The organism is Micromonospora echinofusca (assembly GCF_017614955.1).
Lineage (GTDB): Bacteria > Actinomycetota > Actinomycetes > Mycobacteriales > Micromonosporaceae > Micromonospora > Micromonospora echinofusca_A.
On the sequence record NZ_WVUH01000011.1, the window covers coordinates 1 to 42,640 of the forward strand.

A 42,640-nucleotide genomic window follows, 5' to 3' on the forward strand; every position below is an offset into this window, starting at 1 on the left:
GCCGTGACCGGCGTCCGACCGGTCACCGACGGGCTGGCCCGTACGCTCGCCGCCGCGCTGGCCGACCCCGCCGTCGCGGCCCGGGTCACCGCCGCCGCTGCCGCACAACCCGTCGACCTGGCCACGGTCGCCGGGAACACCCCGCTGGCCGGTCCGGTCCGCGCCGCCAACCAGCGGGTACTGGCCGCCAAGGGACTACCCGCCGACACCGGCTCCCTGCTCCGGCTCCGGCTGGCCCACCCCGACATGCGGGCGGCCCTGGCCCGGGGGGTGACCCCGCTGGTGGCGGCCACCCCCAACGACGACACCCCGACCACGGTGACCGGGTACGACCCGGCCGGCGGCACCGTGGCACTCGACCCGGCCCGGATCCCCACCCGACCGGTGCTCCTGGTCGAGGTGGACACCGCGAAGGCGCTGCCGGCCGGCCTGGCGTACCTGCGCACCGAACTGGCCCGGCGCGGCGTCGGTGACGTGGCCTCCGCCCTGGCACCGGTCACCGCCGCCGCCGGTTACTGGGCCACCAAGGTCACCGCCGTCCGGCTCAGCGACGACGAGGAACCGTGGATCAAGGGCGACGCCGAGATCTACAGCGTGGTCGCCGGCTTCGGCCTCGACGGCAAGGCCAAGGTGGACCTGGTGCAGATGCCGTACCTCAACGAGGACGGCCGGACCTACTACCCGAACCAGCTCCTCGTGCACTACTCGGCGTACAAGTACAACCTGGCCGACGTGGTGATGATGGAGGACGACGGGGACACCAACTACCAGCAGCTCGTCCAGGCCATCGCCAGCGCCCTGCTCACCATCGTCGACGGCGGCGTGTACACCCCGCTGGTCAACGCCATCCTCGCCGCCATCCCCACCTCGTGGTACACCGACGACCCGGACTACGTCGACTCCTGGTACACCCTGGCCACCTACAGCAGCGGGCGGCTCAACGGCGCCTCGGGCAACGGCTGGTTCGACGTGGTGCCGTACTTCGTCGAGGAACTCTGACCCGGCGGCGGATCGGAGGCCGGCGGTGCGGGTAGCGGTCCTGGGACCCCTGACCGTTCAGGTCGGTGGGGAACCGCTCCGCCTCGCCGGCCGCCGGCAGCAGGCCCTCGTGGCGGCCCTCGCCGTGCAACCACGTACCTGCCTGCCGGCCCGGGCGCTCACCGCCCGGGTCTGGCCGGACCGGCCGGCACCCGCCGCGACCGCCCTGCACGTGCTGGTCCACCGGGTCCGTCGGCGCCTGTCGGCGGCGGACCCGGCCGCCGGCGGGCTGCTGCGCAACGACCCGCCGGGGTACCGGCTGGACCTGCCCGACGGTGGCTGCGACCTCGACGACCTGCGGTACCACGCCCGGCAGGCGGAGACCGCCGTCGGCGCGGGCCGGCTGCCCGAGGCCGCGGACGCCGCCGCCCGGGCCCTCGCGCTGGTCCGGGGCGCGCCCTGCGCGGGGCTGTGGTCGGACGCCGACCGGTGGCCCGAACTGGTGGCGGCGGCCGAGGAGGTGCGGGCCATCCGGCGTACCGCGTTCACCGTCCGCCTCCGACTCGGCGACCACGCCGGGGTGCTCCCCGAGATCGAACCGCTGGCCCGGGCCGAACCCACCTGTGAATGGCTGCACGACCTGCTGATGCGCGCCCTCTACCTGGCCGGGCGGCAGCACGACGCGGTCGCCGTGTACACCCGGCTGCGGGCGGCGCTCGCCGGGGAACTCGGACTCGACCCCGGCCCGGGGGTACGCCGCACCTACCGGATGATCCTGGAACACGACCCGGCGCTGCTACCGGTGGCATCCCCGGCCACCCCGACGCCGGCCGCCGCCGACCGGGCGCCGGTGGTCGTGGTGGCCGAGGCGCCCCTGCGCGCCGGCATCGAGGCGCTGCGCCGGGCCGGTACCTTCGCCGTCACCCGGGGCGGCTACCGCGACGCCATCGACTGCTACCGCAGCCTGCTCGGCCTCCAGGAGGACCCGGTGGCCCGCGCGGAGACCCTGCTGCGGCTCGGTGAGGCGCGCTACCACGAGTCGGCCCGGGGGGAACCCGAACTGGCCGCCGCCGCCGCGCTGTTCCGGCAGTGCGGCGAGCCGCAGCGGGCCGCCGAGGCGCTCTCCTGGCGGGCTCGCGCCCGGTGGCTCACCCCACCCGGTGACGGCCAGCGGCTCGATTCCGAGGTACGCCAGGTCCTCGACCTGGTCGACCCGGCCCACCCCAGCGCGGCCGGCGCCGCCGCGCTGACCAACGTCTGCGGTCTGCTGGCGGTGACCGGGCGGACCGGACCCGCGGTCCGCGCCGGACGCCTCGCGGTCGACTGGGCCGACCGGCTCGACCTGCCCCTGCTCGGCCTGCGGGTCCGCAGCAACCTGGCGATCGCCGCTCTGGACGAGGGGGACCGTGGCGCCGTCGACGACCTCGCCGCGGTGCTCGACGGCTACCGGTCCCGGTCCGGTTGGGTACCACCGGCGGCCTGGGTGAACCTCGCCGACGCCGAGGACCGGGTCGGGCGGCTCGCCGCCGCGCGGCGGCACCGGGCGGCGGCGACCCGGGCCGCCGGTGCCCTCGGCGGCAGCGCCGACCTGCCCTGGCTGACCGCCGAGAGCGTGCAGGAGCGCTACCAGCAGGGCCGGTGGGACGAGGCCGAGCGGCTGGCCCGGATGTTCCTGACCGGCCCCGGACAGGAGCACCGGATGGCCGCCGAGGTGCAGCTCGTCCTCGCCCGGATCGCCCTGGCCCGCGCCGCGCCGGACACCGCCCGCCGACACGCCGACGTCGCGCTGCGCCTGGCCCGGCTCAGTGGCGCCCGCGCCGTCCTCGGTCCGGCGCTGGCCCTCCAGGTCCGGCTCGCCGTCCGGGCCGGCGGGCCGACCGCGCGGGTCAGGGCCGCCCTGGACGAGCTGCTCGACCTGGTCGAGGGCACCCTGCTGCCCGGAGCGTTCGGTGCGGACCTGCCGCTGGCGTTGACCGCGGCCGGACTGGCCCCGGCCGACCTGGCCCGGCACGCCCCGGCCGACTCGCCGTGGCTGCGCGCGGCCCGGGCCGTGCTGACCGGGCAGCCGGACCGGGCCGTGCTGATCTACCGGCGGATGGGCAGCCCCGGGGACGCCCGACAGTTGACGGCCCCCGGGGCGTCCGGGTGAGGCGCCCCAGCCACCGGTCCGGTGGGCACCGGCCCGGGTGGTCCCGGACAGCCCACGGCGGCGGTACCCGGAGTGGGGTCCGGGTACCGCCGCCGCTGTGGGTACCGCGTCGGAGCGGTGGGTCAGTTGAGTCCGGCGAAGTCGAACGGGATGGAGTTGGTCCGGGTCACGTTCTGGTAGCACGAGCCGGCCGAGTTCCACACCTGCGGGGTGTTGTAGCGCAGCATCTCGAAGTGCAGGTGGGTGCCGCCGATGCCGGGCGGCGAGACACCGCCGGTGTAGCCCATGTAGCCGATACCGTCGTTACGGGCGAAGTACTCCCCGACCCGCATCCGCGAGACGTACCCGTCGAGGTGGGCGTAGAGGCTGCTCCAGCCGTTGACGTGCGAGATGATCACGTAGTTGCCGTAGCCGCCCGGGTCCCACCCGATGTAGCTGACGGTGCCGCTGTACGCGGCCGAGACCACCGAACGGTAGTTGCCGGCGATGTCGTACCCGTCGTGGTTGTCGTACCCGGGGCAACGGTCGTCGACCTTGCTGGTGATGGTGCCGGTGGCGGGCCACTTCACCGCGCCGTACGCGGCCTGGGCCGGGGCCACCACGGTCACGGTGCCGACGCCGGCCGTGGCCAGGGCCAGGGCCGCCGTGGCGAGCAGTCGCAGGAGCGTTCGTCGCATCAGGGATGCTCCTCGTTTCGAAAGAGGTTCGGGGATTGCCGGCAGGCGCGCGTCCGCGGACAAGCCCAACGTATCGACGTGCGCTTACGTCCCGCTTACACCTGTCGACCGCCCGGGTACCGCGTGCCGGAACCGGCCCCCGACCGGTGTGCGGCGTGCGACGCTGGCCCGACGGGCCGCGCCGACGATCCGTCGGCGGACGGGGCGGTCGGGGCGGTCGGGGAACACGGGCCGCGGGAGCACCGGGAGGGCGTCGTGACGGGAGTGCCGCAGGTCGACTTCGCGCTCGACACGTACGAGTGCATCGTGCTCTACCCCGGTCCGCACGGACGGGCGCTGGAGGAGGAGACCGTGCAGCGTCTCCAGGCCGAGCACCTGCGCCACGTCTCCGCTCTCCAGCAGCGCGGCATCATCCTGGTGGCCGGCTCGGTGGACGGGCCGTCCCGCAACCCCGATCCGCCCTGCGGGTTCGGCCTGTGCCGGACCGGGTCGGTGGCCGACGTCCGGGTGATGGTCGAGGCGGACCCGGCGGTCCAGGGCGGGTTGTACCGGGTCGACGTGATGCGCTTCTACGCCCCGGCCGGTTCGTTGCGCTTCCCGCTGGCCACCGCCGGCAGTTGAGCGCCCGCTCCCGGCCGCTTTGGGGGGAGCCGGCGGTGCGGGTGGGCGTCGAGGTGACCGCGAGCGGTACGATTCCCGGCGCGCGGTCGCTGACGCCCGCCGACAACGTCCCGGTGTGGCGACGCCCGCCGGTCACGCGTGACACACGCGTCGTTGACCTACTGTTCGCAGTTCCGCAAGGGGTCGGTCGGCAGCCCGGCCCGGGGGAGAGACTAGCCTGATGGGCGTGACACGCCGCGCGAAGATTGTCTGCACTCTTGGCCCCGCCACCTCGTCACCGGAGCGGATCCGGGGGCTCGTCGAGGCCGGCATGAACGTGGCGAGGCTCAACTTCAGCCACGGCAGCCACGCCGACCACGAGCAGGTCTACCGCCTGGTCCGGGAGGCCGCCCAGGCCACCGGGCACGCGGTCGCCGTCCTCGCCGACCTCCAGGGTCCGAAGATCCGCCTCGGCCGGTTCGCCGACGGGCCGCACGACTGGCGTACCGGCGACTCGGTGGTGATCACCGGGGACGACATCCTCGGCACCAAGGAGCGGGTGTCCTGCACCTACCGCAAGCTTCCGCAGGAGGTCAAGCCGGGCGACCGGCTGCTGATCGACGACGGGCGGGTCGCCGTCGAGGTCAGCTCGGTCGACGGCAACGACATCCGGTGCCTGGTCACCGAGGGTGGCCCGGTCTCCAACAACAAGGGCGTGTCGCTGCCCAACGTCGCGGTCAGCGTCCCGGCCCTGTCGGAGAAGGACGCCGAGGACCTGCGCTTCGCCCTCGGCCTCGGGGTGGACCTGATCGCCCTCTCCTTCGTCCGTTCGGCGGAGGACATCAAGCTCGTCCAGAACATCATGAGCGAGGCCGGCGTGCACCGGCCGGTGCTGGCCAAGGTCGAGAAGCCGGAGGCGGTCGACAACCTGGAGGCCATCGTCGCCGCGTTCGACGGCGTCATGGTGGCCCGGGGCGACCTGGGCGTGGAACTCCCGCTGGACCAGGTGCCGCTGGTGCAGAAGCGGGCGGTGCAGCTCTGCCGGGAGAACGCCAAGCCGGTCATCGTGGCCACCCAGATGCTCGACTCCATGATCGAGAACTCCCGGCCCACCCGCGCCGAGGCCTCCGACGTGGCCAACGCGGTACTCGACGGCGCGGACGCGGTGATGCTCTCCGGCGAGACCAGCGTCGGCAAGTACCCGGTGCTCACGGTCAGCACCATGGCCAAGATCGTGACCACCACGGAGTCCGGCTCGATCGGGGTGCCCCGGCTCCAGCACGACCCGCGTACCCACGGTGGTGCCCTCACCTCGGCGGCCTCCTCGATCGCCCGCAACATCGGCGCGAAGGCCCTGGTCGCCTTCTCGCAGACCGGCGACACCGTCCGCCGGCTCTCCCGGCTGCACTGCGACCTGCCGCTGCTGGCCTTCACCCCGGTCCCGGAGGTGCGCGACCAGCTCGCCCTCTCCTGGGGCGTGGAGACCTTCCTGATGCCGTTCGTGCAGCACACCGACGACATGTTCCGCCAGGTCGACCAGGCCCTGCTCGGGCTGGGCCGGGCCAACCCCGGTGACTACGTGGTGATCGTCGCGGGCAGCCCGCCCGGCACGCCGGGCTCCACCAACACGCTGCGGGTGCACCAGCTCGGTTCGCTCGTGGACGCGGCGGCGGCGCGGGCACTGCGGTGACCGCGCGGGAGGTGGTCGTCGGCCAGGCCGCCGTCGACGGGCTGCTGGAGGTCCTGGACCTCGCGCAGACCGGCGACATGGCCTTCCAGGGGATGAGCCCCCAGGTCGGCTCGCAGCGGGTGTACGGCGGCCAGGTGGCCGGCCAGGCCCTGGTGGCCGCCGGCCGCACCGTCGACCCCTCCCGCACCGTGCACTCCCTGCACGGCTACTTCGTCCGCCCCGGCGACCCGGCCGAGCCGATCGAGTTCCAGGTGGAGAACGTCCGCGACGGCCGGTCGTTCTCGGTGCGCCGCTCCGTCGCCCTCCAGCACGACAAGCCGATCTTCTTCATGTCGGCCTCGTTCCAGCGGCAGGAGGAGGGGCTGGACCACCAGGCACCCGCCCCGCTGGACGTACCCGGGCCGGACGGCGTACCCACGATGAGCGAGCGGCTCGCCCGCTACCCGGAGCGGCTCGGCATCTGGGCGACCATCCCGCGCCCGATCGACGTGCGCTACGTCGGCGAGCCGGGCTGGGTACGCCCCGGTGACCGGCCCGCCGACCCGCACCAGCGGGTCTGGATGCGCATCGACGGCAAACTGCCCGACGATCCGCTGCTGCACGCCTGCGCCCTGACCTACGCCTCCGACCTGACCCTGCTCGACTCGGTGCTCTCGGTGCACGGCGAGGTCTGGGGGCCGGGCGGTCTGGTCGGGGCGAGCCTGGACCACGCGCTCTGGTTCCACCGGCCGTTCCGGGCCGACGAATGGTTCCTCTACGACTGCTGGAGCCCGTCCGCGTCCGGTGGCCGGGGCCTGGCCACCGGCCGGATGTTCACCGCCGACGGCCGGCAGATCGCCAGCGCCGTCCAGGAAGGGCTGCTGCGTCGGGTGGGCGGCTGAGCCCGGCCGCAGAGCCGCCCCCCGACGGGCCGGTCAGAAACTGCTGACCAGCTTGACGAACGCCTCGTCGATCTTCGCCGGGTCCCGGGCGTCGAACGCCTTACCGGCCGACGCCTTGGCGATCCGGTCCAGGGTCTCGAAGTCGGACTCCTCGTCGAAGGCGATACAGAAGACCTTGACCGGCCGCTCCGGGTCCAACGCGATGTCGGCGAGCAGCCGGTTCAGGTCGGTGTCCTTCGCGTACTCGTTGCGACCGTCGGTGAGGACCACGACCGCGTTGATCCGGTCCGGATCGTAGTTGTCCAGCACGTGCCGGTGCGCGGCCCGTACCGTGGCGTACAGCGCGGTGCCGCCCCCCACCCGCAGTCCGGTGAGCTTCCGGTGGAAACCGTCCTGGTCGAACGGGCCGAGCCCGATCTCCCGGCTGTACGGCGCCCTCGGCCGCTGCGGGGTCTCCGACGAGAACGACCAGAGGCCCACCCGGTCCTCGCTGTTGAGCAGCTTCACCCCGTTGGTGGCGGCGGCGTTCGCCACCTGGAACCGGGTCCGGTTCCCGATGGTGGCCTTCATCGAACCGGAGGTGTCGACGGCGAAGAGGATGTTGGCCTTCTTGCGCAGCGTCCGCCAACTGCTCAGCATCGACGCCACCACCTGCGGCTCCGGCGGGGCGAAGTAGGAGAGCGCCCCGGCGTCGCGGGACCGTACCGTGGAGATCAGGTCGGCGGAGGCGTTGCCCTCGTGGTCGCGGAACCCCTCCGCGGCGAAGCTGCGCTGCTGCGGGGCGTCCTGGAGGAAGGCGAGGAAGTCGGCGGCGGCCTCCCGCTGCTCCGGGCTGGCCGACGGGAGCACCACGTACGGGTGGTCGAGGTTGTAGGTGCCCTCCCGGGGATGGATCGCGACCAGCGGCACCTTCGGCTTGCGACCCGGGACCGGGCTGACCCTACCCTCGTTGTAGAGGTAGACCAGCTCCTCCTGCATGACGATCGCGCTCAGGTCACTGGCGGCCGTACCGCTCGCGTCGGCTTCGGCGAGATCCCGGATCAGCTCCACCGCGTCGTCGCTGTAGTGCGACACGTTCGCCTCGATCCGCCGGACGAACTGGGTCACCGCCGGCTGGGTCAGGTCCTCCACGGTCAGGTCGCTGGACCGGTCCACCGCCGCGTAGTAGATGGCCAGGGTGGCGGCCAGCCCGGAGGTCGACGTGTTGGGATTGTCCCGGCCGAAGGTGAACCGGCCCCACTCCGGACGACCGTACTCGGCCCAGCCGCTGCTGCCGGAGAGCCCGAGGATCTCGCCCCAGCCGAGCCGGCCGCGCTGCTGGACCAGCTCGGCCTTCTCCTGCGGCATGGCGATGACCAGCGGGCTGCTGGCGATCGACGGGAACTTGCCCGGGGTCTGCGGCTCACGACCCGCCTTCTCGTCGAGGATCCGGAGCTGCCCGGCCCACAACGACGAGGTCGGCAGCCACACCTGCGGGACCGGCAGCCCGGGGGCCACGCTCGACCACCCCTCCGCCAGGGCCTCCATCGCCTTGCCCGAGGTGAACCCGTGCACGCTGACCGTGGCGCACCGGTCACCGAACCGCCGGTCACTGCGGTTGTACCGTTCGGCGAGGCCGACCAGCAGGTCGTCCTTCTCGGTGGAGGAGCTCACCTCCAGCGGTACGCAGTCCGTCCGGTCCGCGCCGGGGGACGGCCGGACGACCAGGTATGCCGTGGCGATCACGGCGAGCCCGGCGAGCACGGCAACGGTGTACGGCAGCCAGGGGCGCGCCTTGGGTCGACCGGAAACCATCGGATCCTCCCAGTGGTCGGCCGGGTCAGGAGCGGCTCGTCGCCCGGCCGTCGTCTACCGTTCCATTGTGGCTGGTGTCTGCACCCGGCCCACGGTCGTCCGGACCGGTACCGTCGGTCACGATCGTGGCGACCAGCAGGCGAACACTGTAGACGATGGCGAAGGTCGCCGTGCCCACCAGCGCGGCCCGGTCGACCGCGGCCGACGCCACGTAGCCGACCGCGCCACCGACCGAGCCGAGGAAGATGGCGGCCGAGATCCCCCACGCGTCGCCGGCCTGCCGGGCCGCGCGGCGGTGCCAGGTGTCCGGCGCGGCCGACGCTGTCCCGGTACCCGCCGGGACCGGCCGGGTCGGGGTGCCCGGCCCGCCGGAGAACGCGCCGGGCCGTTCCTGCGCGACGGGTCGTTCCTGCGCGACGGGTCGTTCCTGCGCGACGGGTCGTTCGTGCGCGACGGGTCGTTCCTGCGCGACGGGTCGTTCGTGCGCGACGGGTCGTTCGTGCGCGACGGGTCGTTCGTGCGCGACGGGTCGTTCGTGCGCGACGGGTCGTTCGTGCGCGACGGGTCGTTCGTGCGCGACGGGTCGTTCGTGCGCGACGGGTCGTTCGTGCGCGACGGGTCGTTCGTGCGCGACCGGCCGTTCGTGCGCGACCGGCCGTTCCTGCGCCGGCGACGGCGTCACCATGGTGACCGCCTCCTCGGCAGCGCTGAACATGGTGCCGATCGGTGGTGACGAGGCCAGGTCGGCCCCGCTGTACCCGAGCAGCAGCATCAGCACCTCCTGGGCCCGGGGACGGTCCTCGGGGTCCTTCGTCAGGCACCGCTGCACCAGCTCCGCGAGCCCGCCGGAGAGCCCGGCCAGGTCCGGTGGCTCGTGCAGCACCCGGTTCATCACCGCCATGACCGGGCTGGTGCCGAAGGGCGGGCGCCCGGTCGCGGCGAAGGCGATCGTCGCCGCCCAGGCGAAGACGTCGGCCGGCGGGGCGATCTCCTCGCCACGGAACCGCTCCGGCGCCATGTACGGCGCCGTCCCCATGATCCGGCTGGTCTGCGTCTCGGTCGCGTCGAGCGCCCGGGCGATACCGAAATCGATCACCCGGGGCCCGTCGGCGCCGAGGATGACGTTGTCCGGTTTCAGGTCACAGTGGACCACGTCGGACAGGTGGATCGCGGCGAGTGCGGCGGCCGTGCCGACGGCCAACCGGTGCAGGGCGTTGCCGCTGATCGGGCCGGTGTCGCGGACCCGGCGCTGCAACGTCTGGCCCTCGATGTACTCGCTGACCACGTAGGGCGGCTCGGCGTCCAGGTCGGCGAAGAGGATCTGCGCCGTGCAGAACGAGGCGACCCGTCGGGCGGCGGCGATCTCCCGGACGAACTGGGCCTTCGCCTTCGGGTTGTGCCGCAGGTCCACGTTGATCATCTTGACCGCGACCCGGTTCGCCTGGTCGTCCAGACCCAGGTAGACCACGCCCTGGCCGCCGGCCCCGAGTCGCCCTACCAGCCGGTACGGACCCGCCGCCCGGGGGTCGTAACTGCCCAGCGGCACAATGTCCGGCATCGCCGCCCCATTCAGCCCGGTGAATTCCGCTCCACGACGCCCGTGCCGTGCAGCCGGTCACCGGTCGAGGACACCGGTATCGTGTCACGACTTCGTCGGCGACGGCAGCCGGCACCTGGCCGATCGGCTGAGGGGCGGCCGACCAGCCGGCTGATGAGGGCAGATACCCTTGCCGGCATGCGTCTCTCCGCCCGGGTCGACTACGCGCTGCGGGCCGCCGCCGAGCTCGCGGCGGTCGCTGATCCCGACAACCTCGGCCGGGCCCGGCCGCTCACCGCCGAGCAGATCGCCCGTGCCCAGGCGATCCCGCCGAAGTTCCTGGAGAGCATCCTGCTCCAGTTGCGGCGGGGCGGGATCGTCCATGCCCAGCGGGGACCGGAGGGTGGTTACTGGCTGGCCCGCCCGGCCGGGGAGATCTCCCTGGCCGAGGTGATCCGGGTGATCGACGGGCCGTTGGCCCACGTCCGGGGACAGCGACCGGAGGAGCTGGGGTACGCCGGCGCGGCCCAGGCCCTCCAGGAGGTGTGGATCGCCCTGCGGGCCAGTGAACGGCAGATCCTGGAACTGGTCACCGTCGCCGATGTCGCCGCCGGCCGGCTGCCCGACCAGGTGCGCGAGCTCGTCGCCGATCCCCGCGCCTGGTCCTGAGGCGTTTCTCCCCACTTCTCCCGGTCGCTCCTGCCGGTCGGCATCCCGTCACCCGGTAGGGACTTGACCGGTGGCCGGCGCGTGCCGCATTCTCGACCAAGTCGATAGGAGATGCCGAAAAGTCTGGGGGCGCTCGTGCGTAAGCTGCTGATCCTCGCCGTGGTGGGGCTCATCGCACAGCTCGTCGACGGTGCGCTCGGGATGGCGTACGGGCTGACCTCGTCGACCCTGCTGCTCCTGGTCGGGGTCGCGCCCGCTGCCGCGTCGGCCTCGGTGCACCTGGCCGAGATCGGTACCACGCTCGCCGCCGGGTTCGCCCACTGGCGCTTCGGCAACGTCGACTGGCGGGTGGTCGCCCGGATCGCCGTACCCGGCGCGGTGGGCGCCTTCGCCGGGGCAACCTTCCTCAGTTCGATCTCGACCGCCGCTGCCGCACCCTGGATGGCCGGCATCCTGTTCACCCTCGGCGCGTACCTGCTGGTCCGCTTCTCCCGCCCGTTGCGCGCCAACCGCGCCGCCGGGCCGTTGCGGGCCCGCTTCCTCTCTCCGCTCGGGCTGGTCGCCGGGTTCGTCGACGCCACCGGCGGCGGCGGGTGGGGGCCGGTCGCCACCCCGGCGCTGCTGGTGTCCGGCCGGATGGAGCCACGCAAGGTGATCGGTTCGGTGGACACCGCCGAGTTCGTCGTCGCCGGCGCGGCCAGCATCGGCTTCCTCATCGGTCTGGGCAGCGAGGGCTTCCTGCTGCCGACGGTGCTCGCCCTGCTGATCGGCGGCCTGATCGCCGCCCCGGTCGCGGCCTGGCTGGTCCGGATCGTCCCGGCCCAACTGCTCGGCGCCACCATCGGCGGGGTCATCGTGCTGACCAACTCCCGTACCCTGTTCCGCGCCGCCGAGGTGACCGGCCCGCTCAGCCTGGTCGGGTACGCGCTGCTCGCGGTCGGCTGGGTGGTCGCCCTGGTGTTCGCCGTCCGGGCGCTGCGCCGGACCCGCCGGGCCCGGGCCGTCGCCGCAGCGGCCGTCGAGGGTACCCGGACCGACGTCACCGCCGCCGGGCCGCTGGCCGCCGACGCGCCGGTCGGGGCGGCGGAGGTCCGCGCCGGTGAAGCCGACCCGGGTACGCGCACCCAAGATCAAGTTCGGGGACCGTGACCCGGCCATCGAACTCGCCATCACCGAGATCGCCGGTCACCTCACCTTCACCCCGAACACCGTCACCGCCTGGTACTGGCTGCCCGAGGTGCGCTGGGCGTTCCGCCCGGACGCGGAACGGGAGGCCCTGCTCGCCGCCATCTCCGAGCAGTACGCCGGTCTCGCCGGCTTCCGGCTGCACCTGCGCCGGACCACCCGGCCCTTCCCGGCCGACGAGTGGGCCCGCACCATCGACGCGCACACCCCGCGCCCCCTGCCTGAGGTGCCCGGTACCCCCACCTGGTCCGACCACCTGGTCGCCGCCCAACGGCACCTGCTCTCGGTGAACCACGCCGAGGGGCAGACCTACCTGGGGGTCACCTTCGCCCGGCGTTCCCTGGGCGACTCCTTCACCGAGCGGCTGCTGCGCACCTTCGGACGGGGCGTCGCCGAGGGGGAACGCCGCAAACTGGGCCGTACCGTCGAACAGTTCGACGAGGTACTCGGCGCCTTCGGCATGCGTGGTCGGCAGGTCACCCCGCAGGAGTTGGAGTGGCTGCTCTACCGGTCCGTCGCGCTCTGCATGGCGCCGCCCGGCGTCCTCTCCCCGGTCACCAACGGGCACTGGGAGCGCGGGGACCTGCTCGCCCTCACCGAGCAGGTCGAGCGGTACCGCACGCCGTACGGCTCGACGGTCAAACTGGTCAACCGGATGACCGGCGAGGAACGGCACGTCGCCGTCCTCGCGGTGGGTCGGATGGAGCCCCTGGAGATTCCCGAGCGGCACGAGCCGTGGCTGCACTTCCACGAGCGGCTGCCCTGGCCGATGGAACTCTCCACCCGGGTCGACATCCTCGGCTCCGGTGACTCCTTCCGCAACCTCGAACACCGGCTCCGGATGATCCGCTCCCAGCAGCTCGACTACGCCGAGCACGGCATCGACGCCCCACCGGAGCTGGAACGGCTGGCCAAGCGTGCCCTGGTGATCGGGGACGAGATGACCACCGGTCTGCCGGTGGACTCCGCCCGTGCCCACGGCTGGCACCGCATCGCCGTCGGCGGTCGTACCCGCGAGGAGTGCCTGGAACGGGCGCGCCGGTTGATCCAGCTCTACTCCCGGGAACTGCGGATCTCGCTCCAGCACCCGAAGAACCAGGACTGGCTGGCACGCGAGTTCATCCCCGGCGAGCCGATCGCCAACACCGGCTACATCCGCCGGATGCCGGTCAACCTGCTCGCAGCGGCGCTACCGCAGGCCGCCTCCACCGTCGGCGACCGGCGCGGCGACCTGATCGGTCGGACGGCCGGCACCTGCCGCCGGCCCGTCTTCCTCGACCTGCACTTCCCGATGGAGGTACGGGAACGCTCCGGACTCGCGGTCTTCGTGGCCGAACCGGGTGGTGGAAAGTCCACCCTGCTCGGCGCACTCGGCTACCTGGCCGCCCGGCGGGGGGTACAGGTCACCCTGCTCGACCCCTCCGGTCCACTCGCCCGGCTCTGCGCGATGCCCGAGCTGCGCCCGTACTCCCGGGTACTCAACCTGACCGGGTCGGAGCACGGCACGCTGGCGCCGTACTCGCTCATCCCGACCCCGCTACGCAGCGAGTTCCCCGTGGGGGCCGCCGGCGACCGGGAGTTCGAGATCGCCATCTCCAACGCCCGGGCCGAACGCCGGATGCTCGTGCAGGACATCTGCATGATGCTGGTGCCACCCCAGGTGGCCCGCGAGGCGTCCACCGCCACCCTGTTCCGGCACGCCGTACGCCAGGTGCCGGCCGAGGAGACCTCCACCCTCGACGACGTGGTCGCCTGCCTCAGCCAGCTCGACGACGACGCCGGCCGGGAACTGGCCAACCTGCTCCTCGACACGGCCGAGATGCCGTTGGCGCTGCTCTTCTTCGGCCGCCCGCCGGAGGGGCTGCTCGGTGCCGACGCCGCGCTCACCGTGATCACCATGGCCGGCCTCCGACTCCCCGACCTCAAAATCGAGCGGGAGTACTGGTCAGCTGAGGAGGCACTGGCCCTGCCGATGCTGCACACCGCCCACCGGCTCGCAGTCCGGCGCTGCTACGGCGGCTCGATGTCGTCCCGGAAGATGGTCGGCCTCGACGAGGCGCACTTCATGGAGGGTTGGCGCTCCGGTCGGTCGTTCCTGGTCCGACTCGCCCGGGACTCCCGGAAGTGGAACCTCGCCGCCCTGGTCGCCTCGCAGAACCCGCGCGACATCCTCGGGCTCGACGTGCAGAACCTCGTCTCCACCGTCTTCGTCGGCCGGATCGCCGAGGACGCCGAGATCGCGACCGAGGCGCTGCGACTGCTCCGTGTCCCCGTCAACGACGGGTACGAGGCCACCCTCGCCTCACTGTCGAGCGTGGACGCCTCATCCGCCTCCCGGCTGGGCTTCCGGGAGTTCGTCATGCGCGACGTCGACGGACGCGTGCAGAAGGTACGGGTCGACGTCTCGTACGTCGAAGGACTGCTCGAACACCTGGACACCACCCCCACCACGGTGGCGGCGACCGCCGCCAACCTGCCGTCCATCGTGTCGGACCTGGAGGCGTGAAAATGGCGCGGGCCGGAGCACGCATCGCCTCGTCGATCCTCGCCGTCGCCGTACTCGCGGTGATGACGATCGCTTGGCCGGTGGTCTCCCCGGCCACCGCCGCTCCACCCCCCGCCAGAGCCCTCAGCAACGTCTGCACCACGGAGGAATGGCAGGCCGACTTCCGGGCCTGCGTGGACAAGCTCCAAGATGTGAGCGAAGCAACCGTCAAATGCCGCAAGGCACCGGAGCCAAGCACACCCGACTCCGGTCTCGCCGGCTGGTTCGCTGCACGTCCCGAATCCGCCAAACTGCCTGGCCCGCAGGGTCTCTACAGCGAGTACGGATACGCCGGCTACAGCTATATCACCTACGACATCGACGAGGGCTGCGCCTCTGCCGTCCTTCACCCGGACTACCGCTTCACCACGATGGTGGCGAACGCGGAGTTCATGTTCGCCACCTCCGTCATCGGGGCGTCGAACGCGCTCCGGGAGCGGGCCTGGGACCCCGGATCGATGTGGAGTTGGGCCGATCCGCTGGTGGAACAGGCCACCAAGGCCATCTACCAGAAGGTGTTCAGCGTCTTCGGCATCATCACACTCTGTGTGGTGGGTCTCTACCTGCTCTGGCGGTCACGCCAGTCGGACATGAGCAACGCGATCACCACCGCCGGATGGGCCCTGCTGGTCATGGTGGCCGTCACGGCGCTCGCAGCCTGGCCGGTCAAGTCGGCGAACATCGCCGACAGCACCCTGGTGACCACGCTCGGCGTGGTCCACGACGCAGTCGGTCCAGCCGCCCGTGATGTGCCACCGGAAAAGTGCGCTCTCCCAAATCCTGATGCCTGCAAGGACAAGCGCCCCCCGGCTGTTCGGGCCAGTGACACGGCAGCTGAGACGATGCTCTACCGCAACTGGCTGCGGGGCATCCTCGGCTCGGCGGACAGTGAAACTGCCAAGAGGTACGGGCAGGCGCTCTACGACGCCAAGTCCCTGTCCTGGGAGGAGGCCGAAAAGCTCCGCGCCAACCCCGCCACCCGCACCGCAACGCTCGAAGCAAAGAAACAGCAGTGGGCCAAGGTCGCCGAGCAGATCAAGACCGAGGATCCGGAGGCGTACGAGTACCTCAGGGGCGTGCGCGACATGGACCGCATCGGGGCTGGTTTCATCGCGGCCCTGGCCGCAGTGCTCTTCGCGATGTTCGACCTGACCGCCTCGCTGCTGGTGCTCCTCGGTTTCCTGATCTTCCGGTGGGCGGTTGTCGCCGCGCCGGTCCTCGGCACCGTCGGTCTGATGCGTCCGGCGAGCGCCGGTCTGCGCCGTCTCGCCAACGCGGTGGTCGCAGCCATCTTCAACATCGCGATCTTCGGCACCGGCGCGGCGATCTATCTCTTCGCCGTGGACCTGGTCATGAGCACACCCACCCTGCCCGGCTGGCTCCAAGTGGTGCTGGTCTGGCTCTGCGGCGTCGTCGGCTGGTTGCTACTCCGCCCCTACCGTCGGATCACCCAGCTTGGCGGAAAGGAGAGCAGCGAGGCAGCCGGCAGTTCCTGGCATCGCCGTTTCTTCCGCGACATGCGGGCCGCCTCACGGATCGATGCCAGCGAGCCGGACCAGCTCGACACCAGGTCCGGACGACGCCGGCCAGTACAGGCGGAACAGACCAATCTACGTCCGGAGGCTCGCCTCGAAGATCCGGCACACACCGCCCCACCCCGTACCGAGGGTCCGGCGCCCCGCTCCGACGGACGTGAACGCGCTGAGGAGCAGAAGGCTCCAGGTGACCGGCCGGAGAGCCGGAACGGGCCCGGCGCAGCGCCCCGCCAGCGTCGACGGGAACCGGCTGCCTGGACCGAGCCGGACGTGCCAGAGGAGAGCCCGTCCTTCGTGATCTACCGGCCTGACTCCGCCGAACGCGCCCCGGCAAAGCCGGCTCCCCGGGTGCGATCCGAGGCGAGGTAACGATGCGGCGGGCGGTCGAATTCCTCGCGACCCGGGTCCTCCGGTCCCGGCTGGGCGTCGCCCTGGGGATAGCCATGGTGGTACTCGGCATCATCGGAGCGGCGAGGCTGTTCTCAGGGCCTGCCGATCCAGGCTCCGGACTGGGTAATCCGCCCAGTCGGCCGATCACAACGGTCGATCCGACGACCGGTGACGACGGGCTGATCGCAACCGGCCCGCCGCCCTCACCGTCCATCCGGCCGGGTGCTGCCAGCCCTGAAACGATGGCGCAGCGGTTCACCACCGCCTGGCTGGGCCGTACGGGTATGACCCCTGACCAGTGGCGTGCAGCGCTACGGCCCCTGTCAACTGCCACGCTCAACGAGGAACTGGCGGAGGCTGATCCGTCGACGGTGCCTGCGCAGCGGGCAGTGGGAGAAGCCGAGCTCGTACCCCGGACCGCGTCGTTCGTCGAGGTGACGATCCCGTTGGACAACGGGCGGCTGAGACTTGAATTGGTCGGACCGGACGGGTCCTGGTTGGTGGACGCGGTGGACTGGGAGCAGCCATGAATGATGCGAAGAACGGCGTCATCGGCCCGCGTCGCCCCATTCGGGTGGCTGCTCTGGCCACAGCCCTGACCGGCGCGCTGCTGCTGCTCTGCTGCACCGGCGGGGCGGGTGCCTTCCTGCTGACCGAACTGGGTGGCGACACCGACGATCCGGTAACGAACTCACTGGAGGGCTGCGGTCGTGGCGGCGTGATCGACGTCCGTGGAAAGATGCCGCGGATCGACGGTTACGGCGACAGCCAGATCCGGAATGCAGCGATCATCATCAAGGTGGGGGCGGACATGAAGGTGCCACCCCGTGGTTGGGTCATCGCCGTCGCCACCGCGATGCAGGAATCGAGACTGAGTAACCTCGGTCACCTCGGATCGCGCAATGATCACGATTCACTCGGCCTGTTCCAACAGCGACCGAGCCAGGGCTGGGGCACACCAGAGCAGTTGCAGGATCCCGCATATGCGGCGCGGAAGTTCTACGAGAAGCTGGTCACCGTCAAGAACTGGCAGCAGATGAGCCTGACCCGGGCCGCCCAGCGGGTACAGCGAAGCGCCTTCCCGGATGCCTACGCGAAACACGAACCGGTAGCCACGAAAATTGTCGACGCACTGGCGGACGGTGCCGCGCAGACGGTGGAGATCGGGAATCGCCGGGCCTGCCAGGCTGCGGCCCGGGGCAACATTGCGGCGTCGGGCTGGACGGCGCCGATCCCCGGGGGAGTGGGGTCGGGTTTCCGCACCGCTGAACGCCCAGCTCACAACGGCGTCGACATCGCCGCACCGAAGGGCACTCTCATCCGGGCCGCCACCACCGGCCGTGTGATCGTCTCCCGGTGCGACCCGGACAGCCGAGGTCGGGAAAGCTGCAACGTCGACGGATATCCAGGCAAGGGTGGTTGCGGTTGGTTCGTCGACATTCTCCACGCAAACGACTACATCACCCGCTACTGTCACATGATCCGTAAGCCGCAGGTGATCGTCGGGCAGAGCGTCCAGGCCGGGCAGGTCATCGGCGAGGTGGGCAGCAGTGGAAACTCCTCCGGCCCCCACCTGCACTTCGAAGTGCATGTCAGCGCGGACCGGAGCAGCCGTGGTGCGGTTGATCCGGTACCCTTCATGCGCTCCCGGGGCGCTCCGCTCAACGGAGCTCCATGACCTACCTGGCACAGGAATGACCGGACCAGTTCCCGACCCGTTCGCCGACCATCCCGACTGGGCGCCTCAGCCGCCCCGTCCGGTCGTACTGCTGCCCGCCACCGGGCAGACCGAGCTTCGGGGTCAGCGGGTGGTCGTCGGGTTGCCTGGCCTGGGGTGGCGGGCCGACCTGAGGGCGGACGACCGGGTCGTGCAGGCGAGCCGCACATTCGTTCCGGTGATCGCCGAGCACGAGTGGTACCGGGCAGAGGCCGAGCAGACCGAGGTGTTCGCACCGCTGGTCCCCGCCGATCGGGTATGGGTCGAGACTGTCGGCGAAAAGGGAGGCCCGGAACTCTCCCGTAACCTTCTTGACCGGCTCGTATCGCTGGATTCGCCAACTCACCGGCCCCCGACACCCGTCATGGATGCCGACTCCGTGACCGGCAGACGGGTGGTACACGTCGCCGACGCAGAGGAACGCCGGAACCTACGTGCGGTTACCGAAACCTACACCGGCACCGACGGTGACCTGTGCGTCCGAGTGACCAGCGAACTTGACTGGTACCGATGGGCATGGCGCGGGCAGGCCCCAACAACTCTCGAAGTCCCCGTGCACCTACTCTGGATCGAATAGAGCTAGCCAGCCGGCGAGCCTGCACAAACGCGCCAATCATCCGCCAATACAGTTTCGAAACGCCAAGGCTGACGATCAGTTTGAGATATTCCGTCCACAAGGGTGGATATTTGAAGATGCACCTTCACTTCCGCCGCCTTGCCATGCTTTAGCACCTGGAGACTTCCCCACGTCACACGGAACTGGGTTTTGAATTTTTCCTCACGCTCTTGCAGATCGTTTCGAAAATTCTGCAGATCGATCAGTCCCGTTGGCTCGGCGCAACGGAATAGCGCAGCCCTGGTGTCATTCCGATCCACAAGGTAAGCCCGGAGGAAGTTGTCCACGACCACATCGGGTGAGCTGCGGTCGGGGGCGGTGGCGCGGTCGTAGAGGACGTAACCGACTGCGGTACCACCAACGCAGAGCAACGCCAGCACACCCGCCACGACCGCGAGTACGCGTCGCACCCGCCGCGGCTTGGGCGGCGTTGGCGGTGTGACCGGGGTCGGGGCGTACTGCTCCGGCGGGGTCCGTTGCGCCGGTACGCGGGAGACCTGGGAACCGGCGGGGGGCTGCACTGATTCCACCCCCTGAGGCTATCGGTTCCGGGCGCCGTACCCAATGCCCCGAAGCTGCCGATTGGTCACCCGCAGCTCCCGTGGTCCGTTGCCGCCCTCCGACCCGTCCCGGCCACCGCTGCGCTTCCCGGAAGATGTGCCGCACCTGGGTTACCGTCTCTGCTCATAGGGGTTGCCGGCCACGAGGAAAGAGGTGGAGCGGTGGCGAGCCTGACTGCACGGACCACCCGCGCCGCCGCGCTGCACCGGCAGGCGGCCGCCACAGTGGCCGCCGCGTCGGCGGCCCTTGACGCCACCCGTCCGGTCCCGGTCGACCAGCAACGGCAGTACCAGATTGCCGAGCGCCTGCGTTCGGCTGCCGCGAGGCTCGTCCCGGGGTGGGCGGGCGTCGACCTTGGGGAGGTGGCCGGAGCACTGCCGCCGGCCGGCCCGGTCCTGCCGTCGTTCGTCCGGGTCGGGATGGCGAAGCCGCTGGATGATGCCGGCTTCCCGGCGCTCGTTCCCCTGCTCGGCACCGGTCATCTGACGGTGGACGCCGATGCCCGGGATCCCCGGGTCGCCGGGCTGCTCCGCGCGGTTCTCCTCCGGCTGATCGCCTCGGCACCCGCCGGGTCGCTCCTGGTACGGGCCGTGCAGGGTCCGGGCAGCACCGAGGTTTTCGCCCCTTTCGCCGTGCTGGCCGACGCGGGGCTGCTGCCACCACCTGCGACGGAGCATTCCGGCCTGCGGGCGGTACTGGCCGAAGCGGAGCAGTGGGTACGCCCCAACGCGGCTGGCCGTCGACCCGCGCACGACCGGGTGATGCTGCTGATGATCGCGGCGCTGCCCGAGTTGGTCGAGCCCGCCGACCTGGACAGGATCAGCGTGCTGGCCGAACAGGGGCCGGCCGCCGGTCTGCATCTCGTGGTCGCGGGCTGGCCGCCGCCACCGCTCACCCCGGAGTTGACCAGGCCTCCGTTGGCGTACGCGACACCGGTGACGATGCGTAACCCGTACGCGCTGGTCGGGGCTCCGCCCGGGACGGTGCTCGGTGCGCCGGTGCTCGACGGGGCGACGGGCGGCGGTCCGGCTGCGGGTCTGAACTGTCCGGTCTTCGTCGACGCTGATCCGGGGCCGGAACTGATCGACCGGGTGTGCCGGGAGCGTGCCGCGCAGATCGACTCGGGCCGCCAACCGCGCTTACCGGATCTGCTGCCTGCCCCGGATGCCGACCTGTGGACGGAGTCCGGGGCGGAGGGGCTCACCACGACGGTGGGGTTCGCCGCAGGCCGGGCGGTCGACCTCGGTTTCGCCGATCTGACGCCGCACTGGCTGGTCAGTGGACGGTCGGGTTCTGGTCGGTCGGCCTTCCTGACCAATGTCATTGTCGGCCTGGCCGCCCGTTACGGCCCGGATGAGCTGGCCTTCTACCTCGTCGATGCTGCTGAGGGCGAGTCGTTTGCGGAGTGCCTGCAGACCGAGCGGGACCGGGCGTGGCTACCTCAGGTACGGGCCGCCGGGCTTGAGGCCGACCGTGAGTACGTCCTCGCGGTGCTGGCCGAGTTGGGCGTCGAACTCGAACGGCGGGCCGACCTGTGTGAGCGGGCCGGGGTTGCCCGGTTGGCGGCCCTGCCGCCGGAGGACCGGCCGCCCCGGCTGGTCTGTGTGATCGAGAGCTTCCACCTGCTTCTCGCCGAGCGGGACCGGCTGGCCGTCGAGGTGACGACGCGGTTGGAGACGTTGACCCGGCGGGGAAGGCCGTACGGGATCCATCTCGTGCTGGCCGGTGACGGCACCATCGGGGAGGGGCCTACGGCCGCTGGTCAGGGGGACACCGGGACCGGGTCGGGCCAGGGCCGGCGGGATCCCCTGCTGGGTCAGTTCCCGGTCCGGGTGGCCCTGCCGGGCGGTGGCGGCGTGCTCGCCCCGGCCAACGACGCGGCGGCTGGGCTGCCCCTGGGTTCGGCCGTGGTGAACACGGCGGGTGGCCTGGGTGGTCCCCGGGGCGCGGTGCGGGGGCACGAGCGGCTGGTGCGGTTCCCGGATCCGCTGGAGGATCCGGGGCTGGTCGCCGCACTGCGGCACCGGCTCTGGTCGGCCCGCCCTGAGGGCGCTGGACCACCGACGGTCTTCGCCGGTTATGCCCGGCCGCACCTGGGGAACGATCCGGTCTACCGGGCGGCGCTCGCCGGCCGGGCCGACGGGCCGGTCGCGTTGCTGGGCCGGGCGGTCGACGTACCCCGGTCGCCGGTCGGCTTCCCCCTGGACAGTGCACCGGGCCGGCATCTGGCCGTGTTCGGTGCCACCGGGGCCGCCGCCCGGCTGCTGGCCACGGCGGTCCGGACGGTGGCCGCCCATCACGAGTCCGGTACGGCCCGTTTCGTACTCGCGCCGCTCGCCGCCGGGACCGCCCAGGTCGCCGCCGGTCTCGCCGAGGAGTTGGCGGAGCGCCACCAGGTGACCACCGTGGACGGGGCGGGTCTGCTCGCCGCGCTGGACGGTGACCAGTCGGGGTACCTGGTCGTCTTCGGTTGGGACGAGCTGCCGCCGGCCGACCTGCCGCCACGGACGGACGGCGGTGTCGGTCCGGTCGACGAGCGGTTCACCGCCGTGTTCCGGGACGGCCCGGCCCGGGGAGTGCACCTGCTGGTGTCCGGGCGGGAGACGGCAGCGGGTGCGGCATGCTCCGGCGGTGCCGACGGACCGGGCTTCGGCGGCGTGGTGCTCGTGGACCCGCTGCCGGCGCAGCTGGCCGGGCTGCCCGGTGACGTGGTGCCGGAGCGGCTCCGACCGGGAAGGGCGCTGTTCCGGGACGTGCTGGCCGACCGGGTGACCGTGCTGGTGCCGTACGCGGAGAGCGGGGTGGACGGGTGACCGGGCAGACGATCAGCGTCGGACAGCAGCGGTCCGGCGGTGTGCAGCCGGACGATCCGGCGGGAAGCGTCGACGCCTGGTCCGAGTACGTGGCCGCGGCCCGTCAGTTGGACGCGGTGCGGCGCGGCGCGGCCTCTGCGGCGGGCGAGCAGGCCCGGTCGGTGCAGGCCGCCCGGGAGGAGCTGGCCGGGGTACGCGCGCTGCTGGCGCCGCAGCAGTCACGGCTGTGCGGGTTGGGTGTACCGGTGCTGGACCTGACGCCGTCACCGCCGGAGGTGTCGGCGGCGGCGCGGGGGATGGTGGCCGGGCCGGTCGCGGTGCTCGCCGCGTTACGGGACGCGGGCGGGAAACTGCGGATGGCGGACGCCGAGCTGGCGGCCACCGGAGCCCGTTGGCTGGTACCGGTCCGGAATCTGCTGGTGTACGTCCCGCTGGCGTTGCTGGTCCCGGTGCTCCAGGTGCTGGTGCACCTGTACGCCGGTGGTGGCTGGGTGTCGGTGCTGGCGCTGGCCGTCGGGCTGCCGATGCCGCTGTTCGCGTTCGGTGCGGGCCTGCTGCTGGTGGGGCGGTTGTTCCGGACCGTACCGGGCGCGCCGGTGGACCGTACCCCGCTTCTCGGTGGGGTGGTGTGTCTGGCACCGGCCCTGGTGGCGACGGTGTCGATGGTGGTCCTGCTGCTGCGCTGAGCGTCGCCGGGCGACCGGGCGGACGCGCTCTCAAGTGCGGCACGGCCGGTCGCCACGGGAGGGGCGACCGGCCGACGCGTACCGGTCAGCGCGGGATGATCAGGGCCATCGCCTCGGCCCGTGACTTGGCGTCCCGTTGCAGGGTGCCCCGGACCGCCGAGGTGATCGTCCGGGCCCCGGATTTCTGGATGCCACGCATCGCCATGCACATGTGTTCGCAGTCGAGTACGACCACCACGCCACGCGCCCCGAGCCGGTCCATCAGCAGGTCGGCGACCTGTGCGGTGAGCCGCTCCTGCACCTGCGGTCGGCGGGCGAAGACCTCGACCAGGCGGGCCAGCTTGGACAGGCCGGTGATCCGGCCGTCCGGTCCGGGGATGTACCCGATGTGCGCACTGCCCCGGAAGGGCAGCAGGTGGTGTTCGCAGAGGCTCATCACGTCGATGTCCCGGACCAGGACGAGTTCCTCGTGGTTGGCCTCGAAGGTGGTGGTGAGTACCTGGGCCGGGTCGACCCGCAGGCCGGCGAAGAGTTCGGCGTAGGCACGGGCCACCCGGGCGGGGGTCTGGAGCAGCCCGTCCCGGTCCGGGTCCTCGCCGACCGCGATCAGGATCTCCCGGACCGCCTTTTCGATCCGGGCCAGGTCGACCGCCTGCTCGACGGGGCGACCGGTGAGCTTGCCGTTGACGAGTCTGGCGGCGAGGTAGTCGAGTGTCTCGTCGCCGTCGGGTTCGGTGGACGAAGCGGCCAGCGCAGGTTCACCCTGGCTGGCCGCCGCGTCGTCGTGCTCGGGGTTCAGTGTGTACCGTCCGAGTTGCTGGTCGTCCTGCCGCCGACGTTCGCCTGGACGCCGTCGGCGGCAGCCTGTGCCTTCAGCGCCTCCTTCTCGGCGGGCGTGAGCACCGGCGGCTCGGTGGAGGGCTGCCGCTTGCCGAAGCCGTTGTACGGGGCCATCGGCGGCCGCTTGCGTACCCGGGCGCAGATCCGGGCCATGTCGGCGGTGGAGAGGGTTTCCTTCTCCATCAGCTCCAGCACGATGTTGTCCAGCACGTCGCGGTACTCGACCAGGATCTCCCACGCCTCGTCGTGGGCCAGCTCGATCAGGGCCCGCATCTCGGCGTCGATCTCGGCCGCAACGGTGTCCGAGTAGTCCCGCTCGTGGCCCATGTTGCGGCCGAGGAACGGCTCGTCGCCGCTGGTGCCGTACTTGATGGCACCGAGCTTGGAGCTCATGCCGTACTGGGTGATCATCGCGCGGGCCAGCTGGGTGGCCTTCTCGATGTCGTTGCCGGCGCCGGTGGTGGGCTCGTGGAAGACGAGTTCCTCGGCGGCCCGGCCGCCCAGCGCGTACGCCAGGGTGTCGACCATCTCGGCCCGGGTCTGGGTGTACTTGTCCTCGGTGGGCAGCACCAGGGTGTGGCCCAACGAGCGACCCCGGGACAGGATCGTCACCTTGTGCACCGGCGCGGCGTGCGGCAGCGCCCAGGCGACCAGCGCGTGGCCACCCTCGTGGTACGCGGTGATCTTCTTCTCCTGGTCGCCCATGACCCGGGTCCGGCGCTGCGGGCCGGCGATCACCCGGTCGATCGACTCCTCCAGGGAGTCGTTGGTGATCGCCCGCTGGTCACGTCGGGCGGTCAGCAGGGCGGCCTCGTTGATCACGTTGGCCAGGTCGGCACCGCTGAAGCCGGGGGTACGCCGGGCCACCGCGTCGAGGTCGACGTCGGGCGTGAACGGCTTGCCCTTGGCGTGTACCCGCAGGATCGCCTTGCGGCCCTCCATGTCCGGCTGGTCCACCGGGATCTGCCGGTCGAACCGGCCGGGACGCAGCAGGGCCGGGTCGAGGATGTCGGGCCGGTTGGTGGCGGCGATCAGGATGACCCCGCCCTTGGTGTCGAAGCCGTCCATCTCGACGAGGAGCTGGTTGAGGGTCTGCTCCCGCTCGTCGTGGCCGCCGCCCATGCCGGCGCCCCGGTGCCGGCCGACCGCGTCGATCTCGTCGACGAAGACGATCGCCGGGGCGTTCGCCTTGGCCTGCTCGAAGAGGTCGCGGACCCGGCTGGCGCCGACACCGACGAACATCTCCACGAAGTCGGAACCGGAGATCGAGTAGAACGGCACCCCGGCCTCGCCGGCGACCGCGCGGGCCAGCAGCGTCTTACCGGTACCGGGCGGGCCGAACAGCAGCACACCCTTGGGGATCTTGGCGCCGAGAGCCTGGTACTTCGCCGGGTTCTGCAGGAAGTCCTTGATCTCGTGCAGCTCCTCGACGGCCTCCTCGGCCCCGGCCACGTCGGCGAAGGTCGTCTTCGGCGTGTCCTTGGTGATCATCTTCGCCTTGGACTTGCCGAAGTTGAGCACTCGGGAGCCGCCGCCCTGCATCTGCGACATGAAGAACAGCAGCAGGATGACGAGCAGCGCGATCGGCAGCAGGTTGACCAGCAGGCTGACCAGGATGCTGTCGCTGGAGACCTCGGTGTTCGCCGGGCCGGTGATCCGGTTGGCGGCCTTGGCGGCGAGGACCTGGTTCCAGACCTCGTCACCCACCTCGTACGGGAACTGGGCCTGGATCTTGTCGGTGGTGGTGTCACCGAACTTGGCCTTGTCCTTCAGGTCGAGCTGGAGCGTCTGCTCCTTGTCCTGGAAGACGGCCTTCTCGATCTGACCCGTGTTGAGCTGATCGAGCGCAATGGAGGTGTCCACCTTGTGGTAGCTCGGACCACCGGTGAACAGCTGACTGAGCAGAATCGCGCCGGCGATCACCAGGATGATCCAGACCACCGGGCGGCGGAAGAAACGCGTACGTTCCATGCTGTTGTCGAGCGCCGAGCGCCCGGACCCTCCTGATCGACGTCCTGACCGTCTGATGGGTTCGCCGCCGGAGCGGCGCCGGAGCCGCCGTGCGGGCCGGCTTCGACCCCGAAGCGCGCGAAATGCCGCGCCGCGGTCATTCGACGGTACACCGTGAGCGCGAGGAGTGAGCTTGCGAGCCCCGCAGTCGCGAACCCGGAAGACCACCGTGAGCGCGAGGAGCGAGCGTTCCGGAGCCGCTCGCGTGGGACGCGGCGGCGCCGGAATGCGAGTAGAGCTTGCGAGCCCCGCAGTCGCACACCCGATGGTGGTACCCGTCGTGCCGGCGTGGCGACGGATCCGTACCAGGTCACCCCGCCGGTCCGGTCACACCGGCGGTGCGGCCCGGCGCGGAACAACCTCCGCGCCACCACCCGATACGGTAACCGGGATTCCTGAAAGCGCGCTGTACGTCAGCTCGGTGCAGCTCCGGCCGGGTGCGGTGGGCCCGCTCAGGCGCGGGCGTACACCTCGGGCTTCAGGACGCCGACGTAGGGCACCTCGCGGTACCGCTCACCGAAGTCGAGACCGTAGCCGACCACGAACTCGCTCGGAATGTCGAAGCCGACGTACTTCACCGGGACGGGGACCTTGACCGCGTCCGGCTTCCGGAACAGGGCGACCACCTCGACGCTCGCCGCCGAGCGCGACTCCAGGTAGCGCAGCAGCCAGGAGAGGGTCAGACCGGAGTCGACGATGTCCTCGACCACCACCACGTGCCGGCCGGCGATGTCCCGGTCCAGGTCCTTGAGGATGCGGACCACCCCGGAGGAGGTGGTGCCCTGACCGTACGAGGAGACGGCCATGAACTCCAGCTCAGCCGGCGGGCCCTGTCGCCCCAGGGCGCGGGCGAAGTCGGCCATGAACATGACCGCGCCCTTGAGCACGCAGACGAGCAGGAGTCCGTCCTGCACGTGGGCGTAGTCCGCCGATACCTGTTTGGCCAGTTCCGCGGTCTTGTCGCGGATCTGCGCCTCCGAAATGATCACGTGGTCGATGTCGGCGTCGTACCAGGAGCCGTCAGCCATGTGACTAAGCCTGCCGTACGCCGGTCGGCCGCCGTCGCCGGGGCGCCCCCTTTGCCGGTACGTCACATCTCCGGCACCCAAAGTGCCCGCCCGGTCACCAGCCGAGGGCGCAGCCGTCCACCCGGGGCTCGGAGCCGGCGACGTACCCGCCCTCCGGGAGGCGCCAGATCGCCTGGCCGTACCCGAAGGTGGCCGGCGAGTCCACGACGGCCACCTGGTGTCCCCGGGCCCGGAGCCGGTCGACGAGTCCGGCGCCACCCGGGGCGTCCCGCAGTTCCCGCTCGACGAGCACGGTCCGGCCGGCGTGCCAGTACCAGCGGGGTGCGGCCAGCGCGGCCTGCGGGTCGAGCCCCTGGTCGACGGTGGCCGAGACCAGCTGCACGTGCCCCTGCGGCTGCATGTGCCCGCCCATCACCCCGAACGGCCCCACCGCCGCACCGTCCCGGCTGAGGAAACCGGGGATGATGGTGTGGAAGGGACGTTTCGCCGGGCCGACCACGTTCGGGTGGTCCGGGTCGAGACGGAAACCGGTCCCCCGGTTCTGCAACCCGAACCCGTGGCCGGGCAGCACCACGTGCGACCCGAAGCCCAGGTAGGTGGACTGGATCAGGCTCACCATCGTGCCGTGGGCGTCGGCGGTGCAGAGGTACACCGTCCCGCCCCGCTCGGGCTCCCCGGCGGCCGGTTCGCCGGCCCGGTCACCGATCAGCGCCCGCCGCGCGGCCAGGTACCCGGGGTCGAGCAGGCCGGCCAGCGGCACGGCCGCCCGGTCCGGGTCGGCGACGTACGCGTGCGCGTCGGCGAACCCGAGTTTGGTCGCCTCGATCTGCCGGTGCATCCGTTCGTCGGCGGGCAGCCCGGCCGGGTCCGTCCCGTCGAGGATGCCCAGGGCGAGCAGCGCGGCGACGCCCTGCCCGTTCGGCGGCAACTCCCACACCTGGTGGCCCCGGTAGTCCACGCCCACCGGGTCGACCCAGGTGGACCGGTGGGCGGCCAGGTCGGCGGCGGTGAGCAGACCGCCGCTCCGGGCGGCGTACGCGTCGAGGGCCTCGGCGGTCCGGCCGGTGTAGAAGTCGGCGGCGCCGGTCGACGCGATCCGGCGCAGCGTGACGGCGAGGTCGGGGTTCCGCCACCGCTGACCTGGGCGGGGCGCCCGGCCGGCGAGGGTGAAGACCCGGGTCCACTCCGCGAACTCGGGCCCGGTCAGCCGGGCGTGCTCGTCGACGGCCCGGCGCCAGGTCTGCGCCGCGCCCGGGGAGACCGGGTGCCCGTGTTCGGCGTAGCCGACCGCGTCGGTGAACAGGTCGGCGAAGGGCAGCGCGCCGAACCGGTCGTGCAGGTCCCGCCAGCCGGCCGGTACCCCGGGGACGGTGACCGGCAGCCACCCCCGGGCCGGCATCGCGGGCCCCACCGACTGGGCCCCGCCGAGCGCGTCGACCGGGGGTACCCCCCGTCCGTCGGTGGCCGCGAGCACCGCCTGGAGGGTCAGCGCTGCCGGGGACCGGCCGGAGGCGTTCAGGCCGTACGGCCGCCCGTCGTGCCAGACGATGGCGAACAGGTCACCCCCGATGCCGTTGCTGCCCGGCTGGACCACGGTGAGGGTGATCGCGGTGGCGAGCGCCGCGTCGACGGCGTTGCCGCCCCGGCGGAGTACCGCGAGGCCGGCTGCCGCCGCGAGCGGGTGGCTGGTGGCGACGGCGCCGTGCGGGGCGTACAGCGGGTGGCGGGGGTACGGCATCCGCCATGTGTACCGCCCGACCGCCGCCGGTTCCACCCCGGCGTGCTGGCCGGCGCTCCGCCCCGTGCTCTACCCGGCGCTCTTCCCCGGGACGAGTCGGCCGTCCCGCCGGGTCACCTCTACCGCGCCGGGCAGGTGCACCGGGCCCTGGCCGTGCCAGGTCGTGACCAGGGCGTCCAGGGCGGCGACGTGCCGGTGGGACAGGGCGGCCGGCGGCGCGCCGAGTTCCCGGGCCCAGGAGTGCAGGACCCGGGTGCGGACCGCCGGTACCAGCCCGGCCAGTCCGGCCACGGCCAGCCCGCCGTCGGCGCAGCGGACCCGGTCCAGGGCAGCGGTGGCGAGACCGTCGAGGGCGGCGGTGTCGGCGGCGACGAGTCGGGCGGTACGGGCGAGGTTGTCCAGTACCCCCGGGCCGAGCGCCTGCACGAGCACCGGCAGCACGTCGGCGCGGACCCGGGCGCGGGCGTACGACGGGTCGGCGTTGTGCGGGTCCTCCCAGGGCGTGAGCCCGAGGGCCGCGCACGCTTTGCGGGTCTCCTCCCGGCTGGTGTCGAGCAGCGGGCGGAGCAGGGTCACCCCGTCGAGGTCCCGCACCGGCGGCATCCCGGCCAGCCCGCGCGGGCCGGCACCCCGGGCGAGGGCCAGCAGTACCGTCTCGGCCTGGTCGTCCCGGGTGTGGCCGAGCAGTACGGCAGCCGCCCGGTGCCGGCGGGCGACCGCCACCAGCGCCTCGTAACGGGCCTGCCGGGCGGCTGCCTCCGGGCCACCGGGTCGGCCGGTGACGTCCACCCGGATCTGTTCGGCCGGGTCGAGACCGACCGTCCGGGCCCACCTGACGACGGCGGCGGCCCGCTCGTCCGAGCCGGCTTGGAGGGCGTGGTCGACGGTGACCAGCCCGGCGGGCCGGCCGAGCCGGGGGGCCACGAACGCGGTGGCGGCGGCGAGGGCGAGCGAGTCCGCCCCGCCGGAGCAGGCGACCAGGACCGGCCCGGGGCCGGGTACGCCGGTCAGGGCCCGCCGGACCGCGACGCGGAGCGCGGCGACCGGCGGGGCGAGGGCGGCCACAGTGGCCGGGTCAGGCGACGACCGGGCCGTCGGCGTCCGGTGGCGTCGGGGGGAGCGGGCCGTGCACCCGGGCGACCCAGGCGTCCGGGTCGCCCAGTTCGTCCAGGCGGGGCAGGGTCAGCGGGGAGCTGAAGATCTTGTTGAAGCCGGTCATGCCGACCCGTGCGACGACACCGTGCACGAACTTGCGCCCCTCGGCGTACTGGCGCATCTTGACCTCGATGCCGAGCAGCTTGCGGATCGCCTTCTCCAGCGGGTTGCCCGACTCGCGGCGCTGGTTGAAGCCGGCCCGGATCCGTTCGACGCTCGGGATGACCTCCGGTCCGACGCCGTCCATCACGAACTCGGCGTGCCCCTCCAGCAGGGTCATCAGGGCGGTGAGCCGGTCGAGCACGGCCCGCTGCCCGGGGGTCTGCACGAGGTCCAGCACGCTGGTGCGGCTGTCCGGGTCGCGGACCGCGTCGGAGAGGGTGCCGATGCCGCGCCGCAGCCGGTCGAGGAAGTTCTCCCCACCGTTCTGTGAGGCGTCGACGAACGCCTGCACCTCGCCGAGGAAGTGACCGCGCATCCACGGTACGGCGGTGAACTGGGTGCGGTGGGTGACCTCGTGCAGGCAGACCCAGAGCCGGAAGTCGCGCGGGTCGGCGCCGAGTTTCCGTTCCACCTCGACGATGTTCGGGGCGACCAGCAGCAACTGGCCCGGGTCGGCGGAGAAGACCTCGTACTGCCCGAGGACCCGGCCGGAGAGGTAGGCCAGGACCGTACCGGCCTGCACGCCGGTCAGCCGGGAGCCGATCGCCTCGGTCAACGCACCGGGCTGCTTGTCGCCGGAGAGCCGGGCGACCAGTGGGTTGATCACCTCACGCAGGCCGGCGATGTTGTTCGCCGCCCAGTCCCGCCGGTCGACCACCCGGACCGGCGGATGCTCCACCTGGGACCGCAGGCCGGTGTACTCCGTCACGTGGCCGGCGGCCTCGTCGGTCAACCGCCGCAGGTCGGCCACCACGTCGGTCGCTTCGGCGAACGAGACCCGGGGCCCCGACTTGCCCAGTGCCCCCGCGGTGGCGGCGGCCAGATCCCAGTCCACGAACTGCGCCATGCACCCCACCGTACCCGGGTCGGAACACCCCCAACCCGGCTCAGGTGGGGACGTACCCACCCGGAACGCTGTATTGGTCAGCGGCACCCGCAGCCGGCGAGCGCGGCCCCGATCCGGTCCAGGGCCGGTTGGGCGGTCTCCGACCCGCCCGGCACCTTGTCGGTCAGCACCGCGAACGCCAGCAGCCGCCCGTCGGCGGTGGTGACCAGGCCGGAGATGGCGTGCACGCCGGTGAGGGTGCCCGTCTTGGCCCGGACCACGCCGGCCCCGGCGGTGGTACCGGCCGCAGGGGCGTACCGGTCGGCGAGGGTGCCCGACCAGCCGCCCACCGGCAGGCCGCTGAACACGCCGGCCAGTTCGGAGCGGCTCCCGTTGCCGGCCAGCACCAGCAGGTCGGTCAGGAGCGAGGGGCTGATCCGGTTGCGGCGGGACAGCCCGCTGCCGTCGGAGAGGGTGAGTTCGTCGGCGGGCAGCCCCAGCTCGGCCACCACCTCGTCCATCGCGGCGGCTGCCCCGGTGTACGACGCGGGTTGGTTCCGGGCCAGCGCGACCTGGCGGGCCAGTGCCTCGGCGATGATGTTGTCGCTGCTGCTGATCATGATGTCGACCAGGCGGACCAGCGGTGGGGACTCGACCCGACCCAGTTCGGTGCCGGGTGCCGGGGCGGTACCGGCGGCGGGTGAACCGGCCGGGGTCTCCGGGGCCTTGCCCTTCGTGACCTTCGCGGCGGCACCGGAGGGACCGAGCAGCCGGGCGAACGCCCGTCCGGCGGCGAGGTCGGGATCGGGGAAGCGTTCGGCGTACTTCGGCCCGGCCTTCGGATCCCGGCGGGCACCGTCGGTCATCAGGGCGGTCACCGCACCGCCGAAGCCACCGGTCGGAATGTCGGCGTCCCAGCCGGGGCCGTACACCGGGCCGGGGAAGAGCGTGGAGTCGACCACGACCGCCGTCGGGGCGGTCCCGCCCAGCGCCTGCTTGACCTGCTCGGCCAGCTTGTCGAGCCGGGCCGCCCCGGGGTAGAAGCCGGTGCCGTCGATCGCCAGGGTGGGGTCCCCGCCGCCGACGATCACCACCTCGCCCGGGTTCTGGCCGGCCACCACCCGGGTCGGGATGCGGTGACCGGGGCCCCGGGCCGCGAGGGCGGTCACCCCGGTCACCAGCTTGGTCACCGAGGCCGGCACGGTGGGCGCGTCGCCGCCGTTGTCGTAGAGCGAGGTACCGGAGGACACGTCGACCACGGAGACGTGCACCCGCTCACCGAGCGCGGCGGCCCGGACCAGCGGGTCCAGCACGGCGCGCACCCCGTCCGGGGTGGGTGACGGGGCGGCGGACACCGGCTCGCCGAGCACCGGCGACGGGCTCGGTTCCACCGGCGCGGTCCATTCCGGTGCGGCGGCCGAACCGCCCAGCCAGCCGTCGACCGGACCGGGCCGGACCACCACCAGGCCGACCGCGGTGACTGCGAGCAGCAGTACCACCGCCAGCACGGCCAGCAGGCGGCCACGACGGCGGGGCGCCGGGGCGGGCGGAGGAGCCGGGGTGGCCGGCTGCTGCCACGGACCGGACCGGCCATTCTCCGGTCCCGGACCGTCCTGCGGGCGGTAGTGTGAATCTTCCCTCCCCACCGGCCCCTCCTCACCATCCCGAAATCCGGCTAGGTGACACTACTTCGGTCCGAACACTATGTGGCGCCCGGAGCCGGTGGAGAGCATTCGCCCGTCCGGTTCCGGCACAGGTTCCGTCAGCCAGCGTGGGCAAACGAGGGAGCGTGAGATGGATTTCGACGTTACGGTTGAGATCCCGAAGGGTCACCGGAACAAGTACGAGGTGGACCACGTGACCGGCCGGATCCGGCTGGACCGCACCCTCTTCACCTCCACGCAGTACCCGGCGGACTACGGCTTCATCGAGGGCACCCTGGGCGAGGACGGCGACCCGCTGGACGCGCTCGTGCTGGTACCCGAGCCGACCTTCCCCGGCTGCCTGATCCGGTGCCGCACGATCGGCATGTTCCGGATGACGGACGAGAAGGGCGGCGACGACAAGGTCCTCTGCGTACCTTACGAGGACCCGCGTCAGGAGCACCTGCGCGACATCCACCACCTGGGCGAGTTCGACCGGCTGGAGATCCAGCACTTCTTCGAGGTGTACAAGGACCTGGAGCCGGGCAAGTCCGTGGAGGGCGCCACCTGGGTCGGCCGGACCGAGGCGGAGGCCGAGATCCGGGCGTCGTACCGGCGCCACCAGGAGGCCCAGGCCTCCGGTGAGGGCGCGCACCACTGAGTTGAGCGTGGTCCGGCCCGGGTCAGCCGAGCAGGCCCCGGGCCCGGTCGTAGAGACCGAGGACCGCGCAGGCGACGGGTACCACCGAGACCACCAGGGCGGTCTCGGTGAGGTCCGCCGCGCGGGCCAGATACGGCGAAACCGGCCGGTGCGCGTACGTCGCACCGGCCGCTGTCGTGAGCAGGGCGGCCAGCAGCGCGGCCCCGACCAGCACCAACCGACCGGTCGGTCCGGTACCGCCGGCCAGTGCGGCACCGAGCAGCGCCACCCCACCCAGCCCGGCGACCAGCAGCGGCACCCGGTGCCGGAGCGCGACGAAGAGCCGGGACCGCAGCAGCAGCGCGGCGGCGCAGACCGCCACCAGCAGCCGACCGGCGGTACCACCGGCGGTGACGAGGACGGCCGTGGCGCCGACCGCGGCGACCGCGTGGGCGGTCAGCAGGCCGCTGAGCATCTCCTCACTGCGGGCCACGGCGGCGAAGACCCGGGCCCGGTCGGGTAGCTCCCGGGCGGTGTCCGGCCCGCCGTCGGACGTGGTCGCCGGCAGCGCGACCGGTGGCAGTGGTACCCGGCCCAACCGGATCGCCAGCAGCGGCACCGCGGCGACCAGCAGGACCAGCGCGCAGAGCAGCACGGCTGCCGCGCCGGCCGCCGGCAGGACCAGGCCGCCGAGCGCGGCCACCGCACCGAGCAGGCCGGTGGTCGCCCCGGCGACCAGGAGGCGTACCCGGGACGCCACCGCGACCAGGGCGAAGACGCCGACCAGCAGCAGGGCCACCGATCCGGCGAGCAGTTCGGGCGCGCCGACCCAGCGCAGCGGCCCCGGCAGGCCGACCGGGTCACCGGTGCCGACCAGCAGCGCCCCGCCGACGAAGGCGTACGGCAGGGCGTACCCGGCGAGCGTGGCGCCGGCCGGCGCGTCACCGTACGCCCGGGAGGCGAGGGCCCCGGCGACGGCGAGCACCCCGGCCACCACCAGGGCGGGCAGCCCGCCACCCGGCTGCCCCGGCCCGCCGGCCAGTACGGCCACCAGCCCGACGGCCAGCAGCACCCCGGCGCCGGTCAGGGTGGCCGCCCGGGTGGCCGGGCCGGACCAGGCGCCGCCCCGGCGCCGGGCGCCGTCGACGATCGCCTCCACCACGTCGTCGTACTCCCACTCCGGCCACTGGGCGCGGGCCGGGACGAGATGCAGCACCTCCCCGTCCCGGACGCCCTGGGCGAGCAGGGCCTGCGCGGTGGAGAGCGCCACCCCGTCGGTACGTCGCAACACCCAGCCGCCGTGCTGTTCCCCGTCGTCGGCCAGCCCGTCCCCGGCGTGCCGCAGCACCTCGGGGAGAAGTTCGGCGAGGGGTGTCTGCTCGGGCAGGGCGACGTCGACCCGGCGGTGCGGTGCGCTGATCGTGACCCGGGCGAGCCCCGTACCCATCGGTCCTCCCTCGGAGCGGCTGCACGGACGACGGGACTTTACCTACCATGAGCCAGGCTCGGGTCACCGAGCGCATCGGGAGGACTCTTGGGTACCGTCGTCATCAAGCGACCACCGCGCCGGCCGGCACCGGAGATCCCGGTCGGGGAGGTGCCGGTCGAGCCGCCACCGGAGATCCCCGCGGTGACCGGGGGCCGGTGGCAGCAGGCGCTGATGCTGCTGCCGATGCTCGGCGGTTCGGTGGCGATGGCGATGATGTTCGGCCGGGGCGGCGGGGCCTACTCCTACGTGGTCGGTGCCATGTTCGGGCTCTCCTCCCTGGCCATGCTGGTCACCTCCTGGGGCGGTGCCGCCGGTTCACCGAACCGGTCCGAGCTGATGGCCGCCCGACGCGAGTACCTGCGGCACCTGGCCACCCTGCGGCGGCGGGTACGCGCCACCGCCGACCGGCAACGGGTCGCCCTGCTCTACCGGCACCCCGACCCCGCCCGGCTCTGGTCGACGGTGGACAGCCACCGGGTCTGGGAACGCCGCCCCCGCGATCCGGACTTCGCGGTGGTCCGGGTCGGGCTCGGCCCGCAGACCCTGGCCACCCCGCTGATCCCGCCGGTCACCCGGCCACTGGAGGATCTGGAGCCGATGACCGCCGGGGCGCTCCGGCGGTTCCTGGACGCGTACGCCGTGGTGCCGGACCTGCCGGTGGCCCTGTCGCTGCGCAGCTTCGCCCGGGTCTTCGTCCGGTCCGTGCCGAACGCCGGGCCGGGCACGACACCCGACGGGCCGGGCACGACACCCGCCCGGTCGGGCACCGCCGGGGACGACCAGGCGCAGGGACTGGCCCGGGCGGTGCTGACCCAGCTCGCCGTCTTCCACGCCCCGGACGAACTGCTGATCGCGGTCTGCGCCGGCCCGGAACGTCGGGCTGCCTGGGAGTGGGTCAAGTGGCTGCCCCACGCCCAGCACCCCAGCCGTACCGACGCGCTCGGCCCCGCCCGGTTGGTCACCAGCTCCGCCGTGGAGCTGGAGCGACTGCTCGACAACGTCCTCGCCAGCCGACCCCGGTTCGGTCCGACCGGCCCGGTCACCGAGGGCCCGCACCTGGTGGTGATCCTGGACGGTGGTGACCTGACCGGCTCGACCACGCTGGGCGGCGAGGGCGGCGTCGACGGGGTCACCGTGTTCGACCTGGACAGTCCACCGCCCCGGCTGCCGGACCGGGTTACCCTGCTGCTGGAGCTGCACGGCGACCGGCTGCTCAGTACGACCGTCGACGGCCGCGCGGAGGTGGGCACCCCGGACCGGCTCGACGTCGCCGAGGCCGAGGCGGTGGCCCGCCGGCTGGCGCCGCTGCGGCTCGCCGCCACCGGTCCGGGGTCGGACACGCCGGTCCGGATCGAGCCGGGGCTGCCGGAACTCCTCGGCTTCGGTGACCCGGAGAACTGGGGCACCGAGCAGGGCTGGGCGCCCCGACCGGACCGGGACCGGCTGCGGGTACCGGTCGGGGTGGGGGTCGACGGGGGCGCCATCGAGCTGGACCTGAAGGAGTCGGCGCAGGACGGCATGGGTCCGCACGGACTGCTCATCGGCGCGACCGGCTCCGGCAAGTCCGAGCTGCTGCGTACGCTGGTCCTCGGGCTCGCCGCGACGCACAGCTCGGCGGCGCTCAACTTCGTCCTGGTCGACTACAAGGGCGGGGCGACCTTCGCCACCCTGGACCGGCTGCCGCACACCGCCGCGATGATCACCAACCTGGCCCACGAGCTGCCCCTGGTCGACCGGATGGTCGACGCGATCAACGGGGAACTGGTCCGCCGGCAGGAGCTGCTCCGCCGCTCGGGCAACTATGCCAGCCTGCGGGACTACGAACGGGCCCGGGCCGGTGGGGTGGCGCTCGCCCCGCTGCCGTCCCTGCTCGTCGTCTGCGACGAGTTCTCCGAACTGCTCGCCGCCAAACCGGACTTCATCGAGCTGTTCGTGCAGATCGGCCGGCTCGGCCGGTCCCTCGGGGTACACCTGCTGCTGGCCTCCCAACGGCTGGAGGAGGGTCGGCTGCGCGGACTGGACACCCACCTGTCGTACCGGATCGGTCTGCGTACCTTCTCCGCGCTGGAGTCCCGGACGGTGCTCGGCGTACCGGACGCGTACGAGCTGCCCCGCTCCCCCGGGCACGGGTACCTACGGTTCGGCAACGAGCCCCTGGTCCGGTTCAAGGCGGCGTACGTCTCCGGGCCGGTCCGTCGACGCGACCGCTCCGGCCCGGACGGCCCGGCCCCGGGTACGCCCCGGCTGCTCACCTTCGCCACGCACTTCGTGCCGGTACCGGAGGTGCCGCAGCCGGTCGAGACGACCGTCCCGGACGAGCCGGCTGCCGCGTCGCTGCTCGACGTGCTGGTGGACCGGATCGCCGGGCAGGGCCCACCGGCGCACCGGGTGTGGCTGCCGCCGCTCGGCGATCCGCCCGCCCTGGACGACCTGCTCGGGCCGGTCGGCACCGATCCGGTACGCGGGTTCGGGGTCGGCAACCCCGAGTTGCACGGCGCGTTGCAGGTGCCGGTCGCCCTGGTCGACAAACCCTTCGAGCAGCGGCGGGACCTGCTCTGGCTGGCCCTGGACGGGGCGGCCGGACACGTGGCGGTGGTCGGCGGTCCGCAGAGCGGCAAGTCGGGCGTGCTGCGTACCCTGATCTGCGCGTTGGCGCTCACCCACACGCCGGCCGAGGTGCAGGTGTACTGCCTCGACTTCGGTGGCGGGTCGTTGACCGGGCTGCGCGACCTGCCGCACGTCGGCGGGGTGGCCGGCCGGGCCGACAGCACCGCGGTACGCCGTACCGTCGGGGAACTGACGTCCCTGCTCGCGGACCGGGAGCGCCGGTTCGCCGCAGCGGGCATCGAGTCGATGGCCGAGTACCGGCGGCGTCGGGCCTCGGCACTGACCACCGGTCACCCCTCCGGCGACCCGTTCGGTGACGTGTTCCTGGTGGTGGACGGCTGGTCCACGGTGCGCGGCGAGTACGACGACCTGGAACCGGCGATCACCGACCTGGCCACCCGGGGCCTCTCCTACGGTGTGCACGTGGTGGCCTCCGCCACCCGGTGGATGGACTTCCGGCCGGCGATCCGGGACCTGTTCGGCTCCCGGGTGGAGCTACGGCTCGGCGACCCGACCGACTCGGTGGTGTCCCGTCGGGCCGCGACGAACGTGCCGGACAAGACCCCCGGCCGGGGGATCACCGCAGCGAGCCTGCACTTCCTGACCGCGCTGCCCCGGCTGGCCGGTGGCGAGCCGGCGGATCTGGTCAAGGCGGTCGCCGGGGCCTGGTCGGGGCCGCCCGCGCCCCGGGTGCGGCTGCTGCCGCCGGTGCTCGGGTACGCCGACCTGGACCGCTCGGGGAGCAGCGGCCTGCACCTGCCGGTCGGCATCGCCGAGTCGGACCTGCGCCCGGTGGTCCTCGACTTCGCCTCCGAGCCGCACTTCGTGCTCTTCGGTGACGCCGAGTGCGGCAAGTCGTCGTTCCTGCGCGCCCTGGCCACCACGATCAGCCAGCGGTTCGCCCCGGAGCAGGCCCGGATGATCCTGGTCGACTACCGGCGCAGCCTGCTCGGGGCGGTCCAGAGCGAACACCTGATCGGCTACGGTACGGCGGCCAGTGCGACCGCCGACCTGATCGAGAGCGCCGCCGGCTACCTGCAACGCCGGATCGCCGGCCCGGACGTCACACCCGGGCAGTTGCGGGACCGGTCCTGGTGGACCGGACCGGAGCTGTTCGTCCTGGTGGACGACTACGACCTGGTGGCGACCGGGCCGACGAACCCGCTGCGGGCCCTGGAGGAGTACCTGCCCCAGGCCCGGGACGTGGGGCTGCACCTGGTGCTGGCCCGCCGGGCCGGCGGGGCCGCCCGGGGACTCTTCGAACCGGTCATGCAGCGGTTGCACGAACTCTCCACGGCCGGGCTGGTGATGGCCGGCAAACCCGAGGAGGGGCCGCTGGTGGGGTCGGTCCGGCCGGGTCCGCTGCCGCCGGGACGGGGCCGGCTGGTCACCCGCGCGGAGGGGGTACGCCTCGTCCAACTGGCGTACCTTCCGCCGTCATGAGGCGTCACCAGGCCGGATCACGGCGTCACCGGGCCGGATCACGGCGTCACCAGGTCGGACCGGTGGGTAACGTCGCTGAACGAGTATTCAAGGAACACTCCGAAGCGGAGCGGAAAACGGGTAACCTCCGATCGTCATGTGTCCGCCCGGGTGAATGGCTGAAGGTGTGACTGGGCTACGGCTGGGGCGTCGCGGCGTCGTCCGGCGGTTCGCTGCGACGACGGCGTTCGTCGTGGTCGTGACCGGCGGGGCGGCGGTGGCGACGACCACGGCCACACCGGACCCGTCGGGTACCGGCCCCGCCGGTCCGACCACCGTCGGCGCCACCGGTCACCGGGCCGCGCCGCCGGACGCCGGGCGACCCGTGGGCGCGCTGTCCGCCTCGCCGGGCCAGCCGGCCGGTCGTCCACTCGACCTCCCGGTCCGGCTCGACGCGATCCGGGACGAGCAGTGGCAGCTACGTGAACTCCGCGCCGAGACCGCCTGGCAGGTGTCCACCGGGCGCGGCGTGACCGTCGCGGTGATCGATTCCGGAGTGGACGCCAGTCACCCGGATCTCGCCGGGCAGGTCCTCCCCGGCCTCGACCTGGTCGCCGGCACCGGCAACGGGCAGCACGACCCGGTCGGGCACGGCACCACGGTGGCGACCCTGATCGCCGGGCACCGCGACGACCCGACCGGCGCGGTGGGGCTGGCCCCCGACGCCCGGATCCTGCCGGTCCGGGTCCTCGACGCGGAGAACCGGTACGACGACGCGCTCATCGTCGCCAAGGGGGTGCGCTGGGCGGTCGACAACGGGGCCCGGGTCATCAACCTCTCCCTCGGCGGGAACGGCGACAGCCCGGCCCTGGCGGCGGCCCTCGACTACGCGTTCGCCCGGGACGTGGTGGTGGTCGCCTGCACCGGCAACGTCGCCGCGTCGATGGGCACCGACGTCTGGTACCCGGCCCGGGAGCCGGGCGTGATCGCGGTCGCCGGCCTGGAACGGGAGAGCGACGCGCTCTGGACGGGCTCGGTGACCGGCCCGGAGACCGTCCTCACCGCACCGGCGACCGGTCTGGTCAGTGCCCGACCCGGCGGTTTCTGGCGGGTACAGGGCACCAGCTTCGCGGCGCCCCTGGTGGCCGCCGCCGCCGCGCTGGTACGCGCCCGCTGGCCGCAGATGCCGGCCGGTGACGTGGTGAACCGGCTCCTGAGCACCGCCCGTGACCTCGGCCCGGCCGGTCGGGACAACCGTTTCGGCTACGGCCTGGTCGACCCGGTGGCCGCGCTGAACGGCGAGGTCTCCCAGGTCGGACGCAATCCTCTCGACGACCAGAGTTCGCCCGGGGTGGCGGGGTTCGGCTCCGCGCCGAAGACGGCGGGCCAGGCACCGGCTGCGGACACCTCTGCGCGGCCGGAGGGGCTGCCGCACTCCGCCAGCCCGGCGCCCACGGGTACCGGCAACCGTCCGGCGACCCGGCCGGCGGTGGGCACCGGCAGGTCCCTTCCGGCCGACATGCGTCCCTGACTGCTGACGCCCCGCCGGCCGCCCGTGGTGGGGCGGGCCGGCCGCGAGGTGCGGCAGCGGATGCAGTCGCCGCTCGTCAGGTGCAGTTGCCGGTACCGACGGCCCGGGTGCGTTCCACACCGGCCACCGCGACCGGTCGCGCCTCGGCGGCGGTCACCGCGAAGCCGGTGTTCGGGTCGTCGGCCGCCGCCGCGAAGATCACCCCCAGCACCAGCCCGTTCGGGGCGACCAGCGGGCCACCGCTGTTGCCGCTGCGCACCCAGGCCCGGATGGTGTAGACCTCGCGGGTCACGTCGCCCGCCTCGTAGATGTCCGGACCGGTGATCCGGTCCACGTCCCGGATCCGGGCCGACTGGGCGTTGTACGGCCCGTCGAGCGGGAAACCGAGGACGATGGCGTCCGCCCCGGTCGGCGCCGGCCCGGCCGCGAACCGCATCGACGGCCCCGGCAGGTCGGGTACGTACAGCACGGCCAGGTCGCGGTCCGGGTCGTAGACCACCACCCGACCGTCGTACCGCTCACCGTCCAGCTCCACCGACACGCTCCGGGTACCCGCCACCACGTGGGCGTTGGTCATCACCCGGTCGTCGGCGTACACGAACCCGGAGCCCTCGATCCGGCGGGAGCAGCTCGGCGCGGAGCCGAGCACCTTGACCACGGACTGCCGCCCGTTGGCGACCACCGGCGAGCCGGCGAGTGCCGGGTCGGGCGGCTCGACCTGCCGGGCCCGGGTGGGGGCGAGGTCACCGAACACGTCCGGGAAGCCGTTGGTGTCCACGGCGTCCCGGAGGGCCGTGGAGAGCTGCTGGGCCTGGTCGGGCAGGACCCGGTCGACGACGGTGAGCAGTGCGCTGTTCCGTACCGAACTCGCCAGCCAGGGCAGCGAGGACGAGCCGAGCGGTACGGCCACCAGCCAGGCGACGAGCAGCACGGCGAAGAGGGAGACGAAGGCACCCCCGATGTCGTCGGCCCGACGGCCGACCCGGCTGGTGATCGCGTGCCGCAGGTGGGAACCGACCCAACCGGCGAGTGCCTGGCCGAGCACGGCCAGTCCGAAGATGGCGACGAGCGCGACGACGACCCGCATCACACCGCTGCTGAACTGCTCGGCGAGCAGCGGGCCGAGTTGCAGGCCGATCAGTGCGCCGAGAAAGAACCCGGTGAACGACAGCACCCCGATGACGAAGCCCTGCCGGTAGCCGCTGATCGCGAACACCAGCATGAGCAGGAGCAGAATGACATCCACCGCGGACACCAGCCCAGCCTACGGGGAGCCGGCCCGCTCGGGGCCGCGCCGGTCGGCCTGGCGCCGCTCGTTGTCGGTCGCGTCGTCCGGGCGCGGCCCGTCACCGGTCCCGCCCGGCGCCCGGTCCCGGTCGACCGGCGTCCCCTGCCGGGTGACGGTCAGGGCAGCGGACCGGTCATCTCCTCGGCCGGACCGGTCCCGGCCGACGGGGCCGGCGCGGCGCCGGACGGCGGCAGGTCGATCACCCGGTCGTTCGGCCAGGGGCGGGCCCAGCCACCCATCTCCAGCAGGGCGGCGAGCACCCCGGCGGTGAACCCCCAGACCAGCATCCCCCGGGCCGAGAAGGCGGGCCCGATCCAGCCACTGGGATGCCGTACCCGCATCCGGTTCTCCGGGTCGACCAGCTCGGCGATCGGCAGTCGGGCCACGTGGGCCACCTCGGCCGGTTCCCTGGGGTGGACCGGGTGTGGCCGGTGCCACCAGCCGAGGACCGGGGTGACCACGAACTCGCTCACCGGGATCCAGAGTTTCGGCAGCTCGGCGAGGACGGTGACGGTGGACGGGTCCAGGTCCACCTCCTCGTTGGCTTCCCGCAGCGCGGTGGCGGCGGCGTCCGCGTCGGTCGGGTCGGCCGCACCGCCGGGGAAGGCCGGCTGGCCGGCATGGTTGCGCAGGGTGGCGGCCCGCTGGAGTACGAGCACGTCCGGGCCGGTCCCGGCGTCCTCACCGAGCAGGACCAGCACGGCGCTCTCCCGGCCGCCGCTGGCCGGGGTGGTCAGCCGGGTGAAGTCCTCGGCGCGGGCCGAGCCGAGCCGGGTGAGCAGCGGTTGGAACCACTGCGGCGGTCGGCGGTCGGTCATCCGGACACCACCCCGAGGTGCTGCCGGACCAGGCCGGTGAGCGTGGCGTCGTCCAGGGCGCCGGAGCTGTCGAGGTGCCTGATCCGGCCCTGCCCGTCGACGAAGAGGGTCAGCGGGAGGGCGTTGCGGCCGAGCTGCCGGGACAGTTGCTCCTGCGGGTCGGCGAGGGTCGGAAAGGTCAGGCCGAGGTCCAGGCCGACCGACCGGGCCGCCTCGCGGCCGTCCCGGCTGTTGACCCCGACCACGTGCAGGGTCCCGGCGGTGCGCTCGGCCAGCCGTTGGAAGGCGGGCAGCTCGTCCCGGCAGGGTGCGCACCAGGAGGCCCACAGGTTGACGACCGCCGGACCGCGTAGCCCGGCCAGGGTGACGGTGCTGCCGTCGGTGAAGCAGGGCAGGTCCAGGGCCGGCAGGGTGGCGGGT

Annotated in this window: 32 protein-coding genes; 17 read left to right on the plus strand and 15 right to left on the minus strand. The window is 72.8% G+C overall.

Features of this window, described 5'->3' with window-relative positions; translation table 11 throughout:
• Positions 1-999 (plus strand): DUF3103 family protein (locus tag GSF22_RS02975; protein WP_208811159.1); only part of this gene is annotated, 999 nt, incomplete at its 5' end.
• Between the two features lie 25 nt (positions 1,000-1,024).
• A complete protein-coding gene (locus GSF22_RS35315) occupies positions 1,025-3,127 on the plus strand; it encodes an AfsR/SARP family transcriptional regulator (protein ID WP_208811160.1) in 2,103 nt (700 codons plus the stop codon).
• Positions 3,128-3,249: 122 nt separating this feature from the next.
• On the opposite strand, the gene GSF22_RS02985 is transcribed toward GSF22_RS35315, so the two are convergent.
• On the minus strand, positions 3,250-3,804 hold the full coding sequence (locus GSF22_RS02985; RefSeq protein ID WP_208811161.1) for a murein hydrolase activator EnvC family protein: 555 nt from the start codon (positions 3,802-3,804) through the stop codon (positions 3,250-3,252).
• A 255-nt stretch (positions 3,805-4,059) separates the two neighbouring features.
• Between GSF22_RS02985 and GSF22_RS02990 the strand changes: the two genes are divergently transcribed.
• The 3 genes from GSF22_RS02990 to GSF22_RS03000 all read left to right on the plus strand — a co-directional run bounded on the left by GSF22_RS02990 (position 4,060) and on the right by GSF22_RS03000 (position 6,975).
• Positions 4,060-4,425, plus strand: coding sequence for a YciI family protein (locus GSF22_RS02990; protein WP_208811162.1), 366 nt, complete (start codon positions 4,060-4,062; stop codon positions 4,423-4,425).
• Between the two features lie 220 nt (positions 4,426-4,645).
• Complete coding sequence (gene pyk / locus GSF22_RS02995; protein ID WP_208811163.1) at positions 4,646-6,094, plus strand: pyruvate kinase; 1,449 nt, start codon at positions 4,646-4,648, stop codon at positions 6,092-6,094.
• Positions 6,091-6,975 (plus strand): acyl-CoA thioesterase, encoded by an 885-nt coding sequence (locus GSF22_RS03000; protein ID WP_208811164.1) that lies wholly within the window; start codon positions 6,091-6,093, stop codon positions 6,973-6,975. Before pyk ends, GSF22_RS03000 begins: the two co-directional genes overlap by 4 nt.
• 33 nt (positions 6,976-7,008) lie before the next feature.
• Here GSF22_RS03000 and GSF22_RS03005 read toward each other — a convergent pair whose 3' ends face one another.
• Both GSF22_RS03005 and GSF22_RS03010 read right to left on the minus strand, forming a co-directional pair.
• Positions 7,009-8,769, minus strand: a complete 1,761-nt coding sequence (locus GSF22_RS03005) for a substrate-binding and vWA domain-containing protein (RefSeq protein WP_208811165.1) — start codon at positions 8,767-8,769, stop codon at positions 7,009-7,011.
• Positions 8,770-8,794: 25 nt separating this feature from the next.
• The gene (locus tag GSF22_RS03010; protein WP_208811166.1) at positions 8,795-10,327 is read right to left on the minus strand and encodes a serine/threonine-protein kinase; all 1,533 of its coding nucleotides are present in this window, start codon (positions 10,325-10,327) and stop codon (positions 8,795-8,797) included.
• 177 nt (positions 10,328-10,504) lie between these two features.
• On the opposite strand from GSF22_RS03010, the gene GSF22_RS03015 reads away from it, so the two are divergent.
• From GSF22_RS03015 to GSF22_RS03045, 7 genes are all read left to right on the plus strand, one after another.
• Positions 10,505-10,975 carry an RrF2 family transcriptional regulator gene (locus tag GSF22_RS03015; protein WP_208811167.1) on the plus strand — a complete coding sequence of 157 codons (471 nt, stop codon included), beginning with the start codon at positions 10,505-10,507 and terminating at the stop codon, positions 10,973-10,975.
• A 135-nt stretch (positions 10,976-11,110) separates the two neighbouring features.
• Positions 11,111-12,124 carry a sulfite exporter TauE/SafE family protein gene (locus GSF22_RS03020; RefSeq protein WP_208811187.1) on the plus strand — a complete coding sequence of 338 codons (1,014 nt, stop codon included), beginning with the start codon at positions 11,111-11,113 and terminating at the stop codon, positions 12,122-12,124.
• The gene (locus GSF22_RS03025; RefSeq protein ID WP_439957728.1) at positions 12,075-14,666 is read left to right on the plus strand and encodes an ATP-binding protein; all 2,592 of its coding nucleotides are present in this window, start codon (positions 12,075-12,077) and stop codon (positions 14,664-14,666) included. The genes GSF22_RS03020 and GSF22_RS03025 overlap by 50 nt, the downstream gene beginning before the upstream one ends.
• A 2-nt stretch (positions 14,667-14,668) precedes the next feature.
• On the plus strand, positions 14,669-16,609 hold the full coding sequence (locus GSF22_RS03030; RefSeq protein ID WP_208811168.1) for an MFS transporter: 1,941 nt from the start codon (positions 14,669-14,671) through the stop codon (positions 16,607-16,609).
• A 2-nt stretch (positions 16,610-16,611) separates the two neighbouring features.
• Positions 16,612-17,160, plus strand: a complete 549-nt coding sequence (locus GSF22_RS03035) for a hypothetical protein (RefSeq protein ID WP_208811169.1) — start codon at positions 16,612-16,614, stop codon at positions 17,158-17,160.
• Positions 17,157-18,308, plus strand: coding sequence for a peptidoglycan DD-metalloendopeptidase family protein (locus tag GSF22_RS03040; protein ID WP_208811170.1), 1,152 nt, complete (start codon positions 17,157-17,159; stop codon positions 18,306-18,308). Before GSF22_RS03035 ends, GSF22_RS03040 begins: the two co-directional genes overlap by 4 nt.
• Positions 18,309-18,324: 16 nt before the next feature.
• A complete protein-coding gene (locus GSF22_RS03045; RefSeq protein WP_208811171.1) occupies positions 18,325-18,924 on the plus strand; it encodes a hypothetical protein in 600 nt (199 codons plus the stop codon).
• Positions 18,925-18,926: 2 nt separating this feature from the next.
• Here the strand turns inward: GSF22_RS03045 and GSF22_RS03050 are convergent, their stop codons facing one another.
• On the minus strand, positions 18,927-19,484 hold the full coding sequence (locus GSF22_RS03050; RefSeq protein WP_208811188.1) for a hypothetical protein: 558 nt from the start codon (positions 19,482-19,484) through the stop codon (positions 18,927-18,929).
• 201 nt (positions 19,485-19,685) lie between these two features.
• On the opposite strand from GSF22_RS03050, the gene GSF22_RS03055 reads away from it, so the two are divergent.
• Both GSF22_RS03055 and GSF22_RS03060 read left to right on the plus strand, forming a co-directional pair.
• Positions 19,686-22,337 (plus strand): FtsK/SpoIIIE domain-containing protein, encoded by a 2,652-nt coding sequence (locus tag GSF22_RS03055; RefSeq protein WP_208811172.1) that lies wholly within the window; start codon positions 19,686-19,688, stop codon positions 22,335-22,337.
• Entirely contained in the window at positions 22,334-23,023 is a 690-nt protein-coding gene (locus GSF22_RS03060) for a hypothetical protein (protein ID WP_208811173.1), read from the plus strand. Before GSF22_RS03055 ends, GSF22_RS03060 begins: the two co-directional genes overlap by 4 nt.
• Positions 23,024-23,108: 85 nt before the next feature.
• Here the strand turns inward: GSF22_RS03060 and folE are convergent, their stop codons facing one another.
• From folE to dacB, 7 genes are all read right to left on the minus strand, one after another.
• A complete protein-coding gene (gene folE, locus GSF22_RS03065) occupies positions 23,109-23,774 on the minus strand; it encodes a GTP cyclohydrolase I FolE (protein WP_208811189.1) in 666 nt (221 codons plus the stop codon).
• Between the two features lie 44 nt (positions 23,775-23,818).
• A complete protein-coding gene (ftsH, locus tag GSF22_RS03070) occupies positions 23,819-25,834 on the minus strand; it encodes an ATP-dependent zinc metalloprotease FtsH (protein ID WP_208811174.1) in 2,016 nt (671 codons plus the stop codon).
• A 491-nt stretch (positions 25,835-26,325) separates the two neighbouring features.
• A complete protein-coding gene (gene hpt, locus GSF22_RS03075; RefSeq protein ID WP_208811175.1) occupies positions 26,326-26,901 on the minus strand; it encodes a hypoxanthine phosphoribosyltransferase in 576 nt (191 codons plus the stop codon).
• 94 nt (positions 26,902-26,995) lie between these two features.
• Entirely contained in the window at positions 26,996-28,639 is a 1,644-nt protein-coding gene (locus tag GSF22_RS03080) for a gamma-glutamyltransferase family protein (protein ID WP_208811176.1), read from the minus strand.
• A 69-nt stretch (positions 28,640-28,708) separates the two neighbouring features.
• Positions 28,709-29,704: a tRNA lysidine(34) synthetase TilS gene (gene tilS, locus GSF22_RS03085; RefSeq protein ID WP_208811177.1), complete on the minus strand. Its 996-nt coding sequence runs from the start codon at positions 29,702-29,704 to the stop codon at positions 28,709-28,711.
• Between the two features lie 10 nt (positions 29,705-29,714).
• Positions 29,715-30,803, minus strand: coding sequence for a zinc-dependent metalloprotease (locus GSF22_RS03090; RefSeq protein ID WP_208811178.1), 1,089 nt, complete (start codon positions 30,801-30,803; stop codon positions 29,715-29,717).
• Between the two features lie 77 nt (positions 30,804-30,880).
• Entirely contained in the window at positions 30,881-32,290 is a 1,410-nt protein-coding gene (gene dacB, locus GSF22_RS03095) for a D-alanyl-D-alanine carboxypeptidase/D-alanyl-D-alanine endopeptidase (RefSeq protein WP_439957729.1), read from the minus strand.
• Positions 32,291-32,576: 286 nt separating this feature from the next.
• On the opposite strand from dacB, the gene GSF22_RS03100 reads away from it, so the two are divergent.
• Positions 32,577-33,086, plus strand: a complete 510-nt coding sequence (locus GSF22_RS03100; RefSeq protein WP_208811180.1) for an inorganic diphosphatase — start codon at positions 32,577-32,579, stop codon at positions 33,084-33,086.
• Between the two features lie 22 nt (positions 33,087-33,108).
• On the opposite strand, the gene eccD is transcribed toward GSF22_RS03100, so the two are convergent.
• Complete coding sequence (gene eccD, locus GSF22_RS03105; RefSeq protein ID WP_208811181.1) at positions 33,109-34,512, minus strand: type VII secretion integral membrane protein EccD; 1,404 nt, start codon at positions 34,510-34,512, stop codon at positions 33,109-33,111.
• An 87-nt stretch (positions 34,513-34,599) separates the two neighbouring features.
• Here eccD and eccCa point away from each other — a divergent pair, with 87 nt between their 5' ends.
• Entirely contained in the window at positions 34,600-38,604 is a 4,005-nt protein-coding gene (gene eccCa, locus GSF22_RS03110) for a type VII secretion protein EccCa (RefSeq protein WP_208811182.1), read from the plus strand.
• Between the two features lie 154 nt (positions 38,605-38,758).
• Positions 38,759-40,114, plus strand: coding sequence for a type VII secretion-associated serine protease mycosin (gene mycP, locus GSF22_RS03115; protein ID WP_208811183.1), 1,356 nt, complete (start codon positions 38,759-38,761; stop codon positions 40,112-40,114).
• Between the two features lie 76 nt (positions 40,115-40,190).
• Here the strand turns inward: mycP and GSF22_RS03120 are convergent, their stop codons facing one another.
• The 3 genes from GSF22_RS03120 to GSF22_RS03130 form a co-directional block, all read right to left on the minus strand.
• Entirely contained in the window at positions 40,191-41,369 is a 1,179-nt protein-coding gene (locus GSF22_RS03120) for a MarP family serine protease (RefSeq protein WP_208811184.1), read from the minus strand.
• A gap of 149 nt (positions 41,370-41,518) precedes the next feature.
• Positions 41,519-42,220, minus strand: coding sequence for an NUDIX hydrolase (locus tag GSF22_RS03125; RefSeq protein ID WP_208811185.1), 702 nt, complete (start codon positions 42,218-42,220; stop codon positions 41,519-41,521).
• Positions 42,217-42,640 (minus strand): TlpA family protein disulfide reductase (locus tag GSF22_RS03130; RefSeq protein WP_208811186.1); only part of this gene is annotated, 424 nt, incomplete at its 5' end. The genes GSF22_RS03130 and GSF22_RS03125, both read right to left, overlap by 4 nt.

Coding starts and splice junctions, on each gene's coding strand:
- GSF22_RS02985 (WP_208811161.1), bottom strand. CDS start 3,804: ATGCGACGAACGCTCCTGCGACTGCTCGCCACGGCGGCCCTGGCCCTG.
- pyk (WP_208811163.1), top strand. CDS start 4,646: ATGGGCGTGACACGCCGCGCGAAGATTGTCTGCACTCTTGGCCCCGCC.
- GSF22_RS03005 (WP_208811165.1), bottom strand. CDS start 8,769: ATGGTTTCCGGTCGACCCAAGGCGCGCCCCTGGCTGCCGTACACCGTT.
- GSF22_RS03010 (WP_208811166.1), bottom strand. CDS start 10,327: ATGCCGGACATTGTGCCGCTGGGCAGTTACGACCCCCGGGCGGCGGGT.
- GSF22_RS03015 (WP_208811167.1), top strand. CDS start 10,505: ATGCGTCTCTCCGCCCGGGTCGACTACGCGCTGCGGGCCGCCGCCGAG.
- GSF22_RS03030 (WP_208811168.1), top strand. CDS start 14,669: ATGGCGCGGGCCGGAGCACGCATCGCCTCGTCGATCCTCGCCGTCGCC.
- GSF22_RS03035 (WP_208811169.1), top strand. CDS start 16,612: ATGCGGCGGGCGGTCGAATTCCTCGCGACCCGGGTCCTCCGGTCCCGG.
- GSF22_RS03040 (WP_208811170.1), top strand. CDS start 17,157: ATGAATGATGCGAAGAACGGCGTCATCGGCCCGCGTCGCCCCATTCGG.
- GSF22_RS03045 (WP_208811171.1), top strand. CDS start 18,325: ATGACCGGACCAGTTCCCGACCCGTTCGCCGACCATCCCGACTGGGCG.
- ftsH (WP_208811174.1), bottom strand. CDS start 25,834: ATGGAACGTACGCGTTTCTTCCGCCGCCCGGTGGTCTGGATCATCCTG.
- hpt (WP_208811175.1), bottom strand. CDS start 26,901: ATGGCTGACGGCTCCTGGTACGACGCCGACATCGACCACGTGATCATT.
- GSF22_RS03080 (WP_208811176.1), bottom strand. CDS start 28,639: ATGCCGTACCCCCGCCACCCGCTGTACGCCCCGCACGGCGCCGTCGCC.
- GSF22_RS03090 (WP_208811178.1), bottom strand. CDS start 30,803: ATGGCGCAGTTCGTGGACTGGGATCTGGCCGCCGCCACCGCGGGGGCA.
- GSF22_RS03100 (WP_208811180.1), top strand. CDS start 32,577: ATGGATTTCGACGTTACGGTTGAGATCCCGAAGGGTCACCGGAACAAG.
- eccD (WP_208811181.1), bottom strand. CDS start 34,512: ATGGGTACGGGGCTCGCCCGGGTCACGATCAGCGCACCGCACCGCCGG.
- mycP (WP_208811183.1), top strand. CDS start 38,759: ATGGCTGAAGGTGTGACTGGGCTACGGCTGGGGCGTCGCGGCGTCGTC.
- GSF22_RS03125 (WP_208811185.1), bottom strand. CDS start 42,220: ATGACCGACCGCCGACCGCCGCAGTGGTTCCAACCGCTGCTCACCCGG.